This is a genomic window from Streptomyces sp. NPDC032721 (genome assembly GCF_055579625.1).
This window is the reverse complement of the sequence record NZ_JBVIMX010000005.1, coordinates 116564-172363: the sequence shown is the minus strand read 5'-3', so window position 1 is coordinate 172363 and position 55800 is coordinate 116564. Positions and strand designations below refer to the sequence as shown.

53 protein-coding genes and 1 pseudogene (1 of these 54 running past the window's edge) are annotated in these 55800 nt (G+C 71.2%); 29 read left to right on the top strand and 25 right to left on the bottom strand.

All coding sequences use genetic code 11. From position 1 onward, the window contains the following. The 3 genes in view from ACZ5PB_RS13225 to ACZ5PB_RS13215 are tightly spaced (at most 59 nt apart) and all read left to right on the top strand, a layout consistent with a single transcriptional unit that may run on beyond the window. A protein-coding gene (locus tag ACZ5PB_RS13225; RefSeq protein ID WP_468690565.1) for a fatty acid desaturase family protein crosses the window boundary here: on the top strand, positions 1-995 show its 3' portion. The gene continues 55 nt to the left of window position 1, outside the view; only the last 995 of its 1050 coding nucleotides appear in the window; its start codon lies off the left edge, out of view; its stop codon occupies positions 993-995. Positions 996-1054: 59 nt separating this feature from the next. Further along, positions 1055-1237 (top strand): hypothetical protein, encoded by a 183-nt coding sequence (locus ACZ5PB_RS13220; protein WP_468690563.1) that lies wholly within the window; start codon positions 1055-1057, stop codon positions 1235-1237. A gap of 8 nt (positions 1238-1245) precedes the next feature. Continuing rightward, entirely contained in the window at positions 1246-1788 is a 543-nt protein-coding gene (locus tag ACZ5PB_RS13215; protein ID WP_468690884.1) for an MOSC domain-containing protein, read from the top strand. Positions 1789-1981: 193 nt separating this feature from the next. On the opposite strand, the gene ACZ5PB_RS13210 is transcribed toward ACZ5PB_RS13215, so the two are convergent. Continuing rightward, positions 1982-2740 carry a hypothetical protein gene (locus ACZ5PB_RS13210; protein ID WP_468690882.1) on the bottom strand — a complete coding sequence of 253 codons (759 nt, stop codon included), beginning with the start codon at positions 2738-2740 and terminating at the stop codon, positions 1982-1984. 195 nt (positions 2741-2935) lie between these two features. Beyond that, complete coding sequence (locus ACZ5PB_RS13205; protein ID WP_468690880.1) at positions 2936-3202, bottom strand: hypothetical protein; 267 nt, start codon at positions 3200-3202, stop codon at positions 2936-2938. Between the two features lie 166 nt (positions 3203-3368). On the opposite strand from ACZ5PB_RS13205, the gene ACZ5PB_RS13200 reads away from it, so the two are divergent. Then, positions 3369-4256 (top strand): oxygenase MpaB family protein, encoded by an 888-nt coding sequence (locus ACZ5PB_RS13200; RefSeq protein ID WP_468690562.1) that lies wholly within the window; start codon positions 3369-3371, stop codon positions 4254-4256. 33 nt (positions 4257-4289) lie between these two features. Here the strand turns inward: ACZ5PB_RS13200 and ACZ5PB_RS13195 are convergent, their stop codons facing one another. Then, entirely contained in the window at positions 4290-4892 is a 603-nt protein-coding gene (locus ACZ5PB_RS13195) for a class I SAM-dependent methyltransferase (protein WP_468690561.1), read from the bottom strand. Between the two features lie 151 nt (positions 4893-5043). On the opposite strand from ACZ5PB_RS13195, the gene ACZ5PB_RS13190 reads away from it, so the two are divergent. The 5 genes from ACZ5PB_RS13190 to ACZ5PB_RS13170 all read left to right on the top strand — a co-directional run bounded on the left by ACZ5PB_RS13190 (position 5044) and on the right by ACZ5PB_RS13170 (position 8199). Beyond that, positions 5044-5499 carry a DUF742 domain-containing protein gene (locus ACZ5PB_RS13190; RefSeq protein ID WP_468690559.1) on the top strand — a complete coding sequence of 152 codons (456 nt, stop codon included), beginning with the start codon at positions 5044-5046 and terminating at the stop codon, positions 5497-5499. Positions 5500-5575: 76 nt separating this feature from the next. Beyond that, complete coding sequence (locus ACZ5PB_RS13185; RefSeq protein ID WP_468690557.1) at positions 5576-6286, top strand: GTP-binding protein; 711 nt, start codon at positions 5576-5578, stop codon at positions 6284-6286. A gap of 148 nt (positions 6287-6434) precedes the next feature. After that, a complete protein-coding gene (locus ACZ5PB_RS13180) occupies positions 6435-6830 on the top strand; it encodes a roadblock/LC7 domain-containing protein (protein WP_468690555.1) in 396 nt (131 codons plus the stop codon). Positions 6831-6969: 139 nt separating this feature from the next. Further along, complete coding sequence (locus ACZ5PB_RS13175) at positions 6970-7965, top strand: DUF6397 family protein (RefSeq protein ID WP_468690554.1); 996 nt, start codon at positions 6970-6972, stop codon at positions 7963-7965. Positions 7966-7983: 18 nt separating this feature from the next. Further along, positions 7984-8199 (top strand): hypothetical protein, encoded by a 216-nt coding sequence (locus ACZ5PB_RS13170; protein WP_468690553.1) that lies wholly within the window; start codon positions 7984-7986, stop codon positions 8197-8199. Here ACZ5PB_RS13170 and ACZ5PB_RS13165 read toward each other — a convergent pair. From ACZ5PB_RS13165 to ACZ5PB_RS13155, 3 genes are read right to left on the bottom strand one after another with little or no spacing between them, the layout of a single operon-like run. After that, complete coding sequence (locus tag ACZ5PB_RS13165; RefSeq protein ID WP_468690878.1) at positions 8181-8654, bottom strand: YchJ family protein; 474 nt, start codon at positions 8652-8654, stop codon at positions 8181-8183. The two genes, ACZ5PB_RS13170 and ACZ5PB_RS13165, sit on opposite strands and share 19 nt — an antisense overlap. A 52-nt stretch (positions 8655-8706) precedes the next feature. Further along, on the bottom strand, positions 8707-9081 hold the full coding sequence (locus ACZ5PB_RS13160) for an RNA-binding S4 domain-containing protein (protein WP_468690551.1): 375 nt from the start codon (positions 9079-9081) through the stop codon (positions 8707-8709). A gap of 9 nt (positions 9082-9090) precedes the next feature. Beyond that, the gene (locus tag ACZ5PB_RS13155) at positions 9091-10017 is read right to left on the bottom strand and encodes an alpha/beta hydrolase (RefSeq protein WP_468690549.1); all 927 of its coding nucleotides are present in this window, start codon (positions 10015-10017) and stop codon (positions 9091-9093) included. A 180-nt stretch (positions 10018-10197) separates the two neighbouring features. Between ACZ5PB_RS13155 and ACZ5PB_RS13150 the strand changes: the two genes are divergently transcribed. Then, positions 10198-10458, top strand: a complete 261-nt coding sequence (locus ACZ5PB_RS13150; protein ID WP_468690548.1) for a hypothetical protein — start codon at positions 10198-10200, stop codon at positions 10456-10458. Between the two features lie 121 nt (positions 10459-10579). Beyond that, positions 10580-10819 carry a hypothetical protein gene (locus ACZ5PB_RS13145; RefSeq protein WP_468690546.1) on the top strand — a complete coding sequence of 80 codons (240 nt, stop codon included), beginning with the start codon at positions 10580-10582 and terminating at the stop codon, positions 10817-10819. Positions 10820-10838: 19 nt separating this feature from the next. Here the strand turns inward: ACZ5PB_RS13145 and ACZ5PB_RS13140 are convergent, their stop codons facing one another. From ACZ5PB_RS13140 to ACZ5PB_RS13130, 3 genes are all read right to left on the bottom strand, one after another. Continuing rightward, entirely contained in the window at positions 10839-11549 is a 711-nt protein-coding gene (locus tag ACZ5PB_RS13140) for a DUF2470 domain-containing protein (RefSeq protein ID WP_468690545.1), read from the bottom strand. Between the two features lie 157 nt (positions 11550-11706). Further along, positions 11707-12270 carry a TIGR03086 family metal-binding protein gene (locus ACZ5PB_RS13135; protein WP_468690543.1) on the bottom strand — a complete coding sequence of 188 codons (564 nt, stop codon included), beginning with the start codon at positions 12268-12270 and terminating at the stop codon, positions 11707-11709. Between the two features lie 90 nt (positions 12271-12360). Beyond that, positions 12361-12981, bottom strand: a complete 621-nt coding sequence (locus ACZ5PB_RS13130; RefSeq protein WP_468690542.1) for an L-threonylcarbamoyladenylate synthase — start codon at positions 12979-12981, stop codon at positions 12361-12363. A 169-nt stretch (positions 12982-13150) separates the two neighbouring features. Here ACZ5PB_RS13130 and ACZ5PB_RS13125 point away from each other — a divergent pair, with 169 nt between their 5' ends. Then, positions 13151-13693: a nitrobindin family protein gene (locus ACZ5PB_RS13125; protein WP_468690541.1), complete on the top strand. Its 543-nt coding sequence runs from the start codon at positions 13151-13153 to the stop codon at positions 13691-13693. A gap of 54 nt (positions 13694-13747) precedes the next feature. Here ACZ5PB_RS13125 and ACZ5PB_RS13120 read toward each other — a convergent pair whose 3' ends face one another. Together ACZ5PB_RS13120 and ACZ5PB_RS13115 are read right to left on the bottom strand one after the other, a co-directional pair. Continuing rightward, positions 13748-15118: an MFS transporter gene (locus ACZ5PB_RS13120; RefSeq protein ID WP_468690540.1), complete on the bottom strand. Its 1371-nt coding sequence runs from the start codon at positions 15116-15118 to the stop codon at positions 13748-13750. 179 nt (positions 15119-15297) lie between these two features. Next, positions 15298-15918, bottom strand: a complete 621-nt coding sequence (locus tag ACZ5PB_RS13115; RefSeq protein WP_468690539.1) for a GrpB family protein — start codon at positions 15916-15918, stop codon at positions 15298-15300. 170 nt (positions 15919-16088) lie between these two features. Here ACZ5PB_RS13115 and ACZ5PB_RS13110 point away from each other — a divergent pair, with 170 nt between their 5' ends. Beyond that, entirely contained in the window at positions 16089-16451 is a 363-nt protein-coding gene (locus tag ACZ5PB_RS13110; protein ID WP_468690537.1) for a DUF488 domain-containing protein, read from the top strand. Positions 16452-16462: 11 nt separating this feature from the next. Here the strand turns inward: ACZ5PB_RS13110 and ACZ5PB_RS13105 are convergent, their stop codons facing one another. From ACZ5PB_RS13105 to ACZ5PB_RS13095, 3 genes are read right to left on the bottom strand one after another with little or no spacing between them, the layout of a single operon-like run. Continuing rightward, positions 16463-17839, bottom strand: a complete 1377-nt coding sequence (locus ACZ5PB_RS13105) for a glycoside hydrolase family 18 protein (RefSeq protein WP_468690536.1) — start codon at positions 17837-17839, stop codon at positions 16463-16465. 9 nt (positions 17840-17848) lie between these two features. Further along, a complete protein-coding gene (locus tag ACZ5PB_RS13100) occupies positions 17849-18856 on the bottom strand; it encodes a threo-3-hydroxy-L-aspartate ammonia-lyase (protein ID WP_468690535.1) in 1008 nt (335 codons plus the stop codon). Between the two features lie 55 nt (positions 18857-18911). After that, positions 18912-20009 (bottom strand): ABC transporter permease, encoded by a 1098-nt coding sequence (locus tag ACZ5PB_RS13095; protein WP_468690533.1) that lies wholly within the window; start codon positions 20007-20009, stop codon positions 18912-18914. A gap of 106 nt (positions 20010-20115) precedes the next feature. On the opposite strand from ACZ5PB_RS13095, the gene ACZ5PB_RS13090 reads away from it, so the two are divergent. Beyond that, on the top strand, positions 20116-20739 hold the full coding sequence (locus tag ACZ5PB_RS13090) for a TetR/AcrR family transcriptional regulator (protein WP_468690531.1): 624 nt from the start codon (positions 20116-20118) through the stop codon (positions 20737-20739). Between the two features lie 33 nt (positions 20740-20772). Here ACZ5PB_RS13090 and ACZ5PB_RS13085 read toward each other — a convergent pair whose 3' ends face one another. Further along, complete coding sequence (locus ACZ5PB_RS13085) at positions 20773-21507, bottom strand: TetR/AcrR family transcriptional regulator (RefSeq protein WP_468690529.1); 735 nt, start codon at positions 21505-21507, stop codon at positions 20773-20775. 157 nt (positions 21508-21664) lie between these two features. On the opposite strand from ACZ5PB_RS13085, the gene ACZ5PB_RS13080 reads away from it, so the two are divergent. Beyond that, entirely contained in the window at positions 21665-22696 is a 1032-nt protein-coding gene (locus ACZ5PB_RS13080; RefSeq protein WP_468690526.1) for a medium chain dehydrogenase/reductase family protein, read from the top strand. Between the two features lie 82 nt (positions 22697-22778). Further along, positions 22779-23447 carry an SRPBCC family protein gene (locus ACZ5PB_RS13075; protein ID WP_468690523.1) on the top strand — a complete coding sequence of 223 codons (669 nt, stop codon included), beginning with the start codon at positions 22779-22781 and terminating at the stop codon, positions 23445-23447. Between the two features lie 9 nt (positions 23448-23456). Here the strand turns inward: ACZ5PB_RS13075 and ACZ5PB_RS13070 are convergent, their stop codons facing one another. Next, positions 23457-24617: a hypothetical protein gene (locus ACZ5PB_RS13070; RefSeq protein WP_468690520.1), complete on the bottom strand. Its 1161-nt coding sequence runs from the start codon at positions 24615-24617 to the stop codon at positions 23457-23459. A 163-nt stretch (positions 24618-24780) separates the two neighbouring features. Between ACZ5PB_RS13070 and ACZ5PB_RS13065 the strand changes: the two genes are divergently transcribed. Next, positions 24781-25254 carry a nitroreductase family deazaflavin-dependent oxidoreductase gene (locus ACZ5PB_RS13065; protein ID WP_468690517.1) on the top strand — a complete coding sequence of 158 codons (474 nt, stop codon included), beginning with the start codon at positions 24781-24783 and terminating at the stop codon, positions 25252-25254. Between the two features lie 72 nt (positions 25255-25326). On the opposite strand, the gene ACZ5PB_RS13060 is transcribed toward ACZ5PB_RS13065, so the two are convergent. The 3 genes from ACZ5PB_RS13060 to ACZ5PB_RS13050 all read right to left on the bottom strand — a co-directional run bounded on the left by ACZ5PB_RS13060 (position 25327) and on the right by ACZ5PB_RS13050 (position 39739). After that, positions 25327-26010 carry a DUF4360 domain-containing protein gene (locus tag ACZ5PB_RS13060; protein WP_468690515.1) on the bottom strand — a complete coding sequence of 228 codons (684 nt, stop codon included), beginning with the start codon at positions 26008-26010 and terminating at the stop codon, positions 25327-25329. Positions 26011-26114: 104 nt separating this feature from the next. Then, a complete protein-coding gene (locus ACZ5PB_RS13055; protein WP_468690512.1) occupies positions 26115-35666 on the bottom strand; it encodes an amino acid adenylation domain-containing protein in 9552 nt (3183 codons plus the stop codon). Then, positions 35663-39739, bottom strand: a complete 4077-nt coding sequence (locus ACZ5PB_RS13050; protein ID WP_468690510.1) for a non-ribosomal peptide synthetase — start codon at positions 39737-39739, stop codon at positions 35663-35665. The genes ACZ5PB_RS13055 and ACZ5PB_RS13050 overlap by 4 nt, the downstream gene beginning before the upstream one ends. Positions 39740-40077: 338 nt before the next feature. On the opposite strand from ACZ5PB_RS13050, the gene ACZ5PB_RS13045 reads away from it, so the two are divergent. The 4 genes from ACZ5PB_RS13045 (at position 40078) to ACZ5PB_RS13030 (ending at position 42862) form a co-directional block, all read left to right on the top strand. Beyond that, positions 40078-40722, top strand: coding sequence for a PadR family transcriptional regulator (locus ACZ5PB_RS13045; RefSeq protein WP_468690508.1), 645 nt, complete (start codon positions 40078-40080; stop codon positions 40720-40722). A 79-nt stretch (positions 40723-40801) separates the two neighbouring features. Continuing rightward, the gene (locus ACZ5PB_RS13040; protein ID WP_468690506.1) at positions 40802-41797 is read left to right on the top strand and encodes an ATP-binding cassette domain-containing protein; all 996 of its coding nucleotides are present in this window, start codon (positions 40802-40804) and stop codon (positions 41795-41797) included. Then, positions 41794-42579 (top strand): ABC transporter permease, encoded by a 786-nt coding sequence (locus ACZ5PB_RS13035; protein ID WP_468690505.1) that lies wholly within the window; start codon positions 41794-41796, stop codon positions 42577-42579. Before ACZ5PB_RS13040 ends, ACZ5PB_RS13035 begins: the two co-directional genes overlap by 4 nt. A gap of 49 nt (positions 42580-42628) precedes the next feature. Beyond that, a complete protein-coding gene (locus ACZ5PB_RS13030; protein ID WP_468690503.1) occupies positions 42629-42862 on the top strand; it encodes a hypothetical protein in 234 nt (77 codons plus the stop codon). A gap of 36 nt (positions 42863-42898) precedes the next feature. On the opposite strand, the gene ACZ5PB_RS13025 is transcribed toward ACZ5PB_RS13030, so the two are convergent. Continuing rightward, positions 42899-43690 carry a GOLPH3/VPS74 family protein gene (locus ACZ5PB_RS13025; RefSeq protein WP_468690501.1) on the bottom strand — a complete coding sequence of 264 codons (792 nt, stop codon included), beginning with the start codon at positions 43688-43690 and terminating at the stop codon, positions 42899-42901. A 75-nt stretch (positions 43691-43765) separates the two neighbouring features. After that, positions 43766-44791, bottom strand: a complete 1026-nt coding sequence (locus ACZ5PB_RS13020; RefSeq protein ID WP_468690499.1) for a GlxA family transcriptional regulator — start codon at positions 44789-44791, stop codon at positions 43766-43768. 70 nt (positions 44792-44861) lie between these two features. Between ACZ5PB_RS13020 and ACZ5PB_RS13015 the strand changes: the two genes are divergently transcribed. Both ACZ5PB_RS13015 and ACZ5PB_RS13010 read left to right on the top strand, forming a co-directional pair. Then, complete coding sequence (locus tag ACZ5PB_RS13015) at positions 44862-46163, top strand: MFS transporter (RefSeq protein WP_468690497.1); 1302 nt, start codon at positions 44862-44864, stop codon at positions 46161-46163. Then, a pseudogene (locus ACZ5PB_RS13010) lies at positions 46160-46675 on the top strand (NAD(P)-dependent oxidoreductase); the annotation flags it as partial. The gene ACZ5PB_RS13015 and the pseudogene ACZ5PB_RS13010, both read left to right, overlap by 4 nt. Before the next feature lie 24 nt (positions 46676-46699). On the opposite strand, the gene ACZ5PB_RS13005 reads toward ACZ5PB_RS13010, so the two are convergent. Continuing rightward, positions 46700-47176 (bottom strand): peroxiredoxin, encoded by a 477-nt coding sequence (locus ACZ5PB_RS13005; protein WP_468690495.1) that lies wholly within the window; start codon positions 47174-47176, stop codon positions 46700-46702. 99 nt (positions 47177-47275) lie between these two features. Continuing rightward, a complete protein-coding gene (locus tag ACZ5PB_RS13000; RefSeq protein WP_468690493.1) occupies positions 47276-48298 on the bottom strand; it encodes an NAD(P)/FAD-dependent oxidoreductase in 1023 nt (340 codons plus the stop codon). Between the two features lie 212 nt (positions 48299-48510). Here ACZ5PB_RS13000 and ACZ5PB_RS12995 point away from each other — a divergent pair, with 212 nt between their 5' ends. The 4 genes from ACZ5PB_RS12995 (at position 48511) to ACZ5PB_RS12980 (ending at position 52109) form a co-directional block, all read left to right on the top strand. Continuing rightward, positions 48511-49410 (top strand): DUF7916 family protein, encoded by a 900-nt coding sequence (locus tag ACZ5PB_RS12995; protein WP_468690491.1) that lies wholly within the window; start codon positions 48511-48513, stop codon positions 49408-49410. A gap of 111 nt (positions 49411-49521) precedes the next feature. Next, a complete protein-coding gene (locus ACZ5PB_RS12990; protein ID WP_468690490.1) occupies positions 49522-50172 on the top strand; it encodes a GNAT family N-acetyltransferase in 651 nt (216 codons plus the stop codon). Positions 50173-50204: 32 nt separating this feature from the next. Further along, entirely contained in the window at positions 50205-51080 is an 876-nt protein-coding gene (locus ACZ5PB_RS12985; RefSeq protein WP_468690876.1) for a PaaX family transcriptional regulator C-terminal domain-containing protein, read from the top strand. Between the two features lie 96 nt (positions 51081-51176). Continuing rightward, a complete protein-coding gene (locus ACZ5PB_RS12980; RefSeq protein WP_468690488.1) occupies positions 51177-52109 on the top strand; it encodes a cation diffusion facilitator family transporter in 933 nt (310 codons plus the stop codon). Here the strand turns inward: ACZ5PB_RS12980 and ACZ5PB_RS12975 are convergent. Together ACZ5PB_RS12975 and ACZ5PB_RS12970 are read right to left on the bottom strand one after the other, a co-directional pair. Continuing rightward, a complete protein-coding gene (locus ACZ5PB_RS12975; RefSeq protein ID WP_468690486.1) occupies positions 52076-53185 on the bottom strand; it encodes a sensor histidine kinase in 1110 nt (369 codons plus the stop codon). The genes ACZ5PB_RS12980 and ACZ5PB_RS12975 overlap by 34 nt on opposite strands. A 5-nt stretch (positions 53186-53190) precedes the next feature. After that, complete coding sequence (locus tag ACZ5PB_RS12970; RefSeq protein ID WP_468690485.1) at positions 53191-53862, bottom strand: response regulator transcription factor; 672 nt, start codon at positions 53860-53862, stop codon at positions 53191-53193. An 87-nt stretch (positions 53863-53949) separates the two neighbouring features. Between ACZ5PB_RS12970 and ACZ5PB_RS12965 the strand changes: the two genes are divergently transcribed. Continuing rightward, the gene (locus ACZ5PB_RS12965) at positions 53950-54624 is read left to right on the top strand and encodes a M15 family metallopeptidase (protein WP_468690484.1); all 675 of its coding nucleotides are present in this window, start codon (positions 53950-53952) and stop codon (positions 54622-54624) included. Between the two features lie 140 nt (positions 54625-54764). After that, positions 54765-55709 carry an endonuclease/exonuclease/phosphatase family protein gene (locus ACZ5PB_RS12960; protein WP_468690874.1) on the top strand — a complete coding sequence of 315 codons (945 nt, stop codon included), beginning with the start codon at positions 54765-54767 and terminating at the stop codon, positions 55707-55709. Positions 55710-55800 lie beyond the last annotated feature (91 nt).

Sequence of the window (55800 nt, the reverse complement as noted above, 5' to 3'; positions counted from 1 at the left end):
GCGACTTCGCACCACTCCTGCAAGCGGTCAGGGGCCAAGGCCTGCTGGAACGCCGGCACGGCTGGTACACCGCGCGCGCCGTGGTCAACCTGGCCTCGCTCGCGGCCGTGATCACCGGCCTCGTACTGCTCGGCCACTCCTGGTGGGTACTGCTGCTCGCCGTGCCCTTCTCGCTGGTGTGGACCCGCACCGCCTACCTCAGCCACGACGCCGGCCACGCCCAGATATCGAGCAGCCGCCGCACCAGCAGGTGGATCTCCCTCACCCACGCCAACCTCCTCCTCGGGATGAGCCAGGCCTGGTGGAACGAGAAGCACAACCGGCACCACGCCAACCCCAACCACGTCGACAAGGACCCGGACGTCGGCGTCGGCGCCCTCGTCTGGACCCAGCAGCAGGCCGCAGGCCGCGAGGGGTTCGCCCGCTGGCTCGCCCGCCACCAGGCCCGGCTGTTCTTCCCGATGCTGCTGCTCGAAGGCTTCGCCCTGAAGCTGTACGGGTTCCAGGACCTGCGCCGTCAGGGCTCCCGCGAACGCAAGGTCGAGGGGGCCCTCCTGGTCACCCACCTGGTGCTGTACGCGGCCCTGCTGCTCACCACCATGGCCCCGCTCACGGCACTCGTCTTCGCCGTCCTGCACCACGCCCTCTTCGGCGTCCAGCTCGGCATGGCCTTCGCCCCCAACCACAAGGGCATGGAGATGCCCGACTCCGACGGCGCACGCTGGGGCCACCTGCGCCGCCAGGTCGTCACCTCGCGCAACGTGCGCGGAGGCCCGGTCACCGACTGGTTCCTCGGCGGCCTCAACTACCAGATCGAGCACCACCTCTTCCCGAACATGCCGCGCCCGCACCTGCGGCTCGCCCAGCCGCTCGTACGGGCCCACTGCCGGGCGGTCGGCCTGCCGTACACAGAAACCGGACTCATCGATTCCTATCGGCAGGCGCTGAGCCACATGCACGAGGTCGGGGAACCGCTGCGGCGCGGGGAACCGTGAGGGCCCGGCGCGCGTTGGAGAAATCAGGAGCGGCAGCTGCCGCGGAGGAGGCGTCGAAGATGTCGAAGAGCTCAAAGATCGCTACCGGCGGTGTCGTGATCGGCATCGCGCTCATCTGGTTCATCGGATTCTGGCCCGCGCTGCTGGTCATGGTGGGCGTTCCCGTCGCCGCCTATCTGATGCTGGACAACACCCAGCGGCGCAGGCTGCAGCGGATCACCCGCAAGGAGCTGGGCCGCTGACCCGCCACCTGGGAGCGAGAGTCACGGCGGTCAGCAGCAACGGCAGCTACTCGTTCACCAAGCCGAACCGCGACAGCATCACGCTGCTGGCCGGGCTGGGGGTCGAGGGCGACATCCACGCGGGAGTGACGGTCAAGCACCGCTCCCGGGTCGCCCAGGACCCCACGCAGCCCAACCTGCGCCAGGTGCACCTCATCCACGGCGAGCTCTTCGACGAGGTACGGGAAGAGGGCTTCGAGGTCGCCCCCGGCCAGCTCGGCGAGAACGTCACCACGAGCGGCATCGACCTGCTCGCCCTGCCGACGGGCACGCTGCTGCGACTGGGCGAAGAAGCGGTCGTGGAGATCACGGGCCTGCGCAACCCCTGCGGCCAGATCGACGGCTTCCAACACGGCCTGCTCAAGCAACTGGTCGGCAGGAACGCGGAGGGCGAGATCGTCCGCAGGGCGGGAGTGATGGGCGTCGTACGCACGGGCGGCGTGATCCGCCCGGGCGACCCGATCACCACAGAACTCCCGACCGAACCACACCGCAGACTGGAACGCGTCTGACGAAAGCATGGACGTCCGGCCGAGTCGGCCCGGGGACCGGCTCTGGAGCCGGACAAGGCTTGTAGCCCGGGCGCCGTCCCGTTGTCCAGGCGCCGTCCGTTGTCCGGGCGCCGCCCATCGAGCGGGACATTGGTCCTCGGTCTGACGCCGACCGTCGGGCCAGGCTCGGTCCGTCAGACAAGCACTCCAGGCCTCAGGCCGGGCGTACCGCCATTTTGTCCAGTGACGCCAGCAGGCCCGGCAGTTCCTCGCCCCGGCCCACCGGCAGGACCTCGCCCGGTTCCTCGTCCAGCAGCAGGAACGCGATGTCGTCGGTTCTGGCCACCAGTGACCAGCCGGGGCCGTCGGCGCGGAGTGTGCGGGAATCGTTGCTGGCGAAGGCCGAGCGGACGCGGCCCGTTGGTGGGGGTTCGGCGACGTAGGCGTGGAGTTCGTCGATCACCCGCCGTACCCCCGGGTGCAGCTCGCCTCCGGTGCTGCCCTCGAACGACTCCGTGTCGCTTTCCTCGTCCAGTTGCCCGCGCCACGTCGCCCACTGCCTGGCGATCTCGTCCGCGCCCAGCCTGCGCTGCGCGGGACCCCACTTCTCGGTGTCCGGGGGCGTCAGGACCGGATCGTCCTCGTCCGGTACGGGGTCGTGGGGGGCCGGGATACCCGGGGCCGCCACCGCGAGGGCCAGCGGCCAGCCGGGCAGGGCCGCGACGACCGAGCGTTCCGGCGGCGAGAGGTCGTACTCCATGCCGCAGTCCCAGGACGCGATGGCCACCGCCACCAATGACACGTCGTCGACGGCCACCGTCCAGCGCGCACCGGCCCCGTCCTGGCCGAGCACCAGCCCGTACCCCTCACCGACGGGTTCCAGGCCGAGCGCCGCGCACGCCGCGGGGAAGTCGTCGCCGAGCACGCTCGGGAACTGCGCGGGCGTCAGCAGTACCGCGGTGAGCACGAACAGCTCGTCGTCCCCGGCAGTACTGGTAGTCCCGCCCGCCCCCGCCGTCCCGGCAGACTCAGCAGCCCCGGCAGCATCCGTCCCGGTCACGGCACCCTCCCCAGATGATCGCTTCGTCGGCGCAACTTAACCTGCCGGTAACCGGCGCGTCGAGGCCTGGCGGCACGAATTCCGGGAAGTCGTCCGAGCGGCGACCGGTCAGGCGGCGGGCAGTCCGAGCAGACTCCGCGCCACGTGCTGCGGCGTCTCGTCCCGTTCGCGCGCCAGCGCGATGACCGCCCGGCAGGCCAGCTCGGTCACCCCGAACGACAGCGCCTCCGGCGACACCCATCCGGCCGCCTCGTCGCTGCCCTGCTCGTCGTCCTCCGCGCAAGCCGACACGTACATGGCGGCCGCCTCGAAGAGGTTGTGCCGCCGCTGCGCCTCCCGCACCACCGGCGTCCCAGGCTTGAGCGGCTCCTGCAGCGACCGGAAGAATCCCTTGATCCTGTTGAGCACCCGGACCACATCCCCGTGAGCAGTAGATCGGCGGACACTCCAAGTGTGCCCTCTGCCCGTAGAGTTGAGCCTTCGTCAACAGGGCGGTACTGCAAAGCGGCAGTGTCCGCCACCGGCAGAGGGGTGAGGTGCGGTGCAGCGCTACGACCGGCTCAAGCAGATCCAACAGCTCGATCCGGAGCGGGACTTCCTGCGCATCTACCGGATGACCACCACCCTCGAATTCCCCTGGGACTTCGCCAGGGCGCTGGAACTCGCCCTCTACCGCACCTACGCGGTGCCCAGCATCGGCCGGCTCCTCGCGGAGACCACCGAGTTCACCGACCGCACCCAGAAGCGCTACGACGACACCGCGCTCCTGCTCGACGCGATCGTGGAGCACGGCTTCACCAGCGACCAGGGCCGCACTGCGATCCGCCGCATCAATGGGATGCACCGCAGCTACGACATCAGCGACGACGACATGCGCTACGTACTGTGCACGTTCGTCGTCGTGCCCAAGCGCTGGCTCGACACCTACGGCTGGCGCAGGCTGTCCGACCACGAACTGCGCGCCTCGGCGGCGTACTACCGCACCCTCGGCACCCATTTCGGGATCCGTGACGTCCCGCAGTCCTACGAGGAGTTCGAGCGCTTCCTCGACCGCTACGAGGCGGACCGCTTCGGCTGGGACGAGGGCGCCCGCAAGGTCGCCGACGCGACGCTGGACCTGATGGCCTCCTGGTACGGGCCGCTGGCGCCGGTGGTCAGGAGCGCCAGCCTCGGTCTCCTCGACGACCCGCTGCTGCGGGCCTTCCGCTACGACCGCGCACACCCGGTGACCCGTACCGCCGCCAGGGGCGCACTACGGCTGCGCGCGCGTGCCGTACGGCTGCTGCCGCCCCGCCGCACACCCCACTACGCCCGGCAGAACCCCGAGATCAAGGGCTACCGGAACGGCTACGAGGTCGACCAGCTCGGCACCTTCCCGGTACCCGGCGTACGCGGCTGCCCGGTGCCGCACGCGAACCGCACTCCGTAGCACGCGACGTACCCGCGGGGGTGAGGGCAGGCTTCAGTCCTTGCGGGTCGCCAGCGCCAGGAAGCGGCTGTCCTCGTCGACGTACGACCGCATGCTCCAGCCCGAACCGGCCAGCAATGGGCGGAGGTTGGGCTCGGCCCGCAGGTCCGCCCCGGTGAGCTCGCGCCCCTGCCGGGCCGCGAGGGCGGCCCGGCCGATCGGATGGAACAGGGCGAGCAGTCCGCCGGGACGCACCGTCCGGGCCAGCTCGCGCAGGTTCCGCTCCGGGGCCGGCAGATGCGCGATCAGCCCGGCGGCGAACACGCCGTCGAGGACACCCGCTCCCAGCGGCAGCCGCGTCACATCGGTCTGGACGAGCAGGGCGTGCCGACCGCCACGCCCCGCCAGGGCCGCCTCGTCGAGCATCTCGCGCGTCAGATCCGCGCCCAGTACGACCCCCGAACTCCCCACGGCCGCCCGCAGGTACGGCAATGCCCGCCCCGTACCGCAGCCCGCGTCGAGCACCGCCCCGCCGGGCGGCAGGCCCATGGCGGCGACGGCCGCCTCGTACGCCGGCCCGTCGTCCGGGAAGCGCGAATCCCAGCGGGCGGCGCGGGCGCCGAAGAACTCCTGAACCTGCATGTGGTCGTCAGCCATGACCCCATGATCCCCTCCGATCGTCCCGGAGAACGTTCCCGCCACATTCCGCATGCTTTCGAAAGCCGACCGGGAGTCGTACATCGGCGCGACTACCGTCCGGATTCCACGGGGCACACCGCGCCTCAGCCGGAGCCGGAGAGACCCACGGATGATCGAGCATCAGAGGGCAGCCGAAGGCAACACCCAGTGGTACGACGCGGAAGCGGGGCCCCTCGTGCGCCCCTACGCGCAGACCGGCGTACGCACCGCGAAAGCGGGCAGGGCCGGTGGCTCCGCCCGCTCCGCCGACGCCTCCGGAGCCGACGTCCCTCCCGGTCCGCGCCTCGATCTCGTCACCCAGATCTCCGCGGTCGCCGACGCGGGCGAACCCGACCCCGCACTGCTGAGCCGCGTGCACCACACCCTGCTCGGCCTCTGCCGGAGCGCGACCCAGACCGTCGCGGACCTCGCCGCCTCGGCGGACCTGCCCACCGGCGTCGTACGCGACCTCCTGGAGGACCTGTCGCGCGCGGGCCAGGTGACGTGGGGCGCGCCTGCCCGCCCGGCCGGTCTGCCCACGGAACTCCCCGTGCAGGAAGTGATCGACGGCCTGCGTGCCCTGTGACACGGGCTCCGCGCCCCGCCCTTTGTTTTCCCACGACCGATTCGATTCGATCCGATCCGCCGAAGGAAGCGTCCCCATGACCACAGAGCACACGCCCGGCACGAACACCCCCGGCACGGAGGGCGTCGACGCCGAAGTCACGGAAAGTGCGGACGGCACGGGAGGCACGGGAGGCACGGAAAGTGCGGACGGCACGGAAAGCGCCGACGGCACGGAAAGCTCGCCCCTCGCGCTGAAGATACTGGTGGCGGGCGGCTTCGGCGTCGGCAAGACCACCCTGGTCGGATCCGTCAGCGAGATACGCCCCTTGCGCACCGAGGAACTCCTCACCGAGGCGAGCAGGGGCGTGGACGACACGGCCGGGCTCGACCACAAGGCGGCGACGACCGTAGCCATGGACTTCGGCCGCATCACCATCCGGTCCGGACTCTCCCTCTACCTGTTCGGCACCCCGGGCCAGGACCGCTTCTGGTTCCTGTGGGACGACCTCTCCCAGGGCGCGCTGGGTGCCGTGGTGATCGCCGACACCCGCAGACTCGCCGACAGCTTCTTCGCCGTTGACTACTTCGAGGACCGCCGCATCCCCTTCGTCGTGGCGGTCAACTGCTTCGCCGGTACGCAGGCCTACGGCGCGCGCGAGGTCTCCCGGGCCCTGGACCTCGACCGCGGCACCCCCGTGGTGCTCTGCGACGCGCGCGACCGCGACTCCGGCAAGGAAGTGCTGATCCGCCTGGTCGAGTACGCGGGGCGGGTGCACACCACGCGCCTGTTGGACTCGATGGCCTGAGAGCGCTTCCATCGCCCGCCGCGACGCCGCTCCCGCGTGGCGTACGAACTTCCGTTGATCCGGATCTGCTTGCCGCCACGCCGACTCTGGGTAAGGCTTGCGGGAGAACTGGGGTCACGGGGAACGAATGAGCGGGGAGAGCCGAAACATGGCGCTGAACAAGGGACTTGACTGGCTGCTCGACGACCTGACCAAGCGGATCCATCACATCCGCCACGCACTGGTCCTCTCCAACGACGGGCTGGTGACAGGCGCGAGCGCCGGACTGGCGAGGCCGGACGCCGAACACCTCGCCGCGGTCTCCTCGGGACTGCACAGCCTGGCCAAGGGATCCGGGCGGCACTTCGACGCCGGAAAAGTGCGGCAGACGATGATCGAATTCGACGACGGGGTCCTTTTCGTCACCGCTGCCGGAGACGGTAGCTGTCTGTGCGTACTGAGCGCCGCCGAGGCCGACTTCGGGCAGATCGCCTACGAGATGACCCTGCTGGTCAACCGGGTCGGCGAGCACCTCGGGGTGGCGGCCCGGCAGCCGGGAGTCTGACCGGAACTGGCCTCCGACCTGCATGTACGTAGGAGGTCGGAAGGTTGTCCACAGGGGGTTGTCCACAGGTCCGGCGGGATCCGGCGGAGCGGGCTACGGTCGTCACTGAGAGTGTTCGTACCTCACGGGGAGGACTGTCATGGACGTCAAGGAAGCGCAGCGTGCCCTAGGCACCGTCACCGCGGTCCGCGCGGCGCAGGAACTCGGTCTGGACCGGAGCGAGTTCTCTCTCGCGGTGCAGCTCGGCCGGATCCGCACCGTGCCGGACTGCGGTGGCGGAAGGCGACGTGTCGCCCGCGAAGAGATCGACAGGCTGCGGGAGTTGGCGAGGGGTGCCACCCCGCTCAAGGTGCGGCTGAGGACCGCGGGAACGACCGAGGCCGCCGCAGTGATGGGCATCAGCGCGTTTCGCTTCACGGCTCTGGCCCGCGCCGGATACCTCAGCCCGGCCCGCTTCTACCTGAACCGGTACCGGGCGGTCGTCTGGCTCTACCTCGTAGAGGAGTTGACCGACTTCAGGGCCCGGCACCCCGAGCTGCTGACCGGGAAGTATCCGAAGGGCATGCGCGCCTCGCTCGACGAGGGAGCCGACCACCGCCCCCGGAACTGGCGCAGCCGCCGCCTCGGACAGTTGCTGCACCGTACGGACGACCCCTGGGAACAGGCCGCGATCTTCAGCTTGTTGCTGGCCGTGGAAGAGCTCGCCGAGGCGGTGCCGGACCCGCGGGAGAACGAACTCCTCGCCGGTCTCCGGTCCGGCCTGGTCGCGGCCGAGCCGACCGGCTTCGCGGCCCGGGAGGTGGCGCGCCGGCTCTTCGTGGCGCAGGACCGCGACGAGGCCGAGTGGATCAGGGTCTGTCTGGCCCTGTCTCTGGAAGAGGCACGCGCACAGCGACCGCTGCCGAACCCGCAAGATCCGGGGGACGGCCCTGCGGACGGTCGGCAAGAGGGCCGACAGGGCAGCCCACCGGACCGCCCGGCCCCCTGCCCACCGGCACCCGGCGCGCCCGGCCGGCCCGTGCGTGCCGGTGGTGTCCGCTCCTGGCTGCACCGGGGCATCAGGCGGACGGTCAGGAAGAACTGCGGCCACCGGCGGGACCGGGAGAGGGGAGTGGCCGAGGAAGCGCGCCGCTGATGAGGCAGACTGGCCGCTGTGTCGTCTCCTCGCCGTGTCTGTCCCGTGTGCCGCCGTGAAATCGCGGTGGTCGCCGCCCGCTTCGCCCGTCACGACCCACCAGGGGCGCGCGGCACGACGGAGCTGGTCTCCTGCCCCGGCTCACGCACCACGGCACCCCTCGGATCGGCCGTGCAGCCGTCCCTCGACGGCTACACGACACCCGAGTTCCCGGGTCAGCTGCCGCTGTTCTGACCGTCGAGGTAGACCCACTGCCCGTCGACGCGGACGAAGCGGCTCAGCTCGCGCTGGCTGTCGGCGTGGCCCTCGTGGACGTAGTGGGCACGGAACTCCACGGTCCCTTCCTGGTGGAAGGCGGTGCCGTCCGTGGCGCCCAGGATGTCGAGCCCGGTCCACCGCTGCCCCGGGTCCAGATCCAGGGTTTCCGGCCGGGTCGACGGATGCCAGGTCCGGAGCAGATAGCCGGTGTCGAGCACCACGAACGCGCTGTAGCGCGACCGCATCAGTCGCTCGGCGGTCGGCGCGGTGGCCTCCCCGCGGTGGAAGCGGCCGCAGCACTCGCTGTAGGACTGCACGCGCCCACAGGGACAGGGCGCTCCGGGGCCGAGGCCCGGGCCGGGGCCGGTGCCCGGGCCGGGGGAGGTGCGGGAGCCCCGGCCGGGCTTCGTACGGGAACGAGAACGAGGCATCTTGGACATGCCACCATCCTCCCCGACGGCCGCCCGGACTCCCGCCCCGCCCTCAGAGACCGCCGCGCAACTGCTCCCACTCCCGCCGGTCCCGCTTGGTGGGCCGCCCGGCTCCCCGCTCCCGTACGCCCGCACCCATGACTTCCCTCGGCGGGCGCGGCGCGCTCTTGTCGACGTACGCCTCGGCGGCGGGGACGGCCCCGACCCGCTTGCGTACGAGCTGGGAGACGATGACGACGCGCTCCCAGCCCTCCTGCCGCACCCGGACCTCGTCGCCGATCCGCACGGACTGGGCAGGCTTGGCCCGCTCGCCGTTGACCCGCACGTGCCCGGCCCGACAGGCAGCGGCAGCCGTCGACCGGGTCTTCATGAGCCGTACGGACCAGATCCAACTGTCGACCCGTACGGGTCCCGCATCCGAAGCCATACGACCACCCTAATGCGACCGCGCCAGCGCCTGCCGCAGTGCCGTCAGCGAGGGCTGGGCCGCGCTCCGGCAGGACGGCACGAGGTCCGCGAAGTTCAGGAAGCCGTGCACCATGTCCTCCTGGACGTCCAGCTGCGCCGGTACGCCCGCGTCGATCAACTGCTGTGCGTACGCCGTGCCCTCGTCCAGCAGCGGGTCGTTGCCCGCGACCAGGACGTACGCGGGGGCGAGCCCCGACAGGTCACCGGCCAGCGCGACCGCACCGTAGGGGACGGCGTCCTCGCGGGAGATCGCCGAGAAGTGGTGGCGGTGGAAGAACCCCATCGCCTCGGCTCCCAGCATGGGCGCCTCGGCGAAGCGGGTGCGCGAGGGCGTGGCGTCCAGCCCGGTCGCCGGGTACCAGAGCAACTGGAAGACCGGCTGGGGCAGGCCCCGGTCGCGGGCCATCAGGCACACCGCCGCCGAGATCGAGGCTCCCGCGCTGTCCCCGGCGAGCGCGACCCGGGCAGGGTCGCCGCCCAGTTCGGCCGCATGCTCCCGCACCCACGCGTACGCGGCGAAGCCGTCCTCCTGCGCGGCCGGGAACGGGTGCTCGGGTGACAGTCGGTAGTCGACCGACACCACGATCGACCCGCTCTCCTGGGCCGTCGTACGGCACAGCGCGTCGTGGCTGTCCAGGCTGCCGATGACGAAACCGCCGCCGTGGCAGAACACGGTGACCGGCAGCCCGGGATCGAGCGAGGGGCGGTAGACGCGTATCGGGATCTCGCCCGCGGGCCCGGGGATGCTGCGGTTCGACACCTTCGGAAGCTGTGTCGTGACCGGCATCGAGGCGAACACGGCGGCCGACTGCTTGCGGAACGTGGCGGGATCGAGGGACCAGTCCATCGGCGGGACGAGTTCGAGAAACTTCTGGAGTGCGGGTTCGATCGGCATACGTCGCTCCCTGACTTTCCGTCAATGTTGCGCCGAATGTACGTGGCTCCTGCACGGAGGGGAAGAGCCGTACCTGCCCCGCCCGGCGGTCCTACAGTGGGGCGGGACGGGCCCGGCGAGCACGGTTCGGCGCGGCGCCGAGAAGGACAACGCGGCGAAGCCGAAGGGGGAGGGCGGGCGGTGGGTGAGGCGGCATGGCCGGTCCGGCTGTCACCCCGGGCAGCCCAAGTGATCACCGAACTGCCCCCGCACGCCAAGGAGATGGTCGTGGACGTGCTCGGCCTCGCCGCACTGTCCCCGTGGGGCTTCGCCCAGTGGAACCCGGTCGATCCGGAGGGCGAGGACGTGCGTTCCGCGGCCGTCGGACAGCTCACCGTCGTCTACTGGGTCAACCGCGCCGCCCGTCGACTGTCCGTCCTCGACGTCGTCTGGTCCGGCTGACCGCGGCTACGGTGGGCACGTCCCCGGATGCGGAAGGGCGCGGCGGCCCCGCCTACTGGGACACGGCCGGTCCCACCGGCCTCCCGCACCGGGTGTCCGGCCCGTCAGAAGGGTTTCCGCCATGCTCCGAGTCCGTGTCCGCCGTACCTCAGCCGCGGTCGCCGTCGCCGTCATCGCGGGCAGTCTCCTGCTCGCACCCGGAGCGACGGCCGACCCCGCCGCCCCGCGCCCGGACCGGTGCGAGGCCCTCCAGCGGGATGTCGACGCCTACCGGCGCGGCGAGATCCAGTACTTCGTCGACCCCACCCCGGCCTGGAGGGCGCAGGCGGAGCGGTACGGCTGCTCCGTCTGCGGCCTCTGACAACCCCGGGCCGTCGGTGCTACGCGGGCAGCCGGTTCGGGTGGGACATCCGCCGTGCCGCGCGCAGCAGCCCCTGGATCTGCGGCCCCGCCTGATCGGCGGCGGTCACGGGGGTGGGGAACGCGAGCCGGACGTCGGTGTGCGACCGAGGGCACTCCAGCCGCAGCGTGATGCCGTACCGGTCCATCGCCAGCGGCATGACCCGGGTCGGCTTGACGGCCTTCGGAGTGCGCACCAGGCGCAGCAGCAGCGGGACCAACTCGGCGTGCGAGTCGAGGAGGTGGGTCAGCATCCCCGCCTCGCAGCCCGCCAGCGGATCCGGAGCGATCTCCTCCAGCTCCTCCAGGGTGACGTAGGCACGCCCGTCCTCGTCCTCGATGACCGCCTGCCCGAACTCCATGCAGGTGCTCTCGTCGGACTCGGACACCTGGTACGGGCCGGTGAGCAGCCCGGTCACGGTGACCCGCGCACGGACGCGGTCGCGTACCGGCGTGGGCGCGATGTCCGTGAACTCCAGCCGGACCGGGATGCGTTGGGCGTCCGGATCGGGCGGCAGGTGCGGGGTCGGCGCGTGCACGTGGACGCGGCTCATGACCCCCGTCCCGTCGAGCCTGCGCACTTCCGTGTGCAGGCCGTCACTGACGACCGTCATCGAATGCGCGGCGGCCAGGACGGACCGGACGCGCTCGGCGCTGGTCGGCTGCTGGGCACGGGAGCGGGGCAGACGCATGCGGAATCTCCATGAGGGCGGCGGTGGGGGACACCAGGCTCGGCGACTTAGGTAAGCCTAACCTAATGCATCCGCGGGTGGTTCGGGTGGACCCGGAAGGATGTAATTCCGGGTCTCTGCCGGATCCCCGGCACCCATGTCGTCCCTCAGCGCCGCCTCACGGCCGGCGCCCGGTGGCCCCCAACACCCGGTGCAGCAGCGGCGCGTCGGGCGCGACCTCGACCGGAGGTCCCCACAGCCCTTCGACCGGCGCTTCTTCGACGAAGGAGGCCACATGGTCGTAGCAGTCGCGCAGGGTCTGCTCGGGCAGTTCGAAGGGCTGGCCGGTGGCGCGGGCGAGATCCCAGCCGTGCACCACCACTTCGGTCAGGGCGATCCGCCCCCACAGTGAACTGGGCAGTTCGAACCCCACCCCGGCATCGCCCATGCCCTCCCACGCGGCGGGGTCGTCCCAGGCCTCACCGAGCTCCCGTACGCTTCCGGCCAGCTCGGCACGCCAGCCGGTGCCCAGGTTCGCGGAGTTCGGCGGAGTGGGGGGCGTCGCCCCCGAAATGCGGTCGTGGCGGGCCACCGCCGTGAATGCCCGCGAGAATCCGGCGACATGGTCGATCAGGTCGCCGACGTCGTACTTGTCGCAGGGCGTGGGATCACCCAGCTGCCCGTCGCGCACACCCGCCAGTACGTCATTGAGCCGTCGGCAGGCCGGTTTCAGGTCGATCACGGGTCCTCCTCGGTACGCGTCCGCGCACGTCCACGTCTTCGCGTGTCGCGGTCCACAAGGGCAGACCGAGGAGGAACCCGGAACTCATCGCTACTCGAAGCGCGAAGTGTCGCCCGCCCCCCGGCGCACGATCTCGGCCTCGCCGCCGGAGAAGTCCACGACGGTGGTCGGCACCGTGCCGCAGTCCCCGGAGTCGATCACCGCGTCCACCACGTGGTCGAGACGCTCCTTGATCTCCCATCCCTGCGTCATCGGCTCCTCCTGGTCGGGCAGGAGCAGCGTGCTGGACACGAGCGGCTCACCGAGCTCGGCGAGCAGGGCCTGCGCGACGACGTGCTCGGGAATCCGTACGCCCACCGTCTTCTTCTTGGGGTGCAGCAGCTGGCGCGGCACCTCCTTCGTGGCGGGCAGGATGAAGGTGTAACTCCCGGGAGTGGCCGCCTTGATGGCGCGGAACACCTTGTTGTCGAGCTGCACGAACTGGCCTAGCTGCGCGAAGTCGTGGCACACGAGGGTGAAGTGGTGCCGGTCGTCGAGATCACGGATCGTCCGGATCCGGCCGATGCCGTCGCGGTTGCCGAGCTGGCAGCCCAGCGCGTAACAGGAGTCCGTCGGATACGCGACCAGCGCACCGGTACGGATGCTGTCCGCCACGCTCTTGATGGTCCGCGGCTGGGGGTTTTCGGGGTGTACGTCGAAGTACTTCGCCATTTGCCGAGTCTAGGCGATCACCGTACGGCGACGGCGGCGGCCACGACGGCGGGCCCCGGCGCCGGAAACAAGGCACGGCCGCACCCACGGCCACAGCGGTCAACTGGCACGATGAAGCCGCGCACGCACGCCCCGCGCCTCGACCCGCCCGACCCCAGGAGCGCCTTCCGTGTTCGACCCCGCCGCCACGCACCCGTACCCCGACAGCGAAAGCACGGACGGCACGCCCCCGCCGCACGCACTCCTCACCCCCGTGCTCGGCCTCCTGGGCACCTGGCACGGCCGGGGCGCGGGCGAGTACCCGACCCTCGCCGAGGGATTCTCGTACGCACAGGAGATCACCTTCAGCCACGACGGCCGGCCCTTCCTCCGGTACGAGTCCCGGGCCTGGCTCGTCGACGCCGAGGGCACCGTGCTGCGCCCCTCCGCCCGGGAGAGCGGCTGGTGGCGGCTGCAGGTGGACTGCCGGGTCGAGGCGCTCGTCACCCAGCCCACCGGGATCGCGGAGATCCTGGTCGGCGGGGCGGAGGGCCGCACGGTCGACCTCACCACCCATCAGGTGGCCCTCGCCCCCACGGCCAAACAGGTCGATGCCACCCGTCGCCGCTACACCCTCACCGACGACGGCACGCTCGACTTCACGCACGACCTCGCGGCGGTCGGCCAGCCCCTCCAGCACCACCTCGCGGCGCGTTTCCGGCGCCGGGCGTAGCGGACCGGCCGGCACCGGGCGTCGACAGCCCCGGCCCTCCACGGCACCAGCCGTCTACCGCACCGCCACCCTCTCCGCCACCGGGTCCGCGTCCAGCTCCCGCCCCTTGGTCTCCGGCGTTGCCACCGCCATCCACGCCATCGCGAGCAGTACCGCCACCGCCAGCACCCCGAAGGTCCACGGCAGCCCCAGTAGCGGCCACATCACCGAACCGAACAGCAGCGGCGCGAACCCGGTCAGGGAACGGCTCACCGAGGAGGCCCAGCCGAACCCGCTCGCCCGCAGGGGAGTGGGGTACAGCTCCGAGACGTACGCGTACAGCGCCGGGATCGCCAGCTGGATCAGGAAGCCGAACACGGCGATCGCCACCAGCGGCGCGGTCTCCCGCTCCCGTACCAGCGCGAAGGCCACCAGCGCGAACGTCGCCAGCGGAGCCGTCACCCCGATCAGCCACTTGCGGCCGACCACGTCCACCAGCGCGGTCGAGACGACCACACCGAGGATGCCGACGGCACTCATCAGCGTCGTCCCGGTGAACGCGGCCGTGTCGCCGTGCCCCTCGGTCTTGAGGATGGTCGGCATCCAGCTCAGCGCCGCGTAGTAGACGAGCATGATCGTGGCGAACATCAGCCAGACCGCCGAGGTGATCCTCGGGCTGAACCCCCAGATCAGCCGCAGCTGTTCGGCCGCCGCCGCGAGTCCCTTCGTGCGGGGTCCCTCGGCCGGGCGCGGAACGGCGTACTCCTCGGGGGTGGCGCCCGTACGGGTGACCAGGTCGTCGATGACCGCCCTGGCCTCGCGCTCGCGCCCCTTCTCGGACAGGTAGACGGGCGACTCGGGGACACCTCGGCGCACCCAGAACAGCAGCAGTGCGGGCAGTGTCATCGTGAGCAGCATCCACCGCCAGTTCCCGTGCAGCGGCAGCATCGCCGTCGACACCAGCCCGCACAGGGTGACCCCGATCGGCCACCACAGATCGAGCGCGGTGAGGATCCGCCCCCGGTACTTGCGCGGCGAGAACTCGCTGACCAGCGCGTAGTCCACCGGAATGCAGCCGCCGAGGCCGATGCCCGCCAGGAAGCGCAGCAGCAGGAAGATCCAGTACGTCGGCGACAGCGCGCCCAACACGGAGAACACCGCGAAGATCAGCAACGTCACGCTGAACGCCTTCTTGCGGCCGATCCGGTCCGCCACCGAACCCCAGGCGACGGCGCCGACCGCCATTCCGACGAGGTTCGCGGTGGCGACGAGCCCGCGCTCGCCGAGGGTGAGGCCGAACTCCGTGCCGACCAGCGGCATCAGGAAGCCGTTCAGGGCGATGTCGTACGCGTCGAAGAGGTAGCCGAGGCCACCGATGACGAACACCTTGCCCTGGACACCCCACCTCCAGGGCAGTTCCTGGACGATCTGGTCGCCAGACTTCACGGTCGCTCCATGAGAAGAGAGGGGAGGGCGGCGGGCGGTGCAGGTGCCCGCACTGTCGGAACGACTTGTTCCGCAGCGATGCATCCTGCCCCAGAGCTACCCGTGCGGCCCAACGGAGGGCCCGCGACCCGCGAGAACCCCGGTCCCACCGGTCCCACCGTGGGGCGACCGAGGCTCCGTCACGCCCCCGGCTGAGCCCCCGCTGTCCCGCCCTCCCCGGCCCGCGCCATGATCTCGGCGACGACCTCGGTCTTCGCGTCGGCGTAGTTCTGCATGAACCGCCAGTCCTGGGACGCCAGCCGCAGCTTCGTCCGCTGGTAGAGGTCGCGGTCTGCCGGATGGGCGCGCAGCCGGTCGCGGAAGCGGAGCATGCGCGCGGTCTCGGGGCAGTCGGGCGGGAAGACGTGCAGATTGGCCTGGGGGAGTACGTCAGCGAGCCCGGACTTCTTCAGCACCCGGTGCTCGTACCAGTCGGGTTCGCGAATGGCGAGGCGGTATCCGAGTGCACCGAGCGCGGGTACGTAGGAGTCCTCGTCGGCCGGGTCCGCGACCACGAGCACCATGTCGAGTACGGGTTTGGCGGCCAGACCGGGTACGGACGTCGACCCCGCGTGGAACAGCCCGACCGCGTCGGGCAGCGCCTTCGCGAGGTGCGCGGCCTCCTGCTCGTACACCAGGGGCCAGGCGGGATCGTAGGGGGCGATCGTGATCTGTCCGGCGAGGACCTCGGGCGTACCGAGGGTGGCGGCGCGGATCGCCTCCTCGGACATGGCGGCCGAACCGTCGGACGGGTCGGTCATGTGTTCCTCCGTGCGGGGAGTCGGGGCGGGGCGTCGAGCCAGGGGCGGCAGAAGAGCCAACCAGGATACGAGAGGCCCCCATTGGCCCTGCCCCACCCGGCGGCCGGCCGCCCTTCCGGTGAGACTGGACGGGACCACGCCCCCGCCACCGGACCACCCGGGAGACACCCGTGAGCCACGCCCGCCCCCACCGCATCCAGGTGCGCAGGATCTACGATCCCCCCGAGCCGGACGACGGGCAGCGGATCCTGGTGGACCGGCTCTGGCCCCGAGGCGTCTCCAAGACCGACGCGCACCTGGACGAATGGCTCAAGGACGTCACCCCGTCGACCGACCTGCGCCACTGGTTCCACAGCAACAGGGACTCCTTCGAGGAGTTCACCCGCCGTTACGAGGCCGAACTCGCGGCCCCCGAGGCCGCCCGCGCCCTCACCCGTCTGCGGGAGCTGGCCGCCCGGGGACCGCTCACGATGCTGACCGCGTCGAAGGATCCGGACCACAGCCACACCACGGTGCTCATGCGTCAGCTGTGACCCGTGTCCGCTCAGCGGCGGCCGAGCCCCCGGTCCAGGGCCCGCATCAGTTCGCCGTCCGAGGTGTCGCCGTCCAGCGACCAGACCATCGCGCCGCCCAGCCCACGGGCCCGTACGTAGGCGGCCTTGGTGGCCAGGACGATGGGGTCGTCGTACGTCCACATGGTCGAACCGTCGAAGATCCAGGCGTGACCGCGCAGCAGATCGCGGTGGACCTTGAACCTGCCCTCCTCGACGAGGGGCTTGAGCTCCTTGTAGTCCGCGTACCCGGCCGCCCACTTGGCGGGGGCGGGGCCGGTGGCGGGCTTACCGAGGCCGTTTCCGCCGCCGGTGACGCCGGTCCAGCCCTGCCCGTAGAACGGCATGCCCACGACCAGCTTGCGGGCGGGTGCGCCGCGCTTGAGCCAGGACTCGACCGTGCCGTGGACGCTGAAGTCGCCCGGGGCGAAGAGGGCGGACTGCTGGGCCGTCTTCTTCTCGCCGCTGACGTGGAAGTCGTAACCCTGGAGGTTGACGAAGTCGAAGTCCTTCATGATCTTGCGGACCTCGAAGCCCGCGTCGATCTTCGCGTCGGCGGTCGGCACGAACGCGGACAGCTCGTAGTGCTTGCGCTTCTGCTTGCCGTACGCGTCGAGCTGGGTGCGGAACTCCCGTACCAGAGCGGTGAAGTTCTGCTTGTCCTCGGGGCGGTAGACGGTGTCGGTGTCGCCCTCGGAGCCCGGCCACTCCCAGTCGATGTCGATGCCGTCGAACACTCCGGCCGCGGCTCCTTCGCCGCCGCGTGCCCCGTCCTTGGGCAGGTTGCCCTTGATGTACAGGTCGATGCAGGAGGAGACGAGGGCCTTGCGGGAGGCGGGGGTGAGGGCGGCGTCCGAGAAGTTCGTCGACCAGCTCCAACCGCCCAGCGAGATCAGGGCTTTGAGGCCCTTGTGCTTGGCCTTGAGCTCGCGCAGCTGGTTGAAGTTCCCGGCCAGGGCCTGGGTGTCGGTGTCGGCGGTCCCGTCGACGGAGGTCGCGGCGTCCAGCGGGCGCTGGTAGTCGGCCCACGGGTCGCTCTCGCCCGGCTGCGGGGTGAGGAAGCACTTGCCGGACTTGTCGACGTTGCCGAAGGCGTAGTTGAGGTGGGTGAGGCGGGCGGCCGTACCGCTGGTGTCCAGGTCCTTGACCTGGAAGTTGCGGCCGTACACGCCCCACTGGGTGAAGTACCCGATCCGTTTGAGGGAGGAGCCGGGGGAGGAGGAAGGGGAGGAGTCGTGGCCCGCATCCTGCTGCGAAGCAGTGGGCGCGGGGGCGGGCGCGGCGCTCGCGGCGGGCGCGAGAGTGGCGAGGAGCGAAGTGACGCAGGCGGCGGCGACGAGGGCCGACCCTTTCAGAAGTCTTCGACGCATGCGTGGACGCTATTGGTCTGGACCATCCAGGGTCAAGGGGTGTTCATGAGGCGGTCGGGTCGCCAGTAGTGCCGCGTAGCGGTCGAGGTCGATGTTGCCGCCGCTGATGATCACGCCGATCCGCTGCCCGCGCAGCCGGGCCGCCTGCTCGCGGACGGCGGCGAACCCCAGACAGCCGGTGGGCTCGGCCACGATCTTCATGTACGTGGCGAAGTCCCGCATGGTGTCGACGAGTTGGGCATCGCTGACGGTGAGGATGTCGGTGACCTCGCGGCGGATGACGTCGAACGTCCAGGTGCCCAGGTGCTGGGTCTGCGCGCCGTCGGCGATGGTCCGCGGGGTGTCGATGTGCACGATGGCCCCTTGGCGGAGGGACTGCCGGCCGTCGTTGCCGGCCTCGGGCTCGACACCGTAGAGCCGGCAGTCCGGCGACAGGCTGCGCGCCGCCAGCGACGACCCCGACAGCAGACCGCCTCCGCCCAACGGCACGAACAGGGCGTCGAGTTCACCGACCTCCTCGAAGAGCTCGACGGCCGCGGTGCCCTGACCCGCGATCACCTGCGGGTGGTCGTACGGAGGGATCAGTGTGAGCCCGTGCTCGGCGGCCAGTGCCCGGCCGATCTCCTCCCGGTCCTCGGTGTAGCGGTCGTACGTGACGACCTGGCCGCCGTAGCCCTTGGTCGCGGCGACCTTCGAGGCGGGCGCGTCGTGCGGCATCACGATCGTGGCCGGAATGCCGAGGAGCCGCGCGGCCAGCGAGACCGCCTGGGCGTGGTTGCCGGAGGAGTAGGTCACCACCCCGGCCCGCCGCCGGCCGGGGTCGAACTGCGAGAGCGCGTTGAACGCGCCGCGGAACTTGAAGGCCCCCATGCGCTGGAAGTTCTCGCACTTGAACACGACGTCGGCGCCGAGCTGTTCGTTGATCAGCCGCGAGCGCAGCACCGGAGTGCGATGGGCGTGTCCTGCGATGCGGGCGGCGGCCGCCCGGACGTCGTCGTACGTGGGTGACTGAAGCATCCACCGATTCTGGCGTGCCGGGAGCGAGGGGCACCAGGGCGCCGCTCCCGGACGGTCACCGGCGCACCGGCGCTTCCCCCGCTACGGTGCCCCCCTCTGCCACAGGACCCACAGGCCCCACTGGCCCCGCCGGCTCTGCCTTGGGCTTGGGCGCCGCGCCGTCGGACACCGGCTCTCCGGCCTGCGGCGTCGCGTCAGCGGCCGGGGCGGTACGTCCCCGGGCCCCGGCGATCAGTACGGCCGCCAGGCCCAGCCCCGCCCACAGGGTGAGGGCCAGCTGGGCCGCACCCGAGGCAGCACCGTCGAAGAAGGACACCGACCTGAGCAGCGTGCCGCCCGCACCCGGAGGCAGCAGCTGCCCGAGGGCCCCGGCGGGGGAGGGCAGCAGCTCGGGGGCGCTCGTCACCCCGGAGAAGGGGTTGCCCAGCAGCACCATCAGCAGCCCGCCGAGCGCGGTCCCCGCACGTCCCAGGAGCGCTGCCAGGCCCGCGATCGACGCCGAAATGGCCAGCACCGTCAGACCGAGGACACCCGCCTCCGCCCACCAGTTCCCGGTGAGAACGCCCAGCCAGCTGTGCGCGAGCGCCGTCGCCACCAGGGCGACCAGCGCGGACGCGCCGGTCAGTACGAGGACGGCGCGCGCACCGCGCAGCTTCAGCAAGGTCACCACGACCCCGGCGGCGACCCCCGCCAGCGCCAGCGGCAGGAGGCTCGCCCCGAGCGCACTGCCCCGGGGGTCAGCGGACGGTGCCGCCACCACGTCGGTCACCTGGGGCCGCGGCCCGGCCGGGGCCTGGGCGGTCGCCGCGTCCCGCAGCAACTGGGCGACGACCGGACTCGCGGCGGTCGCGGTGAGTACCTCCGCGCCCTTCGGGGTGGCCACGGCCGCGCCGTACACCTCCCGGTTCTCGATCGCGGTGCGGGCGCTCGCGGCGTCGGGATAGCGGTGCACCTCGAAGGCGCCCTGCCGCTGCTCGAAGCCGTGCTGGAGCCGTTCGGCCGCCGCGACGGGGCCCGCGACCCCGACCGGGAGCTCGCGCGGGGCGATGCGGGCGGCCGGCCAGGCGAACGCCCACAGGGCGAGGGCCGCCACGACGGGAGCCAGGAGGAGTGCCGCGAGAGTGCGGCGGGAGAGTGAGAGCTGGGTGGGCATGGTGCCCCTCGATTCCCAAAGAGAAGGAGCGTTCGTTTTACCTTTTCTCCATGGTGACCCTCTGGGCTTACTTGTCAAGAAGGAACGTTCGTTTTAAGTTGTGGACATGGCTCGCGTATCCCAGGAACACCTCGATGCCCGCCGTCGCCAGATCCTGGACGGCGCGACCCGCTGCTTCGCCCGTTCCGGCTTCCATGCGGCCTCCATGCAGGACGTACTGCGCGAGATCGGCCTCTCGCCCGGCGCTGTCTACCGGTACTTCAGCGGCAAGGACGAGCTGATCCTGGCCATCGCCGCAGAGGTGTTCGCCGAGGTGCGCGCCGCCTTCGAGGCCGCTGCCGAGCAGGACCCGCCGCCGCTGCCGCACGAACTGCTGGCAGGGGTGGTCGGCCAGGTCGTGTCGTCCCGCGGCGGACCGCGGGCCGAGGACCGCGCGGCGTTCCCCGGGCTGGTCCTCCAGGTGTGGGCGGAGACCCTGCGCGACGAACGGCTGCAGGCGCTGCTGCGGCAGGGCTACGCCGATATGCGCGGCATCTGGGTGCGGCTCGTCGAGAGCTATCGGGAGGCCGGGCTGATGTCCGCCGACGTACCGGCCGACCACGTGGCGCGCACGATGCTCGCGGTGGCCCAGGGCTTCATCGCACAGCAGGCGCTGTTCGGGGAGGCGTCGCCCGAGGTGCTGCGGGACGGGCTGGACGCGCTGACGTCGATGAAGCGGTCGCCGGCGTAGTCCGCAGGCGCCCTTCCCGTGTCCCCGGTTGCCCTAGTTGCTGTTGAGGAGATCCTCGACCTCCGCCGCGTAGAGCAGGGCCGGGTCGAAGCCCATTCCGGCGAAGTGGCCCGAGAGTTCCAGGGAGAGCGCGCCGTGCAGCCGGGTCCAGAAGGACAGTGCCCGGTGGAGGACCTCGGTCGGGGCGGGGTGGCCCTCCGCCCACTCCCGGTGGTCGTCGAGGTGGGCGGTGAGGGCGGCCGCGGCACTCGTGCGGGCGCGGGCCACGCCGGAAGCGGAACCGCTGCCGGGCGCTGACGCAGCTGCCTCCGCCTCCGCCTCCGCCTCTGCCTCCGCCGCTGCGGCGAAGGTGTCCAGCAGTGTCTTCATGACCTCGGCCGAGATCGCCGTCGTGTCCTCGGGGGCGTGGTACCCGGGCACGGGCGTGCCGTAGATCAGCAGGTACCGGTGGGGGTCGTCCAAGGCCCACCGGCGCAGCGCGTGAGCCAGCGCGGCCGGATCGGCGCCGGATTCGGCGGCCTCCCGCAGGGTGTCGGCGAGGCTCCGGTACGCGTCCCTGATCAGCTCCGTGATGAGGTCGTCGCGGCTGGCGAAGTACCGGTAGAGCGCGGGACCGCTCATGCCCATCTGCTTGGCGATCGCATTCAGCGAGAGCGCCGACGCGCCCGCCGACGCGATCTGCTCCCAGGCGCGCTTCTTGACCTCGGCGCGCACCTGGATGCGGTACCGCTCGCGCGGGGTCCGCGTACTCGCACCGGAATCCGTCATGGACTGCCACCTGCCTCTTTCGTGCCCGTAAAGCTACGGACTCAAGATTTAGTTAGAGGTTATCACCGGAGCTCTTGACGGACCCTTCTCGCAACCGTTAGAACTTATAACGAACACGAGAGCACATCACTCGATGTGCAGTGCAGCGGAGGTCGTCATGAACGCCGAAGGACTCGTCGAGATCGTTCTGCCGGGCGAGGTCGAGCCGGAAGGGCTGGTCGTCCGGCACGGAACCGTCCCTGTTGCGGGGCCGCGCCAAGTCCTCGTACGGATGGAGGCGACCGGGGTCTCCTTCGCCGAGCAGCAGATGCGCCGCGGTCGGTACTACGACCAGCCGCCCTTCCCGTTCGTCCCGGGTTACGACGTGGTCGGCACGGTCCAGCAGACCGGCGAGGGCGTCGATCCCTGCCTGACCGGCACGCGGGTCGCGGCACTCGTCAAGGTGGGCGGCTGGGCCAGCCACGTACTGGTCGACGCGGCCGACACGGTTCCGGTGCCCGACGGCGTCGACGCGGCGGACGCGGAGACCCTCGTGGTCAACGGCATCACCGCCTGGCAGATGCTGCACCGCAAGGCACGCGTCCGCAAGGGACAGACGATCCTGGTGCACGGCGCCAACGGCGGCGTCGGCACGGTCCTGGTCCAACTTGCCCTGGCCATGGGCGTACGGGTCATCGGCACCGCGTCCGCCCGCCACCACGACGCGCTGCGGGAACGGGGGGTCGAGCCCGTCGACTACCGCGGCGACGACCTTCCGGCACGGGTCCGCGCACTCGCGCCCGGCGGCGTGGACGCGGTCTTCGACCACGTGGGCGGCCGGAGCGTCGTCGACTCCTGGCGGCTCCTCGCGCCCGGCGGCACGCTCGTCTCGTACGGCAGCGCCTCCACCCGGGACGACCGGGGCTCCAAGCAGCTGCCGGTGCTCAAGATCCTCGGCCGGGTGTGGTGGTGGAACACGGCGCCCAACGGCCGCCGGGCGTACTTCTTCAACGTCTGGGCCGGCCGCGCCCTCTCCAAGAACCGGTTCCGCAACCGGCTGCGCGCCGACCTCACGCAGGTCTTCGCGGCCCTCCAGCGCGGGGACGTCAGCGCGCAGATCGCGGACCGGCTCCCGCTCGCCCGCATCGCGGACGCCATGCGGCTGGCGGAGTCCGGCACGGTCGCGGGAAAGATCGTGCTCCACCCGTAGCCCGACCACACCTCAGACGCGGACCTCAAGCACCCCACCCAGCCCACTCCTCACCCACGCACCCCTCACGAGAGGACCCACCATGCCCCGCACCCGTACCACCCTGACGACCGGACTGACACTCGCGCTCTCGCTCGCCCTGGCCGGCGGCGCCGTGAGCACCGCGCCCGGAGCTGTCGCTGCCGAGGCCTCCCCTCGGGCCGCCCACCACCACACCCCGTCCGAGCCCACCTGCCGGGGCGAGGGCGTCGACCCCACCGCCCGCATCCGCTACGAGTCCGACATCCTGATCAAGGCCCCGCTGGAAACCGTCTTCAAGCTCCAGACCGACGTGCGACGCTGGCCCGCCTGGCAGGAGTCCGTCAAGAGCATGGAGCGCCTCGACCAGGGCCGCCTGCGCAGGGGTTCGCAGTTCCGGTGGACCACGCCCGCACCGCCGACCCCCACCACACCCGCCACCACCATGGAGATCACCTCCACGGTCCAGCAGCTCAAGCCGGGCTCCTGCATCCTGTGGAGCGGACCGGCCGTCGGGGAGGGCGCGCGCATCGACGAGGGCGTCCACCTGTGGACCTTCAAGAAGGTCAGGGGCGGGGTACGCGTCCGTACGGTGGAAACGTGGAGCGGCGAGCAGGTCGAATCGCTGCCGAACGCGACCGAACTGCTCGGCCAGGGGCTGGAGGCCTGGCTGCGCGACCTGAAGGCGGCGGCCGAAGCCCGCACCACGGCACCCGGGCGGGCCGGGAGCTGACCACGACGACTACTTGTTCGGGTCCTGGAACCTGCCGAACATCTTCGTCAGAGCAGTCAACGGCGAGCCCTCCTTGGCCTTGGCACTCCCCGAGGAGGTCGTACGGGGCACCCCGTCGCCACCGTTGATCTCGGCCAGCGCGGCATGCGCCGCGTCGGCGGCCTCCCGGTACCGGTCACGGGAGTTGGTCATCGCTTCGAGCGCCTCGGCGTACTTGGTGACCATGTGCTTGGCGTGGACCAGTTCCTCGTCCGGGGTGAGCAGGTGCCAGCCCTGACGCAGCCGCGTCAGGGCCTGCTCGGCGTCCGCCGGGAGCGTTTGCGTCTCGGACGCGAACTCCTTGATGCTGTCGAGGAGTTCGGTCGGGGTGGAGCCGTCGAGGAAGACGTTGGGCACCGTGAAGCGCTCCTTGACCTCGTCCGCGCTCCACGTCCCGGTGGGCAGGATCACGGCACCGCCACGCGGCAGCCGTACGCCCAGTTCCCGCTTCATCGCGAAGTCCGCGATCTGCGCCTGCTCGGGAGTGGCCCGGTGCTCGACCACCCGGTGGCGCAGGCTCGGCGGTAGGTACACGGAGACCGGCTGCTGCCCGAGCGCGTCGGGCGTCATCGCCTCGTGCACCACGACGTGCAGGTACCAGCTCTGCCGGGTGCACTCCCGCAGCCGCAGCTTGAGCGCGTCGTCGTCCTTCGGCAGGTGGTTGGCCACCCGCAGGCGTACGTCCGCCACCACGTCGTGGTCCCAGGCGATCCGGTCGCTGTCGGGCCAGAACATGAGGGCGGGCGAGGGCCAGGACACGTCCCACTCCCGCTCGGCCTCGGCAGCGAGCACCCATGAGACGCCCTCGCCGTCCTTGTCCCTGCGTCGGCCCTCGGGGTCGTACGTCGTCAGCTGCGCACGCACCGTCACGTCGCTGCCCGCGGTCCACCGCGCCTCGAAGACACGGCGGGCCGAGGGGCCGGGGTCGGCGGACTCGTCCCTGGGGTGCAGCGCGGTGGAACGCGCGGCCTCCACAGGGTCGAGTTCCAGGAACTCGTCGAGCACCCCCGCTGCCCGCAGGGCGATCAGATTGCGCCGCACGTCCTGCTCGGGCTCGGGCCCGAGATGGCGCCCGCGCGCCAGCCATGCGGTGTCGGGGACGATGGTCGTGGAGCTGATGTTTTTCGCCATGGAGTCGTTCTGCGAGGGGTCGGGGCCCGACCAGTATGCGCGGTACACCTGTGGAAAGGAGCAGCACCCCGTGCACTTCTTCCGCAGAAAGCGGGGAAGAATACGCGCGGCGGCCGGGTTGGACTGTGCTACACCATCCGTACGCGACGACAGGGTGACCGCGATGCCTCTTGAGGGCGAGTACGAACCGAGTCCGGCGCAGTGGGTGCGCGAACAGGTCGAGTTGTACGAGAGTTCGGGCGGCACGCAGGGGACGACGCTCTGGGACACGGGGATGCCGGTCGTCATCCTCACGACAAGGGGCGCGAAGAGCGGCAAGCTCCGCAAGATCCCACTGATGCGCGTGGAGCACGAGGGGCGGTACGCGGCGGTCGCCTCGAAGGGCGGCTTCCCGCAGCACCCGGTCTGGTACTACAACGTCACGTCCGACCCGCACGTGGAGCTCCAGGACGGCTCCGTACGCCAGGACATGACGGCCCGTGAGATCACCGGCGACGAGAAGGCCGAGTGGTGGCAGCGCGCGGTCGCCGCGTTCCCGCCGTACGCCGAGTACCAGGAGAAGACCGACCGGGTGATCCCCGTCTTCGTACTGGAGCCCGCTACCGGGGCAGGAGCGGCGGACACCCCACCGGTGTGAACATCGTGAGCATACGGACGGCCTCGCTCCGCCCTACGGGGGCGGAGCGAGGCCGGCGCGGCCCGTACCGGCTCAGCGGACGGGGCACTTCTTCCAGGCGAAGTGGTACTTGGTGTTGAAGCTGCCGTCGGTGGAGTCCATGGTCATGAAGCTGTTGGTCCTGGCGGTGTCCGAGGTGCCCGCGTTGACGAGGATCTCGGTGTTGATGTTGAAGTTCCGCCGCGTACCGCACGGGGCGAAGATGAGGGCTTCGATCGCCGTGGTGTCGGTGGCCTGCCAGTCGCCCCGGTAGGGGCCGCGCAGCTGGTGGCTGCGGCGGTCGGTGCCGGCCATGCCCTGGAAGTAGTAGCTCGCCTTCTGGGTGGCCGAGGAGCCTCGCTCCAGGTCCGCGAAGCCACGGTAGTCCGCCGTTACGACGGCGTACGTGTAGCCCTGGGGGACGTTGACGCGCAGCCCGAGCTGGCAGTTCTTGCGGAAGTCGACGGGCTTCGCGCCCTGGCCGACCTGGGCCAGGTACTCGCTGTACGTCACGGTGAACGCGGTGTTGTCCGGCGAGACGGCCACGGCGGCGCTGCCCGGCCGGCAGCCCGAGCCGTTGACCTGGACGAGGTTGATGGTGACCGGGCCCTGCGGAACGGGCGCGAGGCTCGCCGCCGGGCCCGTCGACGGCACCGGGGGGAGAGCGTCGGCCGAGGGGATGGCTGCGGCAGCCGCGAGTGCGGCCGCCGCTGCGCCGATGAATGCCGCCTTGAGCATGGGTGTTCCTTCAGATCCGGGGCGCGGAAAGGCCTCCCGTGCCACTGGTAATCGAATTGAAACACCCTGTAGCCATTTGTGCGCTTTGAGTGAATATGCGTGGGTTATGTGGAGGCTGGGCGGGTGGCGGCTCGTACGGTCTCGGCGACCGCGTCCGAGTGCGGCGGGCGGACGATGCCGTAGTGATCGGTGTCGAGTACTCGGGAGGTCTCGATCAGAGGCAACTCGGTCTTCCAGAGGGCCAGTTGGTCGTCGGGGGCGCCGAGTTCGGGGAATCCGGTCACGGGGCGGGCCGCCAGCCAGAGGTGTGCCGGTGTTCCCGTCAGGGGCGGCAGCTCGTGCTGCGCCAGCGCCGCGAGATTGGCCCGGCAGCAGCGTGCGAGACGCTCCGCGTACGCCTGGGCTCCCTGGTTCCGCCCGAGGGGGTCGCCCTGCGCCAGCTCTTGCAGGAGGACCGCCTCGATCCCCTCCTCGTCGTACGAGAGGAAGCGCGATGCCGCGTCCGGCGGCGGGGGGTCCAGCAGGTGCAGCCCCTCGGCGGGACGGCCCGCGGCCTCGGCCTCGGCCGCCATGGCGTGGGCCACCCAGGCGCCGAAGGACCAGCCGGCGAGCTGCCACCGCCACGGGCCGTGCGGGAAGCGATCCTGGAGTGCGGAGTGGTAGTGGCTGGCGCGCTCGGTGAGCGACCAGGACGTCGGTCCTTCCAGTCCGTCCGGTCCGTCGGGTACGTCGGCGCGGAGTGCGGGGTCGGCGATCAGGCAGACCGTCGGGCCGGGTCCGATCGCCGAGACCAGACTTCGGTACGACTGGATGTCGCCGCCCACCGGGTGGATGAGGCACACCAGGTCCTCTCCGGTGCCCTGCTGCCAAATCTCCAGGACGGGTTCGTCCTGTGGCTGGTCGCCGGAGGCCACGGTCGAGGTCGTGCAGGACGGGCCGATGTGCGTCAGGAGCTCGTTGAGGCTCACTTGGTGGCTGAGGCGGGAGAGTTCGATGCTGATGTCGTAGTGCTGCTCGATCCGGGTGATGAGGTCGATCATGGTGAGGGAGTCGGCGCCGTAGTCGTACAGGCTGACCTCGGGGTCGAGTTCCTCTTCCGTCAGGCCGAGCAGTTGGCAGAGCCAGGTGGAGAGGTGGTCGACCGGGACGGTTGAGGTGGGGGTGGTGGGGAAGGCCGGGGCGGTGGGTGCGGGTGGCGCAGCAGGTGCCTCGTAGAAGGCGCGGGCCCGCTCGATGTCCGTGGTGGACACCATCAGGTGCGGGAGCTGGAGATTCAGCGCACGTGCGAAGAGCCGTTGTCCCTCCGCCGTCGTCAGGCCGACCGCGAGATGTGCCTGATGGCGGGCGTCCGCGTGCAGGGCGCCCGCCGCCATGCCGCCTTCGCGCCAGATGTCCCAGCCGATGGTGAGGCGCAGAGTGCTCTCGTCCGGTCCGGAGCTGTGCCGGGCGAAGCCGTCGAGGAGGCCGTTCGCGGCGGCGTAGTCGAACTGGCCGATGCCGCCGAACAGTGCTGACATCGACGAGCAGTAGACCGCGAAGGCGGGTTGGTGGCGTGCGATCAGTCGCTCAACCAGCAGTGCGCCGTGCAGCTTGGCAGCCGTTGTTCTGGCCATTGCGGCGGGATCGCGCCTGGTCAGCAGTCCGCCGCCCGCCACGCCCACCGCATGCACCACTCCGTCGACCCTCGGAGCGATCCGTTCCAGCAGGGCCAGGACCGAGTCCGGGGCGGCTGCGCTCAGGTCGGCCTCCACCAATTCCACCCGGTGCGCCCAGGTGGCCAGGTCCGGCGGCAGCAGGGCGTGCCGCGAGACCAGGACGACCCGGCAGTGCGCCTCCGTGAGCAGCAGGTGGGCGGCGAGTGCGCGGCCGATGCCACCGGTGCCGCCCAGGATGACGTACGTCGCAGGGCCGGGCGGTCGTGCGGGCTTCGGCGCCGAGGAGTCGGGGTGGGTGGCATGCGTGGCCACCGGCAGCAGCGCCTGACGCCACCAGTACCCCTGCCGGAGCGCGAGCCGGCGATCCGTGACGGGTGCACCGTCCTCGGCCCCGGCCAGCAGACCCGCCACCGGCCCCGCCCATCGCGGCAGCCCACCGTCCGGCAGATCGACCCACCGGCCGTCCACGGCACACTCCTGCGTTGCCACCTCGGCCACGCCTGCCAGTAGCCCCAACTCAGGCCGCAGCACCGGTCCTTCGACCGGCTGCGCGCCGTACGAAAGCCACCAGGGTCGCAGGCTTACGGGGAAACTCAGCTCGGCCACCGCCCGGAGGAGTGCGGCCGGAGTGTCCAGGCAGGCCCACCGGGCGTGGGCGAGCGCGGCTTCGTCGACCGGGCCCCGGGCCGTGAGGGGCAGGGTGTGCAGCCAGTCCACGGTGCCGCTAGTGGTGCTGCCTGCCAGCGTTTCCAGGAGTTGGCGCAACGAGGCGGGGTCGGCCGGATCCACCTCGTACGACTCCGCGCCGAGCCGCGCGAAATCGTCGGCGGCGACGGCCAGGACCACCCTGTCGTACAACGCCTCGAAGGGCAGGAGTGCCCCGGGCGGCAGCGATTCGGACGTCGTCATCACCACCAGGAGCGCACGCTTGCGCGGCGCAGCCGGAGTACCCGGTGCGGTGGCGCGGCGGACCCGTACCCAGTGGGGCTGGTGGAGCCACTGGGACTCCGAAAGCCGTTCCGGCCATGCGTCGACCGAGGTTTCAGGAGCCTCCTGGGCTTGCGGTACGGCACGTTCGAAGTCGTACTCGGACAGGGCGAAGGCGGGCGGCGGGAAGTCCCACGGGGCCTGCGCGGGGCCCGGGCCCCAGTCGACGGTACGACCGGCGAGCCAGGCTTCAACTGCCCCACCACCGCTGCTCACAGGAGCTCCGTCATCGCTCCCGGACACCTCGACCGGCGCGGTTTCGCCCGCCGCGACCGTCCGCAGCCAGGCCACTGCCGAGTCCGCGTCGTCGCAGACCGCTGCCACCCGCCAGCGGCGTGCCGGACGCCCGGCCTGCAGATGGCGCAGCACCCGGTCGTACGTCCCCGGCGTTCCCGGCGTCCCCGGCGTCCCGAGACAGGCCCGGAGGTGATCGGCGATGCGTGCGGCATCCTCCCGCAGTGCCCGCGGGCTGCTGGCGGACAGCATCAGACAGCGGACGGCGGGGGCCGGTGGCTGGCCTACGGAGAGAGCTGCCGGAGCCGCCGTGGAAGCTCCCTCCAGCACCACGTGCGCGTTGGTCCCTCCGATGCCGAAGCTGCTCACCGCAGCCACCCTCGGTCCGCCGGAGGACGGCCAGGGGACCGCCTCGGTCGGTATGTAGAACGGGGCCGCGTCAGCCCCGATCCGCGGATTGAGCCGGCGGAAGTCCACCTGCGGCGGAATCACCCCGTGGTGCACCGCCAGTACGGCCCGGACGAGTCCGACCACCCCCGCCGCCGCGCCCAGATGGCCGATCTGGCTCTTCACCGAGGCCAGCGCACACCGGTCCGTACCGGCCAGGTCGAAGGCCTGACGCAGCGCACCCACCTCGACGGGGTCGCCCAGCTGGGTTCCGGTGCCGTGCGCCTCCACGTACCCCAGATCGGCACTTGTCCGGCCGCTGCGGCGCAGCGCGGCACGGATCACCTCGCGCTGGCCCGGCAGCGACGGCGCGCTGTAACTGAGCTTGCCCGAACCGTCGTTGTTGACCGCCGAGCCGCTGAGAACCGCGTACACGGTGTCACCGTCGCGCTCGGCCAGCCGCAGCGGCTTGAGCACGACGACGCCCACCCCGCTCGCGCCGATGGTCCCGGTCGCGTCGTCGCTGAACCCTCGGCAGTGCCCGTCGGCGGAGAAGATGTGCCCGCTGCGGTACGGATATCCGCCGGTCAGCAGCGTGTCGACGAGCACCCCGCCCGCCAGCATCACATCGGCGTCGCCCTGCCGCAGCAGCCCGGCGGCGACATGGACCGCCACCAGGGAACTGGCGCAGGCGGCCTGGACGGTGAAGGCGGGTCCGGACAGGTCGAGATGGTAGGCGACCTTGGTGGTGAGGAAGTCCTTCTCGTGGTGCAGCGCCAACTGGAAGTCGTCGGGGCGACGTTCGGGGTCACCTTCGCTCAGCAGGGACCGCAGGTACGTGTTCTCACCGCAGCCCGCCACGAGGCCGATCCGTACGCCCGGTGCCGCCGTGCCCGGCACCGAAGTGCCGGGCGTCGGGGCCAGCCCCGCATGGGCCAGCGCCTGGACGCAGCTCATCAGCAGGTGACGCTGCTGCGGGTCCATCAGCCGGGCTTCCTGCCGGCTGATGCCGAAGTGCTCCGGGTCGAACGACAGCATCCCCGACATCTGGCTGCGCACCCCGACCAGCCCTTCGGCAGCCTCGAAGTGCTCCATGCCCCGGGCGCCGGTGCGTACCAAATCCCAGAAGGCGGCCAGGTCGTCGGCGCCGGGAACTCGTACCGCCATGCCGATGACGGCGATGGGCTCGGTGGCGTCGACGGACTGGGCGGCGGTTGATGCTGACGCTTCATCAAGATCTATTACTGCGCTGCTGTGTTGACGGTCCAGGAAGGCCGCCAGGCGGCGTACGGTGACGTGCTCGAAGAGGTCCGGGATCGAGAAGTCCAGGTCGGGCTCGGCGGTGCAGCGCAGTTGGAAGCGCATCAGGCCCAGGCTGGTCGCGCCCGCGTCGAAGAAGCGCTCGTCCGGCCCGACGGGCAGCCCCAGCACCTCCTCGAACAGCTCGGCGAGCCGGGCCTCGCGCGCGGACAGTTCCGACCGAGTCGACTGTGTGGCGTGCGCGCGTATCTCCTCGGCGGGTGCGGTGAGTGCGCCCCGCCTGTCGAGCTTGCCGCTCGGCGTGAGCGGCAACCGCGCGAGTGCGCGGAAGCGGTCGACACGTACGTACGAAGGAAGCAGCGGTGCCAGGTGCCGGATCAACTCCGAGTGGCTGGGGGTGGGGGAGCCTTCGGCCACCTGCAAGCAGGCGACGAGTCGTGCGGCGGCCCCGTGTCGGCGGTCCAGTGCGACCAATGCGTTGACGATCAGGGGGTGTTGGAGCAGGGCGGCCTCGATCTGGCCCAGTTCGAGGCGGTGGCCGCTCAGCTTGATCTGCTGGTCGTCACGGCCTCGGTAGTGCAGGAGGCCTTCGTGGTCGAAGTGCGCGAGGTCGCCGCTGCGGTAGAAGGTGCCGAGACCGGGCAGGTCGACGAAGCGTTCCTCGTTGAGTCCTGTGGTGGCCGTGTAGCACGGTGCCGCCATTGGGCCGCCGATGAGCAGCCGCCCGGGACGGCCCGGCGGCAACGGCTGGTCGGTCTCGTCGACCACGCGCAGCCAGGCACCGGCCACCGGGCGTCCGATGGCCGGGCGCTGCGGCCAGTCGGCCGGGTCGCCGTCCAGGCACAGACTGCTGACCACATGGGTCTCGGTCGGCCCGTAGTGGTTGAACAGGCGCGCGCCCGGCATCCCGGCGAACCAGCGCTTGATCGTGTCGGTGCACAGCAACTGCTCGCCCGCCGTGACCACTTCACGCAACCGGGAAGGGTGGCGTCCGAGCCGCAGCCCGTGTTCGGCGAGCAGTTGCAGCGCCACGTACGGCAGGAACAGCCGCTCGACGCCTGCCGATTCGAGCTGGTCGAGCAGGGCAGGGACGTCGTGCCGCCACTGCGGGCGCACCAGATGGAGCCTGCCGCCGCCGCACAGCGTGCCGAAGATCTCCTGGAACGAGACGTCGAAGGACAGCATCGAGAACTGCTGGGTGACGGCGGGCCCGGCCAGCCCGCCCGACTCCTGCTGCCACTGCAAGAGGTTGCACAGGGTGCTGTCGGGCACCTGCACCCCCTTGGGCACACCGGTCGAGCCCGACGTGAACAGCGTGTAGAGCGGCCTCGTCCCCGTGTGCGGGGGAATCGCCACAGAGCTCTGCGGAGGCTGCGCGTGGGGTGCGAGTACGACCGGGAAGCGCGGCAGCGAGTCGGGAGCGACGCCGGCCAGCGGGTCCGCCTCACCGTCCGCGTCCGGCGGCACCAGTACGCAGAGCGGCCCGACCTCGTCGAGTATCTGACGCAGCAGCCCGGGCGGGTACGAGGGGTCCAGCGGTACGGCGGTCACGTTGAGGCGCGCGAGTGCGAGGAGCGCCACCACGTGTTCGGCCGAGGGCGGCAGATGGAGCGCGATACAGCGAGGTATGCCGTCGTCCGGCACCGGAAGGTGGTGGTTGCGGACGATTCGGGACGCCAACTGAGCCGCCTGGTCATCGAGTTGGCTGTACGTAAGGGTGCGGTCGTGCGTCACCAGGGCGGGCGCGTCGGGGGAGCGGCGTACCTGACTCGCGAAGCCTTCGGCGATCGTGGAGAAGGCCGGACGCAGGGGGGCCGCACGGCCCGGCTCCGGTAGCTGCTCGCGGTACGGGGCGATCAGATCGGCGAGGGTGGCGGGGGCGGAGGATGTCTCCCGTTCCCGCGTCAGCCGGTCCAGGCCCTCGCGGAACAGTTCGGCCATTGCGGCGACCTCGGCGGCGTCGAAGTACCGGGCGTCGTACTCCCACAGACAGTCGAGCCCCGCGTCTCCCTCGCCGTCCGCCGACGGGCCGCCGTGCGCGATCACGGACAGGGTCAACGGGCACTTCGCGTCCGCCGGTTCCAGCCAGTGCGGACGCACCGCGCAACCCGGCATCGTCAGCGCGCCGAAGTCGGTGTTCTCCAGAACGAACAGGAAGTCGAAAGGAGTCCGCCCGGTGCCGCCGTCCCCATCGCCGGCAGCCGCGTCCGCAAGCGCATCGGCCAGCGTCACGTCCTGGCAGTCCAGCACCGCCTGAGCGCTTGCCCCGACCCGTCGCAACTGCGCGAGCAACGACTCGTCCGTCGCCACCTCGACAGGCAGCAGCACGGTGTTGGCGAACATGCCGACCCCGGACTCGAACTCCTGTACCGGCCGGTTGGCCACCGGCCCCGCCATGCGCAGCCGGGTGCGACCGGTGACTCCGTACACGCTCCAGGCGTACACCCCGAGCAGGACCTGGAAGCGAGTGAGCCCGAGTTCGGAGCAGAGCCGGTCGAGGGATGCCCGGCGGTCCGGTTCGAGTGCGGTGTGCAGCAGTCGTCCGGCGGGCCCTGCCACTTCCTCCGCCGAACGGACCTGCTCCAGAGGATCGTCGTTCAACTCCCCATTCAGGGAAGCAAGTTCGGTACGTCGCGAGCGATAGGCATCGCGTGTGAACCACTCGGCCTGCCAGACGGCGAAGTCCAGCGGAGTCGGCACCCCGGCCCGCACCTCGCCCCCACTCTCCGTCTCCGTCTCCGCCTCAACGCCCAGAGCGGCGGCGTAGGCGGCCGACAGTTCGCCGAACAGCACATTGAGCGACCAGCCGTCGACCGCGATGTGATGCAGGGCCAGCAACAGTTCACCGCCCGCCGCCTCGCCCTTCGCCTCGTCGCCCACCGCCCCGCCCGTCGCGGACCCCGGCACCCAGCACGCCCGGAGGAGTTCGGGCCGCGACAGGTCGAACGGCTCGGTGAAGAGAGGGGCAATGGCAACGTTGCCACCCGCGCCGCCCACACCCACACCCACACCCACCCCGTCGCCGGGCTCGCGCCACGGATCGTACGGAGCCCCCACCACCTGACGCAGCCCGTCGGGCGTTGCCTCGAAGGAGGTGCGCAGCGCCGGGTGCCGTGCCACCAACTCCTGCAAGGCGTACCGAAGTGCGGGGACGACGAGCGGGCCCTCCACCCGGAAGGCGAGCGGTACGTGGTACGCGAGGGAGCCCGGATCCCGCTGCTGGAGCAGCCACAGCCGCTCCTGCTCGGCAGTGGCCGGCCCGGTCATGGCTCCCCCCGGAGCGGCCGGAACGGGATAGGGGCCGGTGGCGCCCTCCTCTCGTCCCGCGTCGATCACGGCGGCCAGTTCCGCGAAGTCCGTACGCAGGACCAGCCCTTGAGGCAGCTCGACGCCCCAGCGCCGCCGCACCTCGAAGCGCAGGCGCAAAGCCTTGAGGGAGTCGCCGCCGACGGAGGTCCAGCGGTCGGACAGGTGCAGGCCCTCAACGCCCGTGACGGAGGACGCCAGTTGAAGCACCTCGCGCTGAGTGTCCGTCAGTACATGCGTATCCTCCGCCTCGGTACGCCGCCAAGGCGTGCCTTCCCGGCGCAGCAGCGCTTCCTTGTCGACCTTGCCGTTGGCGTTGAGCGGCAGGTCGTCCACCAGATACGTGCGGTGCGGGCGCATGTAGGTGGGCAGGCCGTCGGCCACATGGCGTGCGAAGTCGTCGTACGAGAGGGGGCCGCCCAGCACCAGATGTGCCAGCAGCTCATTGACGCCGTGCGCGTCGCGGCGGGTGCATACGTATGCCTGGCGCACCGCCGGATGGGCGACGATGCACCGCTCCAGCTCGCCCGGTTCGATGCGGAAGCCGCGTACCTTGACCTGGCGGTCGGCGCGCTCGACGTAGGTGTAGCGGCCCTCGGCGTCCCTGCGGACCAGGTCGCCGGTGCGGTAGTGGCGGCGCGTTCCGCCGTCGTACCAGGGCAGGGTCACGAAGCGGCGGCCGGTCTCCTCGGGGAGGTTCCGGTACCCGGCGGCCAACGCCTCGCCCGCCAGGAGAAGTTCGGCGGTCTCGCCGGGTGCGGCCTCGCGGCTGCCGTCGACCACGGCGAGTGCGTGGGTGCCGGGCAGTGGGAGGCCGATCGGGATGAGTTCGCCGTCGAAGTCGCGGGGGATCGGGTGGGACAGGGCGAACGTGGTGGCCTCGGTCGGGCCGTAGACGTTGTGCAGCTGGGTGACGCTGGTGCTGTTGTGCCGGTACCAGCGCCGGATCAGCCGCGCGTTGAGCTGCTCGCCGCCGACCAGTACGTGACCGATGCCGGAGAAGCAGTGCGGCACCTTGTCGACCACCGCGTTGAACAGTGCCACCGTGATGAACAGGACGTCGATGCGAAGCCGCTCCACCTCGGCGGCCAGCACCTCGGGCGTCTGCGCCGTGCCGTCGCCGAGGATCACGCAGCAGCCACCGGTCAGCAGCGGTACCCAGACCTCGAAGCTGAGCGCGTCGAAGGCGGGGTTCGACAGGCAGGCGAAGCGTGCGCCTTCCACCACCGGCAGGTATCCGGGCCGGGCGAGCCGCAGGATTCCGGCGTCGAGGACCTCGACGCCCTTGGGCCGGCCGGTGCTGCCGGAGGTGTAGAAGAGGAAGGAGGCGGAGGCCGGGTCGGCAACCACCGGCACGTGGTGTGCTGCCGGTACGACGCTGTGGGAGAGCAGCTCTTCCACCGTCAACGGCCGTACCCCATCGGGGAGTTCGCCGAAATCGGCCACACCTTCCGCCCCGTACACCACCACCGAACTCGCCGAGTCGGTCAGGATGTGCCCTCGCCGCTCCGGCGGGCTCTGGGAGTCCAGTGGCACGACCACCGCACCCAGCCGCAGTACCCCCAGCATGGCGCAGACCAGTTGCCAGGAGCGCGGCAGACACAGTGCGACCGCCTGCCCCGACCGCACCCCGTGGGCGCGCAGCCCTTCGGCGACGGCGGCGCCGGCAGCGTCCAGCTCCGCGTAACTGAGTATGTGCCGGCCGTCCACGACGGCAGGGGCCGAGGGGTGGCGCCGAGCCCGGTCCAGCACGGCCGCAGGGAGGGACTCGTGCGATCCGGGGGAGCCATGGGGTTCGTGGGATCCGAGAGAAAGGGCGTCGCTCATGCCTGGCCCACCGTTCCGGCCCGGAGCTCCGCCACGATACGCGCCGCCACCTGTGGCAACTCCGCCGACTCCAGCATGTCCCAGTGCCCGCAGGACACCGCTTCGACGACGCAGGAACCCGACCGCTCCCCTGCCCCCGCCCCTGGATCGGACCCCCTCGTACGCCGTTCCCAGAAGTCGCGCACTTCCCGCAGCTCCTCCTCGGTCGCGCCTTCGGTCGCCTGCATCAGTACCGTCCTGGCCGTTGTCGCGGAGGCCACGTGGTCGACGGTGGTCATCCGGTTGTGGTTGTAGAGGTGGAAGTACTGCTCGATCTGCTGGTCGTCGATGCCCGGGTACATGCCGTTGAACCTGATCAGCTTGTCCCGGAACTCCGCCATGTCCGCGGGCACGACCTCCGCCCGGGCCTGCGGATCGTCCGTGCCGGGGGTGTCGAGGAGCACCACGCTCAGCCCCTCGCCCCGGCCCGCTCCCGCCAGCCTGCGCCCCATCTCGTGCGCGATCAGACCGCCGTACGAAAGCCCGGTGAGGACCAGCGGCCCGGGGGAGGCGGCGAGCAGCGGCTCGATGAGTTCGAGGTACGAGGCCGCCATCGCCTCGACCGTCGGCAGGAATGCCTCGCCGGGGTTGACCCCGGGGGACTGGATGCCGTGCACCCCGACCGTCTCCGGCAGTGCCTTGGCCAGCGAGAGGTAGCAGAAGGCGGTGCCGCCCGCCGGGTGAACGCAGACCACCTGGGCGTGCCCGTCGCCCGCGCGGAAGGTGAGGAGATTGCTCGGAGGCGCGCCGCCCGCACCCCTGCGCAGCCGTCCGCCGAGCTCCTCGATGGTGGGATGCAGCAGCAGATCGCGGATCGGCAGCGACTGCCCGAACTCCTCGCGCACCGCGTGGGCCAGCTTGATCGCGGAGATGGAGGTGCCGCCGATGTCGAAGAAGCTGTCGCGGATGCCTATGTCCGGGTGCAGCAAAAGCCGTTGCCATATCTGATAGAGCGTCAGCTCGATGTGGTCGCGCGGGCTCGCCTGGTTCACCTGGGCGGGCCGCGCGGCCCGGGAGAGCTCCAGTACGGCGGTACGGTCCAGCTTGCCGTTGGGGGTCTGCGGCAGCTCCGGCAGCTCGACGAAGAACGCCGGGATCATATGGGCGGGAAGCCGCCGCGCGAGCGCGGCCCGCCACTGTGCGGCGGAACGCGGGACACCGCCCGTCCCAGCGGAAAGCGGGACGCCGCCCGCGCCGGCGGAACCGGACTCCCCGAGTTCCCCGGTGGCGAGCGCCGCCACCAGATACGGTTCCCCGCTCGCATCGTGATCGGTGAGCACCGCCGCCTCCGTCACCCCCGGCTCGTCGAGCAACGCCGCCTCGATCTCGCCGAGTTCTACCCGGAACCCGCGCAGCTTGATCTGGTGGTCACCGCGACCCACGTACAGCAGGTTCCCCTCGGGCAGCCACCGCACCAGGTCCCCGCTGCGGTACATGCGCTCACCCGGCACGAAGGGGTCGGGTACGAAGCGTTCGGCGGTGAGCCCCGGACTGTTCAGATAGCCGCGCGCCAGCCCCGCACCCGCGATGTACAGCTCGCCCGTCACCCCGATCGGCACCGGTTCGCGCCGCTCGTCCAGGACGTACGTACGCGTATTGGCCACCGCCCGCCCGATCGGGGCCTGCCGGGCGAGCGGACGCGGCCCCAGATAGCCGGTGCAGTACAGGGCGGTCTCGGTCGGCCCGTAACCATTGAGGACGCGCAGCCCCGGCAGCGCCTGCTCCATCCGGTACAGACTGTCCTCCGGCAACGGCTGCAACCCGGTGCGCACACACCGCAGCGCGAGCCCGCGCAGCCGCTCCCCGGGCGCCTCACAGATCCACTTCACGAACGCGGGCGGCAGCAGCACGTCCACGACCTCGTGCGCGGCCAGCCACCCCATCAGCGCCTCGGGATCGTCCCGCACGTCCTGCGGTACGAGATGCAGCACGCCGCCGGTGGTGAGGGGCAGCAGGAACTCCTGCACGGACGCGTCGAAGGAGAACGAGGGCCACATCGCCGACGGCAGGCCGGGCGTCGTACCGAACTCGGCAGCCCAGTGGTCGAGGAGATTGAGGATGCCCCGGTGGGTGGCGGCCACCCCCTTCGGCCGGCCGGTCGAACCGGAGGTGTAGATCACGTACGCCAGGTCCTGCGGGCGGGCGTCCGCACGGCACGGTACGGCGGCGTCAGGAACTCCGGCCGCCCCCTCGGCCTCCAGCCCTGTCAGGGACAGCCAACCCTCTTGGGCCATGGCCGAGTTGCTCAGTACGAGGACCGCTCCGGAGTCCGCCACCATGCCCGCGAGCCGCTCCGCCGGGAGCGCGGGGTCTAGCGGCAGATAGGCGCCGCCCGCCTTGAGCACCGCCAGGATGCCGACCACCATGTCCAGGGAGAGGTCCGTGTGCAGTCCGACCACCTGGTCGGTGCTCACGCCCCGGGCGAGGAGGGCGCGAGCCAGCCGGTCGGCACGAAGGCCGAGGGTCGCGTAGTCGAGCTCCTCGCCCCGGTGCACCACCGCCGTCTGGCCGGGCCGCTCGCGGACCTGGGCCTCGAACCGCTGGACGAGTCCGTTCCCCGTCGTCCCGGTCTCGGGCAGAGCGGTGTCGTTGAAGTCCACCACCACCTGCCGGTACTCCTCCTCGTCCAGCAGTGACAGCTCCGAGACGGGCTGCTCGGGACGGGCGACCATCTCCGACAGGACTTGGCGAAGGTGCCGCACGTACCGCGCGGCGGTCGTCGCGTCGAACAGTGCCGTGGCGAAGTCCAGGGTGCCGGTGACGCAGCCCGCCTCCTCTTCCAGCGACAGCGCGAGGTCGAACTTGGCGGGGAAATAGCCGGTCCGACGCTCCATCGCATCCAGGCCCGGCAGATCCCAGTGCCCCTCCTCGTCCGCGTCGCGCCACGCGAACGTCACCTGGAACAGCGGCGTGCGGGCCAGACTGCGTGGCGGCTTCACCAGGTCGACGACCTGCTCGAAGGGCAGCTCCGCGTGTTCGGCGGCGGACCGTGTCACCTCGCGTACGCGCTCGGTCAGCTCGTCGGCCGTCGGCCGCCCGGAGAGGTCGATCCGCAGGGCGAGGGTGTTCGCGACGAGGCCGATCAGGCCTTCGTGACCTGCGCGTCCGCGACCGGCGGCGGGCGTACCGATCACCAGGTCGTCCTGTCCGGAGTGCCGCGACATGACCAGCGCCCAGCCGGTGAGTACGGTGGTGGAGACGGAGCAGCGGTTGCGGCGGCCGAACTCCCGCAACCCGGCCGAGAGTTCCGCGTCGAAGTGCACGGGCACCCGACCGCCGCGATAGTCCTGCTCGGCGGGTCGCGGCCGGTCGGTCGGCAGTTCCAGCAGTTCCGGCGCGCCGTCGAGGGTCTTCATCCAGTGGGCGCGCTGGGCGTCCGCGCCGCCATCGGCCGAGTCCGCGAGCCAGCGCTGCTGCTCGGCGGCGTAATCGGCGTACTGCGGGGGAGGCTCGGGAAGACGGGCTCCCGCGTCGCCTTGACCGCCTTCAGCGGCAGCCGCGAAAGCGCCGTAGAGAGCGCTGAGTTCGCGCTTCACTACGCCCAGGGAGCAGCTGTCGGCCGCAATGTGGTGCAACGTCAGCAACAGCACGTGCCGTTCGTCGTCCAGAGCCACCAGGCACCCTCGTACCGGCAGCTCCGTAGCCAGGTCGAAAGGCGCCTCGGCCGTCTCCCGCTGCAATGCGACGAGCTGCTGCTCGGCATCGGCCTGCCCCACCAAATCTGCTGTGGAAAGCGGGAACCGGGTACCGGGAGCCATGACATCCCGATGAGGCGCGCCCTCGGCGGACGGCAGCCGGGTGCGCAGCACCTCGTGCCGGGCGATCAGCGCGTTCATGGCCCGGGACAGCGCTGCCCGGTCGAGCTTTCCTCGCAACTCCACGGCCAAGGCCAGGTGGTAGGCCTCGCCGGCACCCTGGATCTGCGTCAGGAACCACAGCCGTCGCTGTGCGGGGGACAGCGCTTCACCGGATCCTCCGGCTGACGCAGGGGGCAACTCGTCCGTGACACGGCGGGACTTCGGGTTCGCGGTCAAGGCCAACTCTTCCACTCGGTGGGAGCTGCCGTCGGCCGTACGAACGCTGGGGGAGAGCCGCACCGTCGACCGGTCCGGCCTTGCGTTGGATCATGATCAACGCTTCCGATCCTGTCAATAGCGAACATTTCAAGACTGAACAGGAGTCAAACCGAAGGAAAGGGCAGGCCGTGAGTTGACCGCCGAAGGCTTTCCGGTCGTGCCCCAGGGGTCCCAGGTGTCCCACGTGCCGCAGACCCGCCGCGCCCGTGCGGCGTGCCCGTTCGACGTGCCCGTGATCATCGCCTTGGCGCGTATTAACCTAATCAAAGTTGATTAGACAGAAACGAGGTGCGGAAATGTCGGCAATCCGGCTGCTGGTACTGGGGGCCGTGCGCCTGCACGGACGGGCGCACGGCTACCAGGTCCGCAACGACCTGGAATTCTGGGGCGCCAATGAGTGGTCCAATGCCAAGCCCGGGTCGATCTACCACGCGCTCAAGCAGCTGGCCAAGCAGAACCTGCTCCTGGCGCACGAGATCGCGCCGAGTGCGGTCGGCGGTCCGCCGAGGGTCGAGTACGAGATCACGCCGGACGGCAACGAGGAGTTCTTCAAGCTGCTGCGGGAGGCGCTGACCACGTACGACCAGAAGATGGACATGCTCTCCGCCGCCCTCGGCTTCATCGTCGAACTGGACCGGGCGGAGGCGCTCGCCCTGCTCAAGGAGCGGGTGAAGGTCCTGGAGGACTGGCGGCGCGGCGTCACCGAGCACTACGTGCCCGAGAGCGGCCCCGAGGTGCTGGGGCACATCGGCGAGATCATGCACATGTGGGTGCACTCGGCGGACGCGGGTGCCGAGTGGACGCAGGGCCTCATTCGGCGGATCGAGGGCGGGGCGTACGCCTTCGCGGGGGAGGGCGGCGAACCCTTCGAGGGGGCGCTCGTCGAGCGCAAGGAGAACCCGTACGCGACGGACGAGGTGCACCCCGGAGATCTCGGCTAATCAAGTTTGACTAATCCTGGAGGCGGGTGTACCTTCGCGGCTGTAGTCAAGTTTGACTAATCGCGATGGAGGAGCGAAGTTGGCTGACGCGTTGGTCGTCGAAGGAGTGCGGAAGCGGTACGGGGACAAGGTCGCCCTGGACGGTCTCGACCTGGCAGTACGGGCCGGCACGGTGCACGGGGTGCTCGGTCCCAACGGAGCGGGCAAGACCACGACCGTACGCATCATGTCGACCCTGCTGCGTGCGGACACGGGCCGGGTGGAGGTAGCGGGACTCGACGTGCGCAAGCAGCCCAGGGAAGTACGCCGCAGGATCGGCCTGCTGGGACAGAACGCGGCGCTGGACGAGGAGTTGAGTGGCCGTCAGAATTTGGAGATGTTCGGCAGGCTCTACCATCTGGGCGCCCGTAGGGCGGGGGTGCGGGCCGACGAACTGCTCGCCCGGTTCGGCCTCGCGGACACCGGCCGCAAGGCGGTCAAGCAGTACAGCGGCGGCATGCGCCGCCGCCTCGACCTCGCGGCCTCGCTCATCACCGAGCCGGAAGTCCTGTTCCTGGACGAACCGACCACCGGCCTCGACCCGCGCGGCAGGGCAGAGGTGTGGGGCGCGGTGCGCTCGCTGGTCGGCGGGGGCACCACCGTACTGCTGACCACCCAGTACCTGGAGGAGGCCGACCAGTTGGCCGACCGGATCTCGGTGATCGACGGCGGCAAGGTGATCGCGGACGGGACCGCCGACCAGCTCAAGTCGAAGGTGGGCGGCGACCGCATCGACGTCGTCGTGCACGACACCTCCCAACTCCCCGCAGCTGCCCGCCTCCTGGGGAACGGGGCGACGGTGGACGAGGACCGGCGGATGGTGAGCGCGCCGGTCGTCGACCGGATGGCGGCCCTCACCGGAACCGTGCAGGCACTGGCCGGGGCCGGAATCGTGGCCGAGGACATCGCGGTGCGCAGGCCGACGCTGGACGAGGTCTTCCTGCACCTGACGGAGGCGACGGACCCGGCCCACCCGGACGATGCGACCAACCCGACCGGCTCCATTGACTCCACGAACACGAAGGAGCACGCGTGACATTTCCCGGATACGCACTGTCCGACTCCTGGACCCTCACGCGCCGCGAACTCGCGCACTGGGCCCGGCAGCCGGTGCAGGTGGTGGTGGGCCTGGTCTTCCCGGTCATGCTGCTGCTGATGTTCGCCTTCCTGATGGGCGGCGGAAAGGGCCTCGACGGGGCGTACGTCGACTACCTCGTACCCGGCGTACTGGCCCTGACCATGGTCTTCGGCCTCGACGCGACGATGCTCGCCGTCACCCAGGACCTGAACAGGGGAGTCGTCGACCGCTTCCGGTCCATGCCGATGATGTCCGGTGCGGTACTGGTCGGGCGCAGCGTCGCGGACATGCTCCAGTCGGCGATCAGCCTGATCGTGATGATCGGGGTCGGCTACGCCATCGGCTGGCGCTGGCACGGCGGCCCCGCCTCCTTCCTGGGAGCCGTCGGACTGCTGCTGCTCCTGCGGTTCGCGATGCTGTGGCTCGGCATCCACCTGGCGATGGTGGCGGGCAAGCCCGAACTGGTGCAGGCGGTCCAGATCCTGGTCTGGCCGCTGGGCTTCCTGTCCAACGCCTTCGCGCTCCCCGAGACCATGCCGGGCTGGCTGGGCGCGGCCGTGGAGTGGAACCCCCTGTCGGCGACGGCGACGGCGGTACGCGACCTGTTCGGCAACCAGTCGGGCCCCGCGACCTCCTGGGCCGCCGAACACGCGGGAATCCTCGCGGTGGCCTGGCCGGTGCTGCTGATCGCGATCTTCTTCCCCCTGGCGGTACGACGCTTCGGCCGCCTCAGCCACTAGCGCACCGACAGGAGGAACAGGAGTACGGGCCGCATGGCATCCTCTGGGCATGCGCCTGAACACCGACGGAACCACACCGGCCTCGCGCATGGTGCTGGTCGAGGAGTGCGAGACCGACGACGGTTACGTGTTCGAACTGGCGCGGCCGCTGTTCTTGGCGGCCGGTGACCGGATCGAATGCGAGGGCGGTGAGCTCGTCGTGGTCCGGGCGGGCGGGGAGCGGTCGACACCGGCCGGTGCCTGGTCAACCCGGTGCGGGCGTGGGGCCGGTCCGCGTGGCTAGCCCGACAACCTTCTTCCACCTTCCACGGACCGCCTGTTAACCGTGTCCGGACTGGTCGCCGCCCGAGCCGCCGTCGGTCCAGCCGCCCGAGTCCAGGCTGTGGGCGAGGCCGTGGTCGCCGGTGGTGACGTCGGAGTAGAGCTCGCGGAGTTCTTTGACGAGTTTCGCCGGGGGCTGGACGGTCTTGCCGGTCACTATTCCCACGAGTTCCTCGTCGAGCGGGGCGGGGGCGGAGCTCGCGGCCGGTGCGAGGGGGAGCGGGGCTGCCGTGCTGCGGGCGGCCAGTCGCCGGCGCGCCGCCGAGCCCCGCAGGCCCGGGTACGCGGCAGCCGCGATACCCGCGATCTGCACGAGGGCGGCGAGTACGAGGTCACGGTCGGCGGCGGGGGCCCCGGGGCCCGAGCGCGCCACTGCGTCGAGACGGTCCAGGACGCCCTGGCGGCGTGCCGTGTCGACGGACAGGATGTCGTGCCGGGTGCGGCTGCCCGGATCGCGCCACCGCCTGGTCCTGAGCGCCTTCTGGTCCTCCAGCCGGGAGAGGTACTCGGCGATGAGGGAACGCGGAGTCAGGCGCAGCCAGTCGTGCAGGCCCGGCGGCGGGCTGGTCGTGCTCAGGGCGCGCAGCGTGTTGTTGAGGCGGCGGTCCTCGACGGGCCCTGCGTCGAGGATCTCGATGGTGCGCGTGCCGATGGAAATGCGGCCGGCCAGGCACAGTTCGGCCAGTTCCGAGGTCCGCAGGGCGATCCGGAGCCGCCCCTCGGACCGGATGCGCGGACGCCGTCTGCCGGTGCCCATCGCGAGCAGAAGTATGTCGTCCCCCATGGTCATGCGGGTCAGCGTAAGCACTGCGGGCCTGCGGACGGCAGGGCTCCGCGACTTCTCGTCGTCCTCGATGCGCGGCAGTCAGGGGGGTGACGGTGTCCGTGCGGGTTCGGTCTGCCGGGCGCGGTCCGTGCGGAAGGCCCGCCGGTAGGCGGCGGGTGTGGTGCGCAGCGCCTCGTGGAAGCGGCGGCGCAGGTTGACCGCGGAGGAGAGGCCGACCCGGCGCGCGATGGTCTCCACGGGCAGGTCGGTCTCCTCCAGCAGCGCCCGGGTGGCGGCGATCCGCCGGTCGAGGAGCCAGCGCCCGGGGCTGATGCCCAACTGCTCGGTGAAGCGCCGGGTCAGCGTGCGGGCCGAGACCTGCGAACGTACCGCCATCTCCGCGACGCTCACCGGCTGGTCCAGCCGCTCGGAGAGCCATGCGAGCAGGGGGGCCAGCGAGTCCGCGACCACGGGACCGGCGGTGGGCAGTTCGGTGTACTGGAGCTGGCAGCCCTCCCGGTGCGGCGGCATCAGCAGCTGCCGGGCGATCCGCAGCGCGTACGCGGCGCCCTGATCGGCACTCACCAGATGCAGGCACAGGTCCGCACCGGCCGCCGACCCGGCACTGGTGGCGACATCGCCGTGGTCCACGTAGAGCACCGCCGCGTCCACCAGGACCTGCGGGAACCGTTCGGCCAGCTCGGCGGCGCCAGCCCAATGGGTGGCGGCCCGGCGGCCGTCGAGGAGCCCGGCGGCGGCGAGCACGAAGGCTCCCGTGCAGAGACCGACGATCCGGGCGCCGCGCCGATGGGCCCTGCGGACCGCGTCGACCACCGCCGGTGCCACCTCGGTGCCGGCCGGCTGCTGCCAGCCGGGCACCAGCACGGTGTCCGCGCGCTCCAACGCCTCCAGACCCGCCGTGACCACCATGTCGTAACCGGCCTGCGTCCTTACGCGGCCCGGGAGTTCGGTGCAGACCTCGAACGCGTAGCGGGCGGGGACCGACGGGCCGTGGTCGCCGAACACCTCGGTCGCGATGGCCAGCGGGAAGGCCGACTGCGGGGGCTGCAGCAGGGCCACGACACGGTGCGGTGGGGGCGGATCGGGCTGCGGGCGGGGCGGCATGGCGTGAAAGTACCTCATCGTGTCGTTCGGGACACTGGGCTACCTTATTGGTCTAGTCCAGCATCGTCCCATGACCACCGAGCAGCCGGACCCCCGGCCTCAGCAGACCAGCACCCCGACCCGGCACCGGGTACGGATCCGTGGGGATAGCGGGTCCGAACTGCCTCTCGCCAGGCCCCCGTTGTGGGACCGGCGGTTCGTCCTCTACTTCGCCGCCCGCGCCGTCTCGCTGCTTGGCGACGCGATGATGCCGGTGGCCACGGTGCTCGCGGTCGGCCCGCTGTACGGGGTCTCGGGCGTCGGTCTCGTGCTCGGGATCTGGACCGGGACGTTCGTCCTGCTGGTCCTGTTCGGAGGAGTGCTGGCCGACCGGTTCGGTGCGCGCCGGATGATGGTCGGCGCCGATCTCGTCCGGGTGGTCACCCAGGGCGTTCTGGCCGCCGCGTTCTTCGCGGGGGCGCCGCCGTTCTGGCTGCTGGTGACCATGGCGGCGGTGGCCGGAGCGGCGGTCGCGATGTTCCTGCCGGGGGTGAACGGGATGGTCCCGCTGGTCGCCCGCGAACCGCAGCGCGCCAACGCCACGCTCAAGGTCGCCGACGCACTCGCCCACCTCGTCGGCCCGGCCGTGGCGGGACTGCTCATCGCGCTGACCGGGGCAGGAACCGTGTACGCGATCGACGCCGGCACCTTCCTGCTCAGCGCTCTGTGCCTGGCGCTCCTGCGCCTGACCCCGGGGAGTGTCAAGTCAGCCTCCCTAGGCGGGAGTTCACTCCGCCGGGACCTGCGCCAGGGCTGGCAGGAGTTCCGTGCGCGCACCTGGATGTGGGCGGTGATCCTGATCTGGATGGTCTACGGCGTGCTGCTCTTCGGCCCGCTCGTCCCGCTCAGCTCCGCACTCATCGGCGACCGCCTGGGCGCCCACGCGTACGGCCTGGCGGTCTCCTTCCTCGGCGTCGGCACCGTGCTCGGCGGACTGCTGGCCCTGCGGCTGCGCCCGGCCCGCCCGCTGGCCGCCGGTGCCCTGGCGATGATCCTGTACGCGGTGCTGCCGCTGTGCGTGGCGCTGGGCACGGAGCTGCCGGTGCTGCTGGCCGGTCATGCCGTGGGTGGTGGCGCCCTGGCGTTCTGGTCGGTGATGTGGGCGACCAGCGTCCAGACCCAGACCCCGCCCGAGGTGCTGAACCGGGTCAGCGCCTACGAGTTGGCGGGCTCGGTGTCCGGAATCGCCCTCGGCCAGATCCTGGCGGGCCCGGCCACGTCACTCGCCTCCCCGGGGACGCTCCTGCTGGTGTCCACGGGCGTGTGCCTGGCGGGCTGCGCCGCGCTGTTCGCCATCCCGGCGATCCGGACTCTGGGGGTCCGCCGCCCGTGACCTCTTTGCTGGGGTCTTCCACCAACCTGGCCCGCGCGGGACACCGGGTCACCGGCTGGAACCGCTCACCCGGGAAGACGGAGCAGCTCGTCGCGGCCGGCGGAACCGCCGCCGCGACCATCGCCGAGGCCGTCCGGGACGCGGACGTCGTCATCACGATGGTGCCCGCCGGGCCGCAGGTCGAGGCAGTGGCGTACGGTCCGGACGGCATCCTGGCGAACGCCCGGCCCGGCACCCTCCTCGTCGACCACTCCTCCATCGCCCCGCAGACCTCGATCGCGCTCGCCGAGAAGGTGAAGGAGCATGGCGTACGCGTCCTCGACGCGCCCGTGTCCGGGGGCGAGGCGGGAGCGGTGGAGGCGGTCCTGTCGATCATGGTCGGCGGCGACGCGGAGGACTTCCGTACCGCCGAGCCGGTACTGAAGGCGATGGGCAGGACGATCGTGCACTGCGGTCCGCACGGCGCCGGACAGACCGCCAAGGCCGCCAACCAGATGATCGTCGCCGTGAGCTGGCGAGTCCGGTATGCCCTGGGGCTAGAGAGCCTTGAGCTCCGCCGCGAGCGTGGCCGTGCTCTGGAAGGTGGCGCCCAGCAGTGCCACGTGCTTCCAGTGGAGGGTGCCGTCGGGGGCGATCACGAACACCGCCCGGCGCACGCCGATGCCCGGGGCCGTGATGCCGAACGACCTGGCCACCGTACGGTCCGGATCGGCCAGCAGCGGCATCCGCAGGCCGTACCTGCGGGCGAACTCCTCGTGGCTGTCCAGGCCTTGGGGGCTGATGCCCCAGACCTCGGCTCCGCTCTCGGTGAAGACTTCGAGCCCGCTGGAGTACGAGCAGAGCTGCTTGGTGCACACGGCCGTGTTGTCGCCCGGGTAGAAGGCGAGGACCAGCGGGCGGCCACGGGCGGCGCTCAGCGTGTACTCGCTCCGGTCGAAGCGGTCCCCGTCGAGCACGCCGCCGGGCAGCGTGAAGTCGGGAACGGCATCGCCGGGGGTGGGGCTCGGGGGCATGGGGTTCCTCCTGGTGCGGGGCGTCGGAGGAGAAGGGTATGGGGGAGCGGTGAGGGGCGTGCGGGCGGTGTTCCCGTCGAGTGCTCGGGGGTGCGGTTGTCAGTGTGCGTTCACCGCCAGGGTGAGTGCGGCGTCCGTGTCGGCGGTGGCCAGGTGGGCGTTGATGTGGGCGCCCGCCAGTGCACCCGCGGCGGCGGACGCGCCTACCTGGGCAGCCAGGTCGGTGGCGTTGCCCGCTACCCACACGCCCGGCACCTCGGTCAGCCCGGCCATGCCCGAGGCGAAGCGCTGCCCCATACCGGCGGGCAGCTCCTCGACCGGCAGCCGCAGACCCTCCAGGCCCTCGGAGCGGGTCATCATCCTGGTCGCCACCGCGAGGACATCGCGGGCCACGGTGCTGCCGTCGGTCAGCCGCACCCCGGCGATCCCGCCGTCCTCCGCCTTCACGACCGCCTCGACCGGGGTGTCGACGACGCGGATGCCCCGGGCGGCGAAGCGCGCGCGGGTGTCCTCGTCCAGCTCGGTGCCCCGGACGAAGTAGACGAGGTCGTCGGTCAACTGGCGGAACAGCAGCGCGTGGTGGACCGACGCCGGGCCGACGGCGAGGATGCCGATGGGCTCGTCGCGCACCTCCCAGCCGTGGCAGTACGGGCAGTGCACGACGTCGTGCCCCCAGTGCTCCGCGAGCCCGGGCACGTCCGGCAGTACGTCACGCAGACCGGTGGCCACCAGCAGGCGGCGTGCCGTCAGGGTGCGGCCGTCGGCCAGGGTGACGGTGAAGCGCAGGTCGCCGTCCTCGGCGGGGGCCGCCGGTTCGGCCGACACCACCTCGCCGTCGAGGATCGTGCCGCCGTAGTGGAGCACCTCCTCCCGGCCCCTCTTGTAGAGCTCGGCGGGCGGGGTGCCGTCCAGCCCGAGCAGGCCGTGCACGCCTTCGGCGGGCGCGTTGCGGGGGGTGCCGCTGTCGATCACGACGACGGAGCGACGGGAACGGGCGAGCATCAGCGCACCGTTCAGCCCTGCGGCACCGCCGCCGATCACGATGGCGTCGACGGTCTCGTCGGATGCGGATACGGGTGTGGGTGTGGGTGCAGATACGGAGTTGGGGGTCGTCTCGGGCATGGCCTCGGCCTCTCGGGGGTCCTTGTGGCCCGCCTTCGGTGGGGGCCATCTACGTACGACCGTAACTGCATCTTGCGTCAATGGCATAACGCCTTGCTGAAAACGCAAGGCTCGTCCGCGGAGGGTGTGAGAGGGGTTCGGTGTCGCAAGTCCCGCACCCTCGGGTCCAACGGCACGCCCGCGCCGTGGGCCACGTCACTAGCGTGGACAGCATGGATGAACAGCGCATTCTGGACCTGAACCGCGAGCAGCTCGCCGCCCTGCGCGGCAGGGCCCTGACCCGTGCGGTGGCCGCCGCCGAAGGCCGCACGATGATCGCGGAAGTCTTCGCCGAGCGCGCCGCGCTCTCCCCGCACCCCGACGGACGCGGCGTGCACAACGCGGAACTCATGGCCGCGTTCGGCGCGGACATCGTCGTCCTCAACCTCATCGAGAGGGCCTGGGACGGTGAACGCCTGGTACTGCCGGGGCTCGGCACCTTCCGTTCCTTCGCCGACCTCGCCGCCGTGATCGGCCGCCCGGTCGGCGTCAATCTGGAGCCCGGTGACGTACCGGAGATCCGGCGGGCCGCCCCCGAGCACGCCAAACGACTTGTCGACATGGGTGCCGCACTGCTCTGCATCACCGCCAACCCCGGAACCGGCGGCTCGTACGAGGCGATGGCGCGCGTCACCGAGGAGGTGCGGGCGGGAGTGGGCGCCGACGCGGCCGTGTGGTCGGGGAAGATGCACCACGCCGGCCACCCCGAACGTGTCACCACCGCCCGACTCACCGCACTGGTCGACGCGGGCGCGGACGGTGTCGTGATGCCACTGCCGGGCACCATGCCCGGCGTGACCAGGGAGCTGGCCGCAGAAGCGGTGGCGGCGGTGCAGGACGCCGGAGCCGTCGTCATGGGTGCGATCGGCACCAGCCAGGAGGGCGCGCACGCCAACGTGGTGCCGCAACTCGCGCTCAACGCGAAGGAAGCGGGCTTCGACGCGCACCACTTCGGCGACTCGTACATCCCCGGCATGTGCGACCCGGAGGTCATGTACGCGTACTCGGTGGCGATCCGAGGCCGTCGGCACACCTGGAACAGGATGGCCCTCTCGGGGCGCCGGGCCGCCTGACTGCATGAACGCCCGACCGCCCGCCCGTCACAAAAACTATCGTGATACACACGGTCGTGCGCATCGTGATAGGTTTTGTGTTGACGTCACGGCGCGCGAAAGGGGCACGGCATGGAACCCGACACGACGAACGCCACCACCGGCACAGGAGCGGTCACCGTCCGACGGGGCATACCAGCTGGCGCCGAGCGGCGCGCCGCCGAGCTGTACTGGAGCGCCTTCGGCCGCAAACTCGGCCCGGCCCTCAACCCGGCGGACAAAGCCGTGCCCTTCATCGCCGCGCACCTGAACGCGGACCGCGCGATCTGCGCACTACTCGACGGCCGGCTCGTGGGCATGGCCGGATACCAGGTCGACGGCCGGTCCCTCACCGGGGGATCGGCCGCCGCCGTGCTGCGCGCGTACGGAAACCTCAGGGGCCTGCACCGCGTCCTGCTGCTCGCCCTGTTCGAACGCCGTCCGGCGGCGGGGGAACTCGTCATGGACGGCATCGCGGTGGACCCCGCGCTGCGCGGCCGGGGCGTCGGGAGCCTGCTCCTCGCCGAGGTGGCCGCCGTCGCGGCCGAGCACGGCTGCCGCAGGACCAGGCTCGACGTGATCGACACCAATCCGCGCGCCAGGGCTCTGTACGAACGGTCCGGCTTCACCGCCGTACGGACCGAGCGGACGCCCTATCTGCGCGCACTGCTGGGATTCGGCGCAGTGACCACCATGCACCGCCCCACCCCTGCGAAAGGCCCAGGAGGGCTCCGTACCCCATGACCGAGAGCACCGAGAGCACCCAGAGCACCCAGATGACCGAGAGCATCGAGATCCCCACCCGCATGCTCGTCCACGCACTGGTCCGCGAGGACGGCACGGTCAGCGCGGACGAGCTCTACACCGTCGCCTCGACCCTGGGCATGAGCGACCAGCAGGTACGGCTGTGCGTCAAACGACTCGTCGCCGAGAGCCGGTTCACCCACGAGGGCCGTGGCCGCAAAGCACTGCTGCACGCCACCGAGGACACCACCCACGCCCTCGCCCCCAACGCCGACTTTCTGCGGCACGCGTTCCAGCAGGACGCCGGGCTCGCGCCCTGGGACGGCGTCTGGCACCTGGCCGCCTTCGCGGTCCCCGAATCGGCCCGCACCGCCCGCGACGCACTGCGCGAGAGGCTCGTCCACCTCGGCGGCGCCCCGCTCCAGGGCGGACTGTACGTCAGCGCCAACGCCTGGGAGCCGTACGTCGAGGACGCCGCCCACCGCCTCGGAGCCCATGGCACGCTCACCCTCCTCACCACGAAGGACCTGCGCAGGGGCGGCGCCCAGGACCCCGCCGAACTGGCCCGCCAGTTGTGGCCCCTGGACGGGATCGCCGACCGCTACCACCGCCTCGAACGACTCGCCCGGCCCCGCCTCGACCGGCTCACCGGACCCGGCGAACTCTCCTCCTCCGAACTCCTCACCCTCGCGGTCGAACTGGCCGCGGAACTCTCCCGGGCCATGGACCCCGACCCCCTGCTGCCTCCCGAACTGCTGCCCCGGCCCTGGCCGGGCACCGGGGCGCGGGACCTCGTCGCCCGCTGCTGGGCCGCTCTGCACGCACGCGACAGCGGCGAGGCGCGCCCGGTCCTCTTCCGGCTCTACGACGACATCACCCGCGAGGCGGTGGCCCGGACCACTGCCTGAGCACCCCGCTGGCCGACGGCCGTGAGTCGTGTTCCGCTGAAGCACGACTGAAGCACGAGGGCCGGACACCCCGTGTCCGACCGCCGGAGGGACAGCATGGGCCACGACCACGGCGCTCCGACCGCCGGCACCGGAACGCTCAGCGGCGGCTACCGCAACCGGCTCCTGTGGACCATCGGCATCAGTGCGTCGATCACCGTCATCCAGGTCGTCGGCGCACTTCTCTCCGGCAGCCTCGCCCTGCTCGCCGACGCCGCGCACAGCCTGACCGACGCCATCGGCGTCTCCCTGGCCCTCGGCGCCGTCACGCTCGCCCAGCGCGCCCCCACCCCGCGCCGTACCTTCGGCTTCTACCGGGTCGAGATCTTCTCCGCGGTCCTCAACGCCCTGCTGCTCCTGGCGATCTTCGCCTGGGTGATGTGGTCCGCGATCCGGCGCTTCGGCGAGCCGGTCGAGGTCAAGGGCGGCCTGATGTTCGTGGTCGCCCTGGGCGGACTCGCCGCGAACCTGGTCGGCATGTGGCTGCTGCGCGACGCCAAGAACGACAGCCTCAACATGCGGGGCGCCTATCTGGAGGTGCTCGGCGACGCGCTGGGGTCGGTCGCGGTCATCATCGGCGGCCTGATCATCCTGTTCACCGGCTGGCAGGCCGCCGACCCGATCGCCTCCATCGTCATCGGCCTCCTCATCGTGCCCCGGGCGTACGGACTGCTCAGGGACGCCCTGCACGTCCTGCTCGAAGCCACCCCGCAGGACACGGACCTGGCCGAAGTGCGCGAGCACCTGCTCGGCGAACCCGGGGTGCTGGCCGTGCACGACCTGCACGGCTGGACCGTGACTTCCGGAATGCCCGTCCTGACCGCTCACGTCGTGGTGACCCGCGAAGCGCTCGCCCGGGGAGCCGAGGGATACGCCGGGCTGCTCGGCAGGCTCCAGTCCTGCGTGGGCGGCCACTTCGACATCGCGCACTCCACGATCCAGCTCGAACCGGAGGGCTACGAGGAGGCGGCCGGCGCACTGCATCGCTGAGCGCGCCCGGGCAGTTCCACCACGACTCGGATGCCGCCGTCGGCGCGCGGGGTCAGGGTGAGTGTGCCGTCGTGCGCGCGGGTGATCGTCTTGACGATGGCCAGGCCGAGGCCGACGCCCGCGTGATCGGTGTGCACGCGTTCGGTGCCGCGCAGGAACGGTTCGGTGAGTGCGGCGGCCACTTCCGGGCTGATCCGCTCGCCGGTGTTCTCGACGGTGAGCACCACGGTCCCGGGGCCGAAACCGGTGCTGACCCACACGGTTCCGCCACGAGGAAGGTTGTGCACGATCGCGTTGTGTACGAGGTTCACGGTCAGTTGCAGCAGCAGCGCGGGTGATCCGCTCGTGGGGGTGATGTCGCCCTGAGTCTCGATGGCGACGTCCCGCTTCTCCGCGAAGGGGAGGAGGGTCTCGGTGGCCTCTTCCGCCAGGAGGGACAAGTCGACGCGCTCCCGGGTGAACGACCCCTGATCGGCCCGGCTGAGCAGGAGCAGCGCCTCGGTGAGGTCGATCGCCCGGGTGTTGACGACCTGGAGACGGTCGATGAGCTCGCCGGTGTCGCGGTCCGGGTCCGCACGGGCCACGTCCAGCAGCGCCTTCGAGATCGCCAGCGGGGTGCGCAGCTCGTGCGAGGCGTTGGCGGCGAACCTCCGCTGCTCCGCGACGTGCGCTTCGAGCTGCGCGAGCATCATGTCGAAGCCGTCGGCGAGTTCGCGGAACTCGTCCTTGCGGCCTGGCAGCCGGATCCGGTGCGAGAGCGATCCGGCCGCGGCCGTACGGGTGGCATGGGTGATGCGGTCCAGCGGGGCGAGCATGCGTCCGGCGAGGATCCACCCGCCCAGCAGGCCGAACAGCAGCAGGAAGACGAGGACCGTGATCGCGGTGGGAGCGAAATTGCGCACAAAGATGGTCCCCGGAGTGACCCGCACCGCCCCCGATTCATTGGTCTGCCACCATCCCTGCTGCAGCAGGAACACCGCCACAGCGACGAGCGTCAGGGCACCGGCGAGCATCAGGAATCCGGCGTAGCTGAGGGTGAGTTTGAGCCGGACGCTCAGGCCGGGCCGCCTGGCCACGCCCGTCATCCTGTCTTTCCGGTGTCGATGCGGTAGCCGACGCCCGGCACGGTGGCGATCAGCCACGGTTCGCCGAGGCGCTTGCGCAGTGCCGAGACCGTGATGCGTACGGCGTTGGTGAAGGGGTCCGCATTCTCGTCCCACGCCCGCTCCAGCAGGTGCTCGGCGCTGACGAGACCGCCCTCGGCGGCGACCAGGACCTCCAAAACCGCGAACTGCTTCCTGGTCAGCGCGACATAGCGGCCGTCCCGGTAGACCTCCCTGCGGAACGGGTCCACGCGCAGCCCCGCGAGCTCCCGCACGGGCGGCCTGATGTGGGCACGCCTGCGGTCCAGCGCCCTGAGCCTGAGCACGAGCTCCCGGAGCTCGAACGGCTTCGTGAGGTAGTCGTCCGCACCGAGTTCGAATCCGGACGCCTTGTCGTCGAGCCGGTCGGCAGCGGTGAGCATCAGGATCGGCATGCCGCTGCCCGAGGCGACGATGCGTGCGGCGATCTCGTCCCCCGACGGCCCGGGGATGTCCCGGTCGAGTACGGCGATGTCGTACGCGTTGACGTCCAGCAGCTCCAGGGCGGTGTCGCCGTCGGCCGCGATGTCGGCCGCGATCGCCTCCAGCCGCAGGCCGTCGCGGACGGCTGTTGCCAGGTAGGGCTCGTCCTCGACGATCAGCACACGCATGACGCCAAGGCTACGAGGCCCCGCCTATCGTCCGCGTATCGAAAACCGCATACGCGTCGGCAACGCCGCGCTGCCTTGACTGAACGCATGACTCTCACCCCGCCCTCGGCACGCACGTCGCCCCGCCGGACCCGTCTGCTCCTGGCCGTCTGCCTGCTGGTCGCCGTAGCGGCGATCGCGGCGGCCGTCGTCCCGCTGATGGTGAAGTCCCTGGCTGCCTCGGCCGGGTCGTCAGGGGGACCGCCCGCCGCCGCGCCACCCCCGAACCCCTCACCGCAGGCCCGGCACAGCGAGCACGGAGGTACGGCCAACGAGGCGGAAGGTGGCGTTCCCGACGGCGTGACGGTCCTCGACGACCGGATACCGGCGGTGACCAACCTCGAACCGGGCCTGCGCAAGGCCCTCCGGCGGGCGGCGAAGGACGCCGAGGCGGACAGGGTCACCTTCTACGTCAACAGCGGCTGGCGCTCACCGGAGTACCAGGAGCGGCTCCTGCGGCAGGCGGTCGAGAAGTACGGGTCGAAGGAGGAGGCCGCCCGCTGGGTCGCCACCGCGACGACCTCGCCCCACGTGTCGGGACGCGCGGTCGACATCGGCCGCACCCCGGCGACCGCCTGGCTGTCCGCGCACGGCGCCGGCTACGGCCTGTGCCAGATCTACGACAACGAACCCTGGCACTACGAACTGCGCCCCGAAGCGCCCGCCGACGGCTGCCCGCCCCGTTACGCCGACCCCACGCAGGATCCGAGGATGAAGAAGTGACCAGCACGATTCACACCGGCACCACAGTCGCCACAGACACCACAGACGCAGACGACACCGGCACTACAGGCACCGCCGGCTCCCGCCGGACCTGGCTCCGGCTTCGCGCCCCCGGCCCCGCCGCCTGGAAGCGCGGCAGAATTCTCGCGGCGCTGGCGCTCCTGCTGGGCCTGTTCCTGCTGTTGCACTCGTACGTCCCGAACCGGATCGGGAACATCGGCAGCCTGGTCGAGACCTTCCTGCCGTGGTTCGGAGTGTTCGTCCCGCTCCTGCTGGCGGCGGCCCTGTGGCGGCGCTCGGCCCTCGCGGTCGTCGCGCTGCTGCTGCCGATCGTCGTGTGGCTGAGCCTCTTCGGCGGGCTGCTCGGCTTCCAGGGCGAGCCGGCCGGTGATCTCAAGGTGGTGAGCCACAACGTCGGCGCGGCGAACCCCGACCCGGTCGGCACCGCCCGTGACCTGGCCGCCTCCGGTGCCGACCTACTGGCGCTGGAGGAGCTCGCGGAGCAGGTCAGGGGCGCGTACGAGAAGGAGCTGGCGAAGACGTACCCGTACCGCACGGTGATCGGCACGGTCGGGCTGTGGAGCAAGCTGCCGCTGTCGGACTCCCGGCCGGTCGACATCAGGACGGACGTCGGGCCACTGGGCGACGCCAAATCGGCCGAGGTGAAGAACGCCTACGCCCGTGCCCTGCGCGCCACGGTGCGCACCGGTCACGGGCCGCTGGCGGTGTACGTGGTGCACCTGGGATCCGTACGGGTCAATCCCGCGACGGGGTTCTGGACGGGGTCGCGGGACCGGAACGTGCAGGCGCTCGGCGAAGTCATCGCCGCCGAGCGGAAGGAGCGGGTGGTGCTGCTGGGCGACCTGAACGGCACCATGGACGACCGGTCGTTCGCCGACCTCACCTCGCGGCTGCGCCCGGTGCACGAGGGCCTCGGGGACGGCTTCGGGTTCAGCTGGCCGGCGAAGTTCCCGGTGGCGCGGATCGACCAGATCCTCGTCCGAGGCGTCGAGCCGAAGAGCTCCTGGCTCCTGCCCGCCACCGGCAGCGACCACCTGCCCGTGGCCGCCGGAATCAGCTGGTGACGCGGGGGGGGGGGGGGGGGGGGGGGGGGGGGGGGGGGGGGGGGGGGGGGGGGGGGGGGGGGGGGTCGGGGGGGGGGGGGGGGTGGGGGGT

What these genes read in the sequence shown, in the direction of transcription:
- ACZ5PB_RS13220 (WP_468690563.1), top strand. Translation starts at nt 1,055, where the DNA reads ATGTCGAAGAGCTCAAAGATCGCTACCGGCGGTGTCGTGATCGGCATC.
- ACZ5PB_RS13195 (WP_468690561.1), bottom strand. Translation starts at nt 4,892, where the DNA reads ATGGCTGACGACCACATGCAGGTTCAGGAGTTCTTCGGCGCCCGCGCC.
- ACZ5PB_RS13190 (WP_468690559.1), top strand. Translation starts at nt 5,044, where the DNA reads ATGATCGAGCATCAGAGGGCAGCCGAAGGCAACACCCAGTGGTACGAC.
- ACZ5PB_RS13185 (WP_468690557.1), top strand. Translation starts at nt 5,576, where the DNA reads ATGACCACAGAGCACACGCCCGGCACGAACACCCCCGGCACGGAGGGC.
- ACZ5PB_RS13180 (WP_468690555.1), top strand. Translation starts at nt 6,435, where the DNA reads ATGGCGCTGAACAAGGGACTTGACTGGCTGCTCGACGACCTGACCAAG.
- ACZ5PB_RS13175 (WP_468690554.1), top strand. Translation starts at nt 6,970, where the DNA reads ATGGACGTCAAGGAAGCGCAGCGTGCCCTAGGCACCGTCACCGCGGTC.
- ACZ5PB_RS13165 (WP_468690878.1), bottom strand. Translation starts at nt 8,654, where the DNA reads ATGCCTCGTTCTCGTTCCCGTACGAAGCCCGGCCGGGGCTCCCGCACC.
- ACZ5PB_RS13160 (WP_468690551.1), bottom strand. Translation starts at nt 9,081, where the DNA reads ATGGCTTCGGATGCGGGACCCGTACGGGTCGACAGTTGGATCTGGTCC.
- ACZ5PB_RS13155 (WP_468690549.1), bottom strand. Translation starts at nt 10,017, where the DNA reads ATGCCGATCGAACCCGCACTCCAGAAGTTTCTCGAACTCGTCCCGCCG.
- ACZ5PB_RS13145 (WP_468690546.1), top strand. Translation starts at nt 10,580, where the DNA reads ATGCTCCGAGTCCGTGTCCGCCGTACCTCAGCCGCGGTCGCCGTCGCC.
- ACZ5PB_RS13140 (WP_468690545.1), bottom strand. Translation starts at nt 11,549, where the DNA reads ATGCGTCTGCCCCGCTCCCGTGCCCAGCAGCCGACCAGCGCCGAGCGC.
- ACZ5PB_RS13130 (WP_468690542.1), bottom strand. Translation starts at nt 12,981, where the DNA reads ATGGCGAAGTACTTCGACGTACACCCCGAAAACCCCCAGCCGCGGACC.
- ACZ5PB_RS13115 (WP_468690539.1), bottom strand. Translation starts at nt 15,918, where the DNA reads ATGACCGACCCGTCCGACGGTTCGGCCGCCATGTCCGAGGAGGCGATC.
- ACZ5PB_RS13105 (WP_468690536.1), bottom strand. Translation starts at nt 17,839, where the DNA reads ATGCGTCGAAGACTTCTGAAAGGGTCGGCCCTCGTCGCCGCCGCCTGC.
- ACZ5PB_RS13100 (WP_468690535.1), bottom strand. Translation starts at nt 18,856, where the DNA reads ATGCTTCAGTCACCCACGTACGACGACGTCCGGGCGGCCGCCGCCCGC.
- ACZ5PB_RS13095 (WP_468690533.1), bottom strand. Translation starts at nt 20,009, where the DNA reads ATGCCCACCCAGCTCTCACTCTCCCGCCGCACTCTCGCGGCACTCCTC.
- ACZ5PB_RS13090 (WP_468690531.1), top strand. Translation starts at nt 20,116, where the DNA reads ATGGCTCGCGTATCCCAGGAACACCTCGATGCCCGCCGTCGCCAGATC.
- ACZ5PB_RS13085 (WP_468690529.1), bottom strand. Translation starts at nt 21,507, where the DNA reads ATGACGGATTCCGGTGCGAGTACGCGGACCCCGCGCGAGCGGTACCGC.
- ACZ5PB_RS13080 (WP_468690526.1), top strand. Translation starts at nt 21,665, where the DNA reads ATGAACGCCGAAGGACTCGTCGAGATCGTTCTGCCGGGCGAGGTCGAG.
- ACZ5PB_RS13075 (WP_468690523.1), top strand. Translation starts at nt 22,779, where the DNA reads ATGCCCCGCACCCGTACCACCCTGACGACCGGACTGACACTCGCGCTC.
- ACZ5PB_RS13070 (WP_468690520.1), bottom strand. Translation starts at nt 24,617, where the DNA reads ATGGCGAAAAACATCAGCTCCACGACCATCGTCCCCGACACCGCATGG.
- ACZ5PB_RS13065 (WP_468690517.1), top strand. Translation starts at nt 24,781, where the DNA reads ATGCCTCTTGAGGGCGAGTACGAACCGAGTCCGGCGCAGTGGGTGCGC.
- ACZ5PB_RS13060 (WP_468690515.1), bottom strand. Translation starts at nt 26,010, where the DNA reads ATGCTCAAGGCGGCATTCATCGGCGCAGCGGCGGCCGCACTCGCGGCT.
- ACZ5PB_RS13055 (WP_468690512.1), bottom strand. Translation starts at nt 35,666, where the DNA reads ATGAGCGACGCCCTTTCTCTCGGATCCCACGAACCCCATGGCTCCCCC.
- ACZ5PB_RS13045 (WP_468690508.1), top strand. Translation starts at nt 40,078, where the DNA reads ATGTCGGCAATCCGGCTGCTGGTACTGGGGGCCGTGCGCCTGCACGGA.
- ACZ5PB_RS13030 (WP_468690503.1), top strand. Translation starts at nt 42,629, where the DNA reads ATGCGCCTGAACACCGACGGAACCACACCGGCCTCGCGCATGGTGCTG.
- ACZ5PB_RS13025 (WP_468690501.1), bottom strand. Translation starts at nt 43,690, where the DNA reads ATGACCATGGGGGACGACATACTTCTGCTCGCGATGGGCACCGGCAGA.
- ACZ5PB_RS13020 (WP_468690499.1), bottom strand. Translation starts at nt 44,791, where the DNA reads ATGCCGCCCCGCCCGCAGCCCGATCCGCCCCCACCGCACCGTGTCGTG.
- ACZ5PB_RS13015 (WP_468690497.1), top strand. Translation starts at nt 44,862, where the DNA reads ATGACCACCGAGCAGCCGGACCCCCGGCCTCAGCAGACCAGCACCCCG.
- ACZ5PB_RS13005 (WP_468690495.1), bottom strand. Translation starts at nt 47,176, where the DNA reads ATGCCCCCGAGCCCCACCCCCGGCGATGCCGTTCCCGACTTCACGCTG.
- ACZ5PB_RS13000 (WP_468690493.1), bottom strand. Translation starts at nt 48,298, where the DNA reads ATGCCCGAGACGACCCCCAACTCCGTATCTGCACCCACACCCACACCC.
- ACZ5PB_RS12995 (WP_468690491.1), top strand. Translation starts at nt 48,511, where the DNA reads ATGGATGAACAGCGCATTCTGGACCTGAACCGCGAGCAGCTCGCCGCC.
- ACZ5PB_RS12990 (WP_468690490.1), top strand. Translation starts at nt 49,522, where the DNA reads ATGGAACCCGACACGACGAACGCCACCACCGGCACAGGAGCGGTCACC.
- ACZ5PB_RS12985 (WP_468690876.1), top strand. Translation starts at nt 50,205, where the DNA reads ATGACCGAGAGCATCGAGATCCCCACCCGCATGCTCGTCCACGCACTG.
- ACZ5PB_RS12980 (WP_468690488.1), top strand. Translation starts at nt 51,177, where the DNA reads ATGGGCCACGACCACGGCGCTCCGACCGCCGGCACCGGAACGCTCAGC.
- ACZ5PB_RS12970 (WP_468690485.1), bottom strand. Translation starts at nt 53,862, where the DNA reads ATGCGTGTGCTGATCGTCGAGGACGAGCCCTACCTGGCAACAGCCGTC.
- ACZ5PB_RS12965 (WP_468690484.1), top strand. Translation starts at nt 53,950, where the DNA reads ATGACTCTCACCCCGCCCTCGGCACGCACGTCGCCCCGCCGGACCCGT.